Below are 57,671 nucleotides of genomic sequence, written 5' to 3'. Positions count from 1 at the left end.
GATGCCTCTTGAACGAATGCAGGTAAGCCAGCATCATCTGTGACACCGTTGACATGTTGGGTCATTTCACCAGTACACATCACGAAATTTGCGGCAGATCGAAGGGTACCTAGGAAGCGTCGAGATTGGCGAAATCAGGAGGGCAGAACTCACTAATAAACCGGCGCGTCTAAAAGTCCTGACACCTTAGTCTCTCCTGTCCTACCGCGCATGCCATGGTTATCCGTCCGATTGCGAGTCAATTGCGTCGAGCACCGCGTTGAAGAATGTCTCGATTGTATCCAGCGTCTGTGTGCAAAAATCTTGGCCCAGGATAATTTCATCGCTGCTGCTGAAGGATATGTGTGGGTGCGTTTTTGCGTATTGCCGAACCGCAGCAGCGTTATCCGATTTATCCAGAGTCCCGTCATTATGTGCGATGAAGTTTCGAATCTTGTTATAGATCGTTATTCGCTGCCACTCTTGGGTATTGCTCGGGAACTCAATTCCGCCTACTTTTCGCAGATATACGCTGGCAGCAGTAATTCCATTGTGTTTCAGGTCATTAACCGCGAGAGGAATCTTTTTCCTTGCACGCAACTGCTTGCAGATCGCTAGTAATTCGTGCTCCAGCGAGAAATAGGCGGATGAGAAGATCGCATTTCTCGTCATTCGAGGAAATGACTCAGATAGATTCCAGGCAGTGTCAGAGTGGAAATCGTAAAAATCACTTTTTGCGTCTTCGGTCATTTGCGATGTCTGGTCCGCAACCCAGTTGTCAAAGGTATTAAACTCCTTGTCTAGCGCAGACTCAACCGTGGCAATGTAGTGTCGCAGTTCATCAATTTTTATCCGCAGGTATTCGCGGACGAAATATGTCCAATGGTCGTTCATGGTTAACGCAAATCAGATGTTGATTTCACTCGGATAACGATGTTTCTCACCCGAGCGTCCGACTGAGAACAAGTGTGGGGGGCCTCACGGGGGGAGGAACCCGCGAACATAAGTGTCACGCACGGAACACCTGTATTCATTTCTCTGAGGGCTACTTCATGTCAACCTAGTCGCACCAGCCCCCGACAGCAGCAGGCTGCCCTGCGCTCTCTGAGGCGACTTGCCAGTTCCCAGATCAGCCAGGAAAACAGACCACCCTACTGAGGGTCCAATTCTGACGAATCCAACTAGAAAGTGCAAGCAGGCTCGGTGGTCCCGTTGGTCGGATGCGTGCTTGCGCTCAGGGGAATTAGTCGGTGCTTGCGCGGTGTAGACCGAGAGAAATGGACGCTAGCGCGTGGCGGCTAGTTCTTGGAGCGCGGGGAGGCGGCGAGGTCGTTGTCGCGGACGCGTTGCATCGTCTTGGCGAATTCGGCGCGCATCTTTTCCAGCGTCGCCGCGTAAGCTGGATCGTCGACGAGGTTGGTGTATTGCAGTGGGTCGGTTTGCATGTCGAATAACTCTTCGCCTCCCGAAGCATTCTCACGGTAGCGGATGTAGGCGTAACGCTCGCTGCGGATCAGAAAGCCTTTGCCGTTGACGCTGAACGCCGTCTCGCGAAGCTCCAGTTCGGGATCGTCGAGCATCCCCGAAACGTCGATCCCCTGCAGCCGCTTGGGAACTTCCAAACCGCACAAACTGGAGACGGTCGGATAGAGATCGATCAACTCGGTCAACGACTCGCAAACCGCGGGCTGTTTGCCCGGAACGCGGATGATCAACGGCACCAGCACCGATTCTTCGTGCAGGCTGACCTTGGCCCAGAAATCGTGTTCGCCCAGATGGTAGCCGTGGTCGCTGGTGAAGATCACAATCGTGCGATCGGCAATCCCCGCCTCCTGCAGCGCCGCCATCACCTTGCCCACTTGAGCGTCCATGTAAGCGACCGAAGCGTAATAGCCGGCGACCGCTTTGCGTTGCCGCTGGACGTTCATCTTCATGTTCTTGCTGGTTTTGTAATTGATCCCCAGCTTCGGAATGTCGTCCCAGTCGCCAGCCACTTTTTCCGGCAACTGCATCTGGGCTTCGGGAAACGGTTCGTGATACGACGCGGGAGCGACAAAGGGAACGTGGGGCCGGACAAATCCAACGCCCAAGAAAAACGGCTCGTCCTTGTGTTCGTGAATCAACTGGCACGCCTTTTCCGCCGTCCGCCCGTCGCTGTGGACCAAGTCGTCGCCGTCGGCTTGCACGACGACAAACGTGTTGCCGCCGACCGCCGGCTTCTTGCCATCGGGATTGTTTTCCAGCGTCTCCCCTTTGCCTGGAGCCCGCCATTCGGGGCCCTGGCTATTAAAACGCTCGGTCCACGAGATCGGATCGTCGGCCCCGTCGTCTCCTTTTTCGATCCCGCCGGGAACTCCCATGTGAAATATCTTGCTGACTCGCGAGGTGTAGTAGCCGGAGTTCTTGAAATGCTGAGCCCATGTGGCGCGGTCGCCGATCGCTTTGCGAGGACTGATGTATCCCAAGATCCCGGTCGCGTGCGGGTAATAGCCCGACATGAACGATGCGCGCGAGGGACCGCAATACGTCCCCTGGCAATAGGCGCGGGTGAACCGAGTGCCGGAGCGAGCCAAGGCGTCGATATTCGGCGTCTGACAAACCTCGTTCCCGTAACACGACAAGGCGTTTAAGGTCAGATCGTCCGAGATGATAAACAAAACGTTTAATGGACGCCTTGCCGATTCCGATTTCCCGCTGGCCACATCGTCCGCCGCAACCAAACGCCCCAGCAACACGCTGCAGATGACAACGCCAGCCATTCCGATCCGAACAATACTCATCTGCACGACCACTCGATTAACGACACCATGAAAACCAATCTAACGCACTCGCGATCACTCTTCGTACAATCTTCACATAGATTTGACGCCTGAATTCTCCTGGATCGTCTAGAATAGCACCTCAAAAAACCCGGGGCATCCCTCTCTCCACGACCTTCCTGATGCAAATGATTTTAAAACCATCGACCACTCGTTTCGTGGCCAGCGGACTGCTAGGCCTTTGTACATCACTCGCGTTAACCAGCATCGCCATGTCACACGAGGGTGTTGCTGGCCATTCGCACGATCACAAACATCCTGCCAATGACAGCTTCTTCACCACGCGTGGTAAGGCCCAAGTGCTGCCGCTGGCCAAAGAAGAAGACGTCTTCCACTTCGTCGTCTACGGTGACCGAACCGGCGGCGTCCCCGAGGGGCTGAAGGTCTTAGAACAGGCGGTCGCCGACACCAACCTGCTGTCGCCCGATCTGGTGATGACGGTCGGAGATTTGATCCAGGGCTACAACGAGAAGCCCGAATGGATGCGTCAGATGGCCGAATACAAGGAGATCATGAACCAACTGAAGATGCGTTGGTTCCCGGTCGCCGGAAATCACGACGTCTATTGGCGCGGCCAGGGCCCCGCACCGGCTGGCCAACACGATTCGAATTACGAACAGCACTTCGGCCCGCTGTGGTACACGTTCCGCCACAAGAACGCCGGCTTCATCGTCCTCTACAGCGACGAGGGAGATCCGGTCAGCAACAAAAAAGCCTTCAACGACGGCAAGCTGCAACAGATGAGCGAGCAGCAACTGAAGTTCCTCGGCGAAGCACTCGAGCGGCACAAGAGCCTCGACCATGTCTTCGTCTTCCTGCACCATCCACGCTGGACCGGTGGCGGTTACACCGGAACCAACTGGGACACCGTACACGGCATGATGAAAAAGGCGGGAAACGTATCGGCGGTCTTCGCCGGACATATCCACCACATGCGTTTCGACGGTCACAAAGATGGCATCGCCTACTACACGCTGGCGACCACCGGCGGTCATCTTTCGGCCGAGATCCCCGGCGCCGGATACTTGCATCACCTGAACATCGTCACCGTTCGGCCGGACGACATCTCCGTCGCCGCGTTGCCGGTCGGTGCCGTGATGGATCCGAAAGAGTTCACGCCCGAGTTCTTGGCTGAGATCCAAGCGGCTCGCAAAGTGCGACCGCAGATCACCGCAAGCGATCTGTTGCTGCAGACCGATGGATCGGCGACGGGGCAGGTGACGGTGAAGCTGCACAATTCGTCGCCTCGCAAAATGCAAGTCACCGCGTCGATCGATACCGCCTCGCGCGACTGGCTCAGCTCGCTGGATCACGATCACCTGACCTTGGATGCTGGCGCGACCGAAACCTTGACAGTCAAACTGCGCCGCGTCGCGGATCCGCAGGCGACGTGGACGATCCCACGGATCGCACTGGACCGTGTCTTCATCGGCGAAACCGCTCGCATCCAACTGCCCAGCGTCTCGACGCCGGTTGAGCTCGACTTGGCCGCTGTCCCCGCCGATTATTTCACCAACCAAACCGACCACTGCCTGGAAGTCAAAGGAGAACAGTCAGCTGCCCGCATCGCCAGCGACGCGATCGGACTGCCCGATGGTCCTTTCACACTGGAAGCCTGGTTGAACCCAAGTCGCAGCGAAGGGATGCAAGCGGCGGTCGCGAAGACCCAACAGAGCGATTACGCGATCTTCTGCGACGAAGGAGTGCCCCAGTTTGACCTCAACCTGGATGGCAAATATTACACCGCCGAAGCAAAAGAAAAGCTGCCCGTTGGAAAATGGACTCACGTCGCCGGCGTCTTCGACGGCAAACAAGTCCGTCTGTTCATCGATGGCCAACCGATCTCCGCCGTCGACGCCAAGGGGAAACGGAAGAAGAACAAACATCCGCTGTACGTCGGTGCCGACCCGGACAACAGCGGCCAACCGACGCGTCCCTTCATCGGCAAGATCGACGAGGTTCGCTTGACCGCCGGAGCTCTTTACAGCGAAGCGTTTGAACCGGCAGAGCGGCTGGTGCCTTCGGAAAAGACGCATCTGTTGCTGCACTTCGATCGGACGCTCGGTCCCTATGTGTTGGACCATAGCCCGCGCGGCAGCAAAGCGAACCTGGGAACCAAGTCGACGCTGACAGCACGCTAGGCAGCGTCGAATCTTTCAGATAGTCAGTCCCGGAGGGGAGGGCATGTGTCGCCCTCCGGGCTGCTGTTTTCTTGCTGGGTGGCGCCTACCGGTGTTTTCCACCACCGGCTATTCTCGTGTCGGCCTCCGGCCTCGAAGACATTTGCGCGGTTCTGGACCCCGGTGGCTTACACCACCGGCAGGTCGTGTGTCGGCCTCCGGCCTCGAAGAAATTCTGTTGCAGGGCTCGACACCGGTGGTTTACACCGCCGGCAGGTCGTGTGTCGGCCTGCGGCCTGAAGAAGTGGCTGTCGCGATGGTGTGGCCGCTAGCGGTTCAATCGACTGAGCCCGGAGGGCGGCACATCCATTGCCGGTGGTGTAAGCCACCGGTTCCAGACTCGCCGGCCACAACAAAGCCCGGAGGGCGACACACTTAGAATCCCATGTGTCGCCCTCCGGGCTGCTCCCTTCTCGCCGGGCGTGCCTACCGGTGGCTTACACCACCGGCAGGTCCTGTGTCGGCCTCCGGCCTGAAGGCATTCTGTTGCAGGGCTCGCCCCCGGTGGCTTACACCACCGGCAGGTCGCGTGTCGGCCTGCGGCCTGTGAAGGTATTTGGTGTGGCAGCCTGAGGGGCCGGTGGCTTGCAGCGCTGGCAGATCTTGTGGCGGCCTGCGGCCTCAAGGGAGGCACGGACACGTCTCAACACCACGGCGATGGAACCATTTGTCAGCGCATCCGGGAAGACGATCCAGTCGTTGAGAACGACGAAAAACTCAACTCAAAATAATTTGACACGTACTCCGCGAAGCTGCTAGACTCGACGCCCCCCACCACACCAGCCAAACCCCTCCACACGAACAAACCCTGCCTTCCTAGCGCCGTCAGCACTCCAGGTGATCGCGAGCCATCCCCAAGACAATCGGTTGTGTCATCTTGCGCGACGGGCCCATTGCAATCCCTCCTTCCAGACACGTCGTTTTCCGTTCTTTCCCTCCCCCACTATTTGGTCCCACATGAAGAGCTTTCACTTTAAACGATCCCAAGGTTTCACTTTAGTTGAATTGCTTGTGGTCATTGCGATCATCGGCATCCTTGTTGGCCTGTTACTGCCTGCAGTCCAAGCGGCTCGCGAAGCCGCACGCCGCATGGAATGCAGCAACAACACCAAGCAGATCGGCCTGGCGCTGCACAATTATCACGACACGTATAAGAAGTTCCCCCAAGGCGCCCGGCATGGCCTAACCAATCCCAATAGCTGGCGATTCGCCTTGCTTCCTTTCATGGAACAGCAAGCGATTGCGGACCTTGCCAGGGCTGCGGAAGCAGCGGGCACAATGATCAACTTTTACCCGAAGGGCAATGCGGCGCACACACTCGCGGACTACAACATTTATACCCAGCCGCTGATAAATCTGGTCATCCCAGCCTACGCTTGCCCCTCAAGCGCCGCGCCGGAAATATACGCATACTCGTCTCACTTTACGAACACAGGGACACAGCGCATCAATTACACCGGAATCATGGGAGCCTATCCCGATCCCGCCGGACGCACGAGCTCTTCCTACCAAACTCAATACTCGAGTTTTGCAACTAACAACGGCAGTCTGTTAATCAACGAACACACCGCTTTCCGCGACATTACCGATGGAACATCCAACACGGTCATTGTTGGCGAACAATCGGGTAACCGCCGATTTCCAACCCGGACCGCAAACTACCATTCCGGCTGGTCTGGCTATGGTTACTCCGGAACCGTAGCGACCTGGAACGCTGGCGCCGCTTCGCAACACAGATTCGGATCTGGAGTCACGGCGCTCTACCATTCCCCAAACCCCACTTCGCTGGGAAGCGAAGCCAATGCGGACTGGGACAGCAACACGCCATTGACCTCGTACCACCCCGGCGGTGTCCAAGTGCTTCAGGCCGACGGATCCACACGATTCATGTCCGACACCGTCGCACTGGAAATCGTGCTGAAGCTTGCCACACGTGACGATGGACAGGTAATTGGAGAATGGTAATGGCTTATTTCAATAAAAATCGATACCTGGGATTGATCGCCTCGCTGGTCCTGTTGGTCGGATGTGGAGATAGCGACCCCCGCCAGTCCGCGACGATCAGCGGCCAAGTGTTGCTCGATGGGACTCCACTGTCCTCCGGCAACATCCAGCTCACCTCCCCCAAGACAGGAGAAAGCGCCGCTGTCAATTTGGACAATGAGGGCCGCTATTCGGTCACGTTCCCCAAAGCCGACATTGGAGCTGATTACGAAGTGACAATCGGGCCTCCCCAAGAGGATGAACTGGACGCAACCGCGCTAGTCGAAAACCCACCGGAAAAGGTTGTTAACTTAATTCCCAAGAAGTATTCAGCGCGCACCACAAGTGGACTGAAAACCACGCTCGCAACGGCGGGGGAAAACGAGTTCAATGTCGAACTGACAAGCGAACCTTAATTGGAAAGCACTGTCACGGCAGGGGTGACCGCAAGTTGCCCCTGCCGGTATCTCATGTAAACCGCACGTACGAAGACCGTGCGGTGGCCTCCGGCCTGCAGGTCGGTGGTGGGTGCTTGGACCGTGGGAGCCCGCAGGGCGAAACATCCATTGCCGGTGGTGTGAGCCACCGGTTCCAGGATCGCCCACCACAACAAAGCCCGGAGGGCGACACACTTCAACTCCCATGTGTCGCCCTCCGGGCTGCTCTCTTCTTGCTGGGCGATGCCTACCGGTGGCTTACACCACCGGCAGTTCGTGTGTCGGCCTCCGGCCTGAAGATGTTTGCGCGGTTCTGGACCCCGGTGGCTTGCACCACCGGCAGGTCGTGTGCCGGCCTCCGGCCTTGAAGATGTTTGCGCGGTTCTGGACCCCGGTGGCTTACACCACCGGCAGTTCGTGTGCCGGCCTCCGGCCTGAAGGCATTTGCGCGGCTCTGGAACCCGGTGGCTTACACCACCGGCAATTCGTGTGTCGGCCTCCGGCCTGAAAACATCTGCGCGGTTCTGGACCCCGGCGGTTTACACCGCCGGCAGGTCGTGTGTCGGCCTGCGGCCTGAGAAGGGTCTCGATGATAAGGCTGCGGTCGCTGCGGGTTCCGCTTTAGGATCCGGCGGGTTCGGCGCGGCGTTGGGGGCCGGCGACCTCGGGGCCTTCGTGTTTGATCTGGTTGTGATCGTCGACAAAGATCAGCCGCGGGCAGTGCGTTGCCGCGTCGTCGCGATCGTAGAAGGCGAAGGTGGCCAGGATGACTTTGTCGCCGGGATAGACGTGGTGCGCCGCGGCACCGTTGGCACAGATATCGCTCGATCCGCGAACGCCTTCGATCGCGTACGTTTCCAATCGCGAACCGCGCGTCACGTTCCAGATCTGGATCGATTCATAGGGAACGATCCCGGCGGCTTCCATCAACTCGGGCGGAATCGTGATGCTGCCTTCATATTCCAGATCGGCTCCCGTGACGGTTGCGCGATGAATCTTGGCACTGAGAAGTTTGCGAAATGGCATGGCGAGTCAATAGTCCTACGATAGAAATGCGGCCAGCGATTGTTTGGTCTCGGCGGCTCGCAACTGCAACTTTCCAAAACCACGCTCGGCGCCGATCGCCATCGCCGCGTCTTGATGTTCGGGAAAATTGGTAATCAACATCACGGGGATCGCTTGGGTCTTCGGGTCGTTTTTCAGTTGCCGAATGATCTCCATCCCGTCGCTGTAATCGCGATCCAGTTTACGATTGACGGTGATCAACGCGACCTCCTGGCGGCCCAGGATCTCCATCGCATCAGCCGCTCCGTGGGCCTGCACCACACGTGCGTCGAAGTTGCCTTCGATCAGCGTTCGGATCGCGGAATGATCCGGGCTGCAGTTTCCAATGTCGAGAACGGTCTGCATGATCTCTGAGATTCCAGGGCAGGGGGGGAGGCTTTTCCAATCGGCGAACACGCAATGCACCACTTGCATCCCAAACGGGAAATGCCGGCCGACGAATAAAACCGCCGCGCGTGCAATGTATTCTTTGCATCGGCGGGCATGTTGTCCACGGCAAAGGCCGCTTCGGGGAGGCATTCGCCACGAAAAAACCCGGCTGCGAGCAGCCGGGTTGTTCGGGACGGACAGTCCAAAGCTGTCGCTTTATTCCTTTGGCGGAGCGATCGCAAACAGCTTGTCCTTGGTGCTGATATAGATCACGCCATTGGCGGCGATCGGCGTGCTGTAGACGCTGGTTCCCATGTTGATCTCTTCGATCGGCTCGTTGTTCTCTTTGCCGAGCTCGAAGATCGCCACGTCGCCATCTTCGTCACCGATGTAAACATAGCCATCGGCGATCAACGGGCTGCCCCAAGCTTGAGCCAACATGTCGTAGGTAAAGTGGACGATCGGTTCGCCATCTTTCGATCCCTTGGGGTCCAAGCAGTGCAACATGCCCGAGAAATCGGCGACGTACAGCAGATCGCCTTGAATCGCCACGGTGCCACAGCTGCGGTGCATCTCCTCTTCGAAGTCGATCTCACCGTCGCCGTTCTGGTCGAACGAAGCGTAGTGCCAAACGACGCCCGAATTTGGGTTGTCGATCGCAACTTCGCCATCCTCTTCGATAACCGCTTGCAAGCGACGATGCGGGATCGGCACGCGTTTGTCGCCTTCGATCTTCATCGCCAGTTCCGAACTGATGTCGCCGCGTTTGGTCGGATCGATACACCACAGGTGCCCCTGGCCTTCACCGTGCTCGGGATCTTGTCCCACCGCGACGTAGACCAGCCCGTCGTGAACGACAGGCGTAGCGATGATGTTGTTACGCGTTCCCGCACCACCCAAGATCCACTTCGAAGTCTTGGGGTTGGCGTCAAACCGCCACAGCAGTTCCGGCTTGCCATCGGCCCCCTGGTCGGCTTTGAAGCTGTAGACCCAGCCGTCACCGCCAGCGAAGATCGCCTGCACGACGCCACCAAGTTCCGCCACGGTTGGGCTGGACCATTGGCCGTGAACGATGTTGGTTCCGGGCGACTTGTCGGTCCACAACACCTCGCCGGTGTTCTTGTTCATGCAAATGAAGCTAGGCGCGTCGGGGGAGGGGAGGACGATATGCGATTCATCGACACCGTTACTGGTGTTGACGAACAACAGGTCGCCGTAGCTGGTGACCGAGCAGCTGCACATGTTGTGCTGGCTCGTGTCCAAGTTCTCCATCATGTTGTAGACCCACAACACGTCGGCCTCTTCTTTGTCGTCGGCGGTGATCGTCTTGAAGACGCTCAAACGCGGGCCGGCAACAACCGCTTCGAGATCGCGTGCGGCACCGTCGATCGTCGCTTTGATCGACCACTTCTTCCCTTCGGCAACGGTCTTCACTTCGGCGGTCCCTTCGATCGGTTCGCCATATTCAGCCAACAGATCGATCAACGCCTTGGTCAACTCACCCTTATCGAGTCCCGCGACAGCTTCTTTAAATTCGGGCTTCGCCACGGGCAGGTCGGCAACGCGCCCTCTCTCACCCTTGACTTCACCATCGTCGCTGCCGTCATGAAAACCCTTGGTGTCCAAGCAGCGGACTTCGCCGCGGCTGGTGACGAACCACAAGCGATCGCCTTCGACAAGCGGAGCACAACAGATACCTTGCAGCGGCCAGTCGTGGACGCGTCCGGTGATCAGTTTTTCGCTGCTATGCTGCCACAGGAATTCGCCCGTCTCTTCGTCGAAACAGAGCAAGCAGCCGAGATCGACACCGCTCGGATAACGCTTCAAGTAGCCACCACTGTTGTTGGTGCCACAATAGACGCGGCCACCGGCAACGACGGGGTTACCGTAAGTCTGACTGCCCAGGGGAGCAAACCACTTAATGTTCTCGGCGTTGGTTCCGTCCCATTCACCGGTCCGGCGATCGAATTTGCCGATGTTCCAAGCCTTTGCGATTCCCTTGACGTTGGGAGTGTTGTTGCGCAAACGCGTTCCAGCCCACTGAGGCCAATCGCCACCGGCTTCGAGAACGGCTGCCGGATCGTCGCTCTTGCCCGCCGGTGCGGCAGCGGTCTTGGCGGCTGCCGGTGCTGCGGCAACTTTGACCGCGGGCTCCTCTTTTGACTCAGCCGCTGGGGCGGGCTTCGCTTCCGCCGCGGCGGCCAGCTTCATCCCTTCGGTCGATTCGGCGACTTCGGTCGAGGTTGCTGGCGGAGCGGACTCGACAGCGGGAACCGCCGGCGCGACAGCTTTCGCAACTTCAGCGGGCTTTGGTTCCGCAGGAGTGTCGGCAGCCTTGAGCGTCATATCGGCAGCGGGCTGATTGTCGTCAGCCGCTGCAACGGGCGTTTCGGCCGCGGTTAGGTTGCTGTCGTCAGCCGTCGCATTGCTCGAAACGTCCGCCGGATCGACCGGCTTGCGGCAACCACTCATCGACGTCGCGGCAAAACTGCCACAGATGACTGCCAGCGTCAGCATGCACCAAGTTTTTATTTCACTGTTCATTTTTTAAGCCGTGGGGCGGAAGTGTTTTGGTGTTCCAAAAAAGCGTGGGTGGGACGGACACTTTGTCCGCCGTGATATCGCCCTGCCTGCGCGCAATCCGCAAACAGGGCATCGGGAGGGCTTGCCTTGGGGCGGCAGGCCTATTTTTCGTTTGCAGTGACTTCGACGTTGTCCAAATACAACTCGCAGACTTTGGCATTCCCATATAGCCCGGGACTGCCCGAGAGGTTGGGCGAATGATCGACCGCGGTAACCGTCCATTCGCTTGGTTCTTTGTCATCGCGAGGCCAGACCTTGCCCTTCAAAACGGCAACCTTCTTGCCGTCCTGCTCTTCGATGGCGGCTTGCAATTTCATGCGGTACCAGACATCGGCCTTCCATTCGAACGGAACCGTTTGAGCCATCCGCAGCTGGGCATACCAGGTGCGAATCTGCAATTTTTGGCTGTTCCCTTGCAAATCCAAGGCGTAACCCATCGCGGTCAACCCGATATCGGGCAACTGGGTTCCGACCTGCTGGCCTTTGACATCAGCGGCAATCGTGTAATTGGCGAGATCCCATTGGCCCATCCAACCGCGGCTTCGCGCTCCCTTGGGAATCGTCGAGATCTTGACCAATGCAGGCGACCCATCGACATCGCGAATCACGTGTCGATAGCGTGCGCCGACCCAGGTGACGGGTGGATCTTTGAGCTTGTCGAAATCGAACTTCCAAGGCAGGCTGGGCACGACGCGGACGCGCGATTCACCCGACAGATCGCCCACGGTCGCCTTGATGGTCGCCGCGTAGTGCGATCCGTTGTTGTCGGCTGCATTGAAAGTGGTTCCGGCAACCGAACCACCGCCAACGACGGAGAGCTTCGGATCGGAAGCCTCTTCGATAAATTGGCCGTTCTGGTTGAAGAGACGAACTTTGTAATCGATCTTCTCGCCGGGACGAACGATCGCTTCGGCAGGAACAACTTGAACCCAAGCGGGCGTCTTGTCGTCGTTTGCCATCTCTTGAGCGACTTCGGGAGCGGGGCTGACGCCGGGCTTCGCTTTTTCGTCGGCGATACAATAGATCCCCGAGGTGCCAACAAAATAGATAGCGCCATCGTAAACGATCGGCGAAGCGTAGAAGGCTTCATTGCTGATCCGGCCCTTGTCGGTGATATCGACTCCCGCATCGGAGAGTTCCATAAAGGCCCAGCGGCCGTTTTCGGTGACGGCGTAGATCCGACCGTCGGCGTAGACCAGGCTAGCCCATTGCTTGCGGTCGCCCAGGGCAACACGCTCTTGAATCATTTCGCCAGTATTGGCATCGACCACCCACAACTTGCAGCGATCGTCGACAATATAAAGACGGTCGCCGATCACCAGTGGTGAGCTGCGATTGAGGATCAAACCTTCCATCTTCCAAAGCGGCTTCGCTTTGGTTTCCAAGCCGGCCCCTTCGACCTCGATCGCCGCCAGAGCGCCCATCGAGGTGCCTTCCATATTCTCTTCACCGTGACCAGCATAAATGCGGTTTCCGACGACCAATGGGGTCGCGAATAGACCGCGTCGCGAAAACTGGTAGCTCCACAACGGCTTGCCGGTACGAGGTTGGAACCCCCAGATGCCACCATCGCCACCGCCGACGACCATCTGCAATTGGCCGTTGATGACCGCCAAGTTCGGCGCGCTGTAGGAGGTATCGTCGGGAAGATCGCGAGTTGGGCTGAACCAAACGATTTCGCCGGTTCGCTTGTCCATCGCCAAGAAGCGATGGTTTGGCTTGGCCGCGTCGCCCCAGTTGATGATGATGCCGCTGATGATCACCAGGTCTTCGTGGATGATCGGAAAGTTGGTTCGCCCGCCGTAGGTGCTTAGCATGCCGAGGAATTCGTGCAGCGGAACGCTCCACTTCTCCTCGCCGGTCTTGCCGTCAAGGCACATAAAGATGTCGCAAACGCCCAACGCATAAACGTTGCCGGTCTCCGGATCAGCCACGACGCTGGACCAACCGACACGTGTGTCGGGGACATCGGACATCCAGACGTTAAATTTGTGTTCCCAAACCGTTTCGCCCGTTTTGGCATCGATGCAGACGACGCGTTCGCCTTCGATCGGTGTCCCCGGATCGGCGCGAGTGGTCAGATAGAGCTTCCCATCCATCGCAACCGGAGTGCTGCGACCGGAGAGGTCGTCGCGGTGCCACTTCAGATTGCTCCCTTCCCCGCCCTCGGGATCCCAGGTCGCCGGCAAGCCGGTCGCCTGGCTGGTGCCATTGTAGTTGGGGCCTCGCCAATAGCTCCAGTCGGCAGCTTGGGGCGCTTGCCCCAATGCGTACCCAGACAGAAACAAGAGTGTCGGTAGGATCAAAAGGAGTTTTCGCATCATCATTGTTGAAAGCTTGGTGTTGTTGGAAGCCGGGGTAGGCTTTGGTTTTGAACTGCGAAACGCGAATCCATCCAAAAAGGGAGGGCCTCGATCGGGAATCCGCTCCGAATCGACCGCTTATCAATCGAACCATTCGTCGCTGGGATCAAATTTTGGAGTGCAAAAGATGATCACCTTCATTTTGCCGACCGCCCGATGGCGGGTGCCGGGAGGAATCAAGATCGCCGTGCCAGGGCGAACGGGGTGGGATTGGCCGTCGAGTTCAATCACGGCATTGTCGTCGCATTCTTGAACGACGTAGGTTTCGGTCAAGGTCTTATGGTAGTGGACTTTGGCGGTTGCAGCGATTTCGGTGAGGTGGACAGTTGCTGGGAACGACTCGATCTCAGCAAATGCGCGACGCGCCGTACCGCAAGGGCAGGGGGTGCCAGGCAAATCAGGAAGATGAGCCACCACAAAGGCGGGGGCTGTTGGCATTTGTGGTCTACGCGAGGTTGGAGGTGGGGTGGATGTGAAGGCATATTCGCCTATCGAGACCATTTTATACGTACCACGGTCCCATTTCCATGCGCTAACCGGCACCGTCAGAAAAAGTCGTCAAACCGGCATTTTTTACGTATCCGCCCAACTTCAGCATCCTGCCGAATTTACCATTCGGATGTCAAGAGAACCCGATCGCCGGGACGATACGGTAAGTGACGTGTTACGAGTCCAGTGCCTTACCTCGCGTTAAGGCCTCCTGAGACAACAACTAAGGCCGGTGCGAATTTCAGACTAGTGGATGGTCTGAGCCGGTCTAGAACCTGAACAATAAAGAACTCACTGGTCTTGCCATCCCGAGGTAGGACCGTCAGTGGCAGTGCAAGCAGAACGAAGTCGGAGGGTTGGCGTTCCTTTTGGAATGTTGACCTCTAAAGTGCTAGCCGGCCCATTAGGGCTTGATCGGCGGCGACTTCGTCCGCCGACCGTGTCCTTGGCCGCCACCGTCCGTAGTGAGTTGAACCTAGGTTTAAAAAAACGTCGAACTAACGTTAGGAGACGTGGTGCAATGAAGCGTGCAATCCTGTCTACGACCTTGATTATCGGTATGAGCATCTGCTCGCAAGGTTTCGGATTTGACCTGTTGGACCGCATGTTGGGACTGAAGTGTGGTGGTGGAAGCAGCAGCTGCTGCGAAACCGGCTGCTCGGACGTTTGTGAACCAGCTTGTGGTTGTGAATCTTCCTGTTGCGAAGTTGCTTGCGAACCCGCTTGTGGTTGCGAAAGCTCGGCATGCGGAACCTCTTGCTGTGAACCAGCTTGCGGTTGCGAAACTTCGGCTTGTGGCGCATCTTGCTGCGAACCAGCTTGTGGTTGCGAAACCTCTTGCTGCGAACCAGCTTGCTGTGACAGCAAGAAGTGCTGTGCATCGAAGAGCTGCTGCGGTTTGCTTTCGAAGCTGTTCGGTGGATCGAAGAAGAGCAGCTGCGATTCGTGCTGCGAAACTTCGGCTTGCTGCGAACCAGCTTGCGGATGTGAAACTTCGGCTTGCGGAGCCTCTTGCTGCGAACCAGCTTGCGGTTGCGAAACTTCGGCTTGCGGAACCTCTTGCTGCGAACCAGCTTGCGGTTGCGAAACTTCTTGCTGCGAATCGGCTTCTTGCTGCGAACCAGCTTGCGGTTGCGACCCATGCGGAAAGAAGAAGAGCGGTGGCCTGCTGTCGAAGTTGTTCGGCGGCCTGAGCTGCTGCAAGAAGAAGAGCAGCTGCGATTCGGCTTGCGACAGCTGCGGATGTGCTTCGACCAGCTACGCTGCTCCAGCAGCACCAGCTTGCTCGAGCTGCAACGGTGGAACTTCGGTTCACGTTGAAGCTCCAGTCGTCGAAGACGCTGCTCCAATGCCACCAGCACCTGTGGTTGACCCAAGTGCTTACTTGAACAGCAAGCGTCGCGTCATTCAGGCTAGCACCCGCTACGCTCGCTAATGCGAGTAGGATGCTAGATCCTTCAGACGTGATTCGATAAACGGCCCGGTCAGCTTCGGCTTTCCGGGCCGTTTTTTTTTGCGCCAAGAGCTTCTGGGCGGCTAATCATGCAGCCCAAATTCAGTCGCTTGCCCCAACGCCTGGGCCACCTCCGGCTCGACGATCTTCGCAGCGACCTCAAACCCGCGATCGGTCAACGAAAAGTCGCGGTACAGGTGATGCAACACCAGCCCGCTGCGACACAGCTGACAAAACGCATCGAAGAAACGAACCGTCACCTGCGGCTTTTCCCGGTTGCGGAATGCGATCGTGCGATGTTCATCGACTTCGATGTAAATGGCCAACAACCGCGCGGTCGCCTCGAAGGCGGTGTTCACACCACGCACTTCGATCACGCCACGATTGCGGGCGGCAAACAAAATCGCCTTCGCTTCAACACTCAACGGTTCCTCATCGCGCGATCCTTCGACCAACGCACGGGCACACAGCTGGGCCAACGCCACCAACGTGGGAGCCCCATTCCCGAGCGCTTCCCATCCGCCCTGCAGCGAATTTAAGTAGTCGGGCGATTCGGGTAGATTCATCGCAAATTCCAGGGCTCGAGGCGATCGGAGCTGTCGTTTCGGGTAAATGCTAGCAGCAGGGTTCGTCTTGACCGGTATTTCGGCTGCGAATACACCTGTCTGATTGGGCCGATCCCCTCCAGCAACCCTATCACGCCTCCATGAATCAATCAATCTTCTTCTCTGCCGGTGAACCCAGTGGCGACCAACATACCGCCCGTCTGATCGACGCGCTGCGCGTTCGTGCCCCTCAGCTGAGTTATCGTGGTTTCGGCGGCAGCGAGATGCAGCAGGCCGGCTGCCAGCTGGATTTCGAACTGACCCAACTGGCGGTGATGGGAGTGGTCGAGGTTGCCCCCAAGGTGGCGGAGTTCTATCGCGTTGCACAACAGGCGACGCAGATCTTCTCCCAATCGCCTCCGCGAGCGGTGGTTCTGGTCGATTTCCCCGGCTTCAACTGGCACATCGCCAAGCGAGCCAAGGCGAACGGGATTCCCGTTTATTATTACCTGCCTCCCCAACTGTGGGCTTGGGCCCCGTGGCGAATCCGTAAAGTTCGCAAATATGTCGACAAAGTGCTCTGCGTGCTGCCGTTTGAATACCAATGGTACCGCGAGCGGGGAATCGACGCGGAGTACGTTGGCCATCCGTTTTTCGACGCAGTGGCCAAGAAGCCACTCGATCCAGCGACAATGGAGCGTTTCCGAACGCTGCGTCGGGAGGGCAAGCGGTTGGTTGCCGTGCTGCCCGGCTCCCGACGCAACGAGGTCACCAACAACTGGCCGCTTCAGCTGGAAGCGATCCGCCGGCTATCCAAGCGTCACCCCGATGTGCGGTTCCAGGTCGCCTGCTTTCGCGATCGACAATGTCTTTGGTGCCGCGAACAATTGACCGCCGAAGACCAATCGCTGCCCCTGGACTTTTTTGTCGGCAAGACAAGTGAAATCGTCGAGGCCGCCGAATCGGCGATCATGGTCTCCGGATCGGTCAGTCTGGAGCTGATGGCCCGGTCGACTCCCGCTGTGGTTCTGTACCGCGTAGGGCGGACGATCAAATGGCTCGCTTCGGTTCTGGTTTCCACCAAAAGCATGACTTTACCCAACCTAATGGCGGAGAAGACGCTCTTTCCAGAATTTGTCTCCGCTGGCGATCCCGAACCGGTGATTGCCGAGGTCGTGGCCGCAGCCGATCGCTTGCTGAGCGATCCAGCTCACCTGGCCGATGTTCAACGCGAACTGCAGACGTTGCGCAGCAAGTATGCGGTCCCAGGTGCGTCCGACCGCGCCGCCGATCAATTGATCGCGATGTTCGATGCCAACCAAGCTATTGCAAACCGCCGCGCCGCATAACGTATCGCCGAATCTCGGTGCTCCCACGCATCAAGCACGAAGCACTCGCGAGTGAAAATCCAGCACACGGACGAGCACGAAGCGTAGGCGAGTGATTGAGAACACCGAATACAAGCACAAAGCGCCGGCGAGTGAACGACCGCGTCTTTAGAGCATGCAACGTTTAGCTAGCGTGTGAGCAAGTCTCACTCGCTGGCGCGTCGCGATGGTATGGTCGTGCGGCCGGCGTCAAGCAGGTGGGCTGAACAGAACGGGGCGAACGAACATTTGCTCGTCGCTGTAAAACGGCTCGCTAGAAGAGCGACCTCCGGCAAACGCCCGCTAGTAGCGTCCCTTGGAAACATCGGCCGCAGACTGCTGGGCCAAACGGGTTCCGCTGGCGGTCACCCCGCCGACACCGCTAACGATCTGACGGTTCATCGCGGCGATCCTCTCGGCAACTTGAGGCTGCATGCTGTTCAGGTCGTAGCTGCGTTGATAATCCTGCAACGCTTGCTGGTAATCGCCAGCCGATTCGCGGATCTGCCCAAGTGCCAACCAAGCCCGGGCATTGTTGCCGTCTTGGTGAATCGCGTCCTCAAGAAATTTCTGAGCGGTCTCTCCCTCGCCAAACTCCTGGTACATTCGCGCCAGTTCGATACGAGCATCGGCCAACTGAGGCTGGCTGGTAGCCCAGTTCCTCAACAGCGCAAACGCCCTGTCGGGACGATCGGTTTCGACCAACAAAACGGCTAACCCCCGATGGCAATCGACATGGGCCGGCTGCAGGTCGAGACATTGGTTGTACAGCGATTCGGCTTGGTCCATCAGAGCGCGATCATTCCGCTCTTTCCCCAACCGGTGCGTGGTCGCCGCCAGGTTGTAGTAGCTGTCGGGATTTTTAGGATCCGACGCAATCGCCTGCTGAAATTGCTGCAGCGCGGCGGAGTATTGCCCCTGGTCGTACAACCGCACGCCCTGGGCATTTTGGCCGCTGGCGGCGAATTGACAGCCCGACAGCGACAAAACGAGCAATGCCGCCGCCAAAACTGGCGATTTCGGTTGTTTTTTCCGGAGGGAGTGCATGCTGTGCACCTTTGTCTACTTCGGTTTTAAAGGAAGAATGTCGCTATTTAAGGGGGACGTTACCAGCCTCTGTCGTTCGGCGGCAAGGTCGTTTTGGTCCCTTTGCGTCCGCCATACCATCTTTTCCAAGGTGTCCCTCAGAGAACGATCTTCAAAGCAACGGAACTTTCCCAGAGTCACAAGTATCAAAACCGAATCGTTCCGCGACGCCAGCACATTTGGCATAAGCGTTTTTTAGCTAGCGTGGAACGGGGTATCACATTGATTTTCGTTGCACTGTCGGTGCTCCCAACTACAATCCAGCCAATGCGGCACTTTGCTTACGCACATTGCCCAGCTTGTCTATTTTGGCATTCGGGACCACCTTCATTCGCTTTGCGAAACGCTCCGAAAGCTTTGTCAACATAGGCGTTGCGCCTACATTTGAGGGCCGAATCGTTCGGCCCATAAGTTGTTCGCCCGAAAGGGTTTACGAAGAGGTCGGTGAATGGCTATCCGGAAAACTGGATCGTCGGTGAAGAACAATTCCAACAACTCCCGCAGAAGCGATCGCGCTGCGAAACGCCAGCGGCTCAACAGCCGTCGGTCGCTGCTGGAGACTCTGGAAGGTCGCCAAATGCTGGATGCCGGTCCGATGCTGGCGGGGATCCAGCCGGACACCGAGCCATTGCTGCAGGACATGGCGGTGCTGAATACGTCGCCGCGCGAACTAACGCTGCGGTTCGACGAATTGGCCTCACTCGACCCTGCTTCGCTCGATGGGATTAAGATCATCCGCGCGGGCGACGATGGGGAATTTGCCTCGGCATCGGGTGTCACCGATCTCGGATCGGGCGGCGCAGTCACGATCACCTTTGAAGCGGTTCAGAGCGGTTCGAGCGGCGACAACCTGGAGATCGTCTTCACCAAGGTCAACCGGACCGACAAGACGCTGCCGATCGTCAGTGTGGTGGGAGGGCAAGTTCAGATCGAATTGAACTCGAATTCCACGCTGGTCACGCGTGCCGCAGATATTCAATACGGCATCGCACAAAATCCAGAGGCTGCTGCGCTGCTGCGCGTCGCTTCGGTAACCGGACAGACCTACTATGACGTCGGCCGCACCGCCACCCAAGGCCAAGTGCTGACTCTGAAGGGTTCGGATCGTGCGCAAGCGACGTCGCAATTGGGCATTGCTAACACACAAGTACGATTCACCGCGGTCAGCAGCGGTGTCGCCGGGCAAGATTTGGCAATCGATGTGCGGCAGTCGTTCCGCGTCGCGGGCGCGCCGCCGATTGTTTCGGTTTTGGGCAATCGTATCGAAGTTCTGATCAACAGCAATCCCGCCTCGCGATCGACCGTTGGCGAATTGATCACCGCGATCAACAACCATCCCGCTGCCAAGCTGTTGATGACTGCGGAACTGGAATCGGGGAACGCGTCGGCAACAATCGGACAGGATCTCAGCCTGTTTTCGCCGATCGAATTTTCGCTACAGAACGGCGACTTGGATATCGAAGTCGTGCCGGGTTACGTCGGCTTTGTCGATGCCAACCAACGCGAGGTTGTCTTCCGATTTGCCGAAGATTTGCCACAGGACCGGTACCGCATCCAAATCGACGGCAGCAGCGAAAACGCGTTGCAGAACACCCAGGGTGACAACTTCAACAACGGCGTCGACCAAACGATCGAATTCTCGATCAACCTGGCGCCGACGATTCAAGCCGTTGTGCCGCAGCCGATCGTCAATGGTCAGCAACTGCGCGACCAGATTTGGGTTTACTTCGACCGCAACGATCCCTTGGACGTCAACAGCGTCCGGACCGCTGCGTTGTATCAATTGATCTCGACAGCCGGCACGGAAACGGGTGCCGATGATTTCGCGCTAACGCCAGTTTCGGTCAGCTACAATCCCGGAACGGGTGTTGCGGTTTTGCAGTTCTCCGGCGACCTTTATTCGCTGTTCCCCGGAGCAGAGGTCAAACAGTTCCGTTTGCGTATCGGTGAAACCGACGTGCGCGGCACCACGCCGACGGTATTGCCCGCCGTCGTCGAACCGGGAGACAGTTTTGCGTTGGCACGCGACATTCGCACCGATTGGACGGTGTCGTCGACCAACATCTCGTCGGTGGTACTCGAAGGAGCAATCGCCAAGACGGAGTTCATCAATGGCGTGCCTGTTTCAAACAACGAGTACTTGATCGATTACCCAGGTGGCGCGGGAGCCCCCGGGGTGCAAGAATTCCGCCCCGAAGATCCTTCCAGCTATGGAGCGCCGCAAGCTGACCCGCTGGATGGAATTTCGACGTACTACTACAACTTCTTCGGCCAGTTCCGTGGCGACGATCCAACGTCGTTGCCAGTTGATAACGACCGCGTGCTGTTCAATAACATCACCGAACAGCAGAAGCAACGTGTCCGCGAAGTGTTGGATCTGTACAGCCAATACTTGGGCGTGCAGTTTGTCGAAAGCGCCGATATGGGGCTGCAGATCGCCGTCGGCGAAACCTCCAGCACAGTAATCGGCTGGGAGGTCTCGGATGATCTCGGCGTCATCAATTCGCGACTTGTCGACGAATCGGACGACGACCTGTTCGGGCAAGAGTTCTTCCAATTGGCCAGCGGCATGGTCAAAGATCTGATCGGCGTTTCCGACTTCCTGTCGGCGATCGATGTCGGTGCCGACCCCTTGTATCCGTCGCCTCGCGACATCATCGAAGGTCAGTATTCGTATCGCCCCGATAGCACCGATATCGACCTTTACAAGTTCGCCCTGCCAACGTCGGGCGAGGTCACGATTGAAACGTTCGCCGAACGACTTGCCGGCACGTCCAGCCTGCTCGATACAACCCTGCGACTGTACCGTGAAGGTCCCGGCGGCACGATCGAGGAACTGGCCGCCAACGACGATTACTGGAGCGAAGACTCCGAGATCACCGTCGCTTTGACCGCCGGCACGTATTACATCGGTGTCAGCGCCAGCGGCAACGACAGCTACGATCCGATGATCGAAGATTCCGGCATGGGTGGGCTCAGCGAAGGGGCTTACGAACTGCGGATGTCCTTCAAGCCCGAGAGCGCAACGACGATCACCGACACCACAGGCATTGCCCTCGATGGCGACAATGATGGCGAACAAGGGGGTGCATTCGACTTCTGGTTCGAATCAGCGGCTTTCACCGACACCGTCTTCGTCAAAAAGGATGGCGGCACGATCACACCGATGGTGAACAATGCGATCAGTGGCGTGGCCAAGGGAGCGGTCACCTCGATCTCCACCGCGCTGGGAAGCGTCTCGTCACTGGGAACGGATATCGTTCGCATCTTGCCAAGCGGCGATGGCAATGTGGAAACGACCGCTGACAACCTGCCGTATCTGATTGGGTTCGATGACTTTGGCCGCACGCTGGCCGATGGTTCCAGCTTTGAAGTCCCCAAAGACGTCACCGTAATGATCGACGCCGGAGCGATCATTAAGCTCCGTCGCGCCCGAATCGGCGTCGGCAGCAGCAGCCCCGTGGTCGATGCCAGCGGCGGGTCGTTGCAGGTTCTGGGAACACCGTTGGTGGTTGGAGCCAATGGCAGCCAAATCACATCGACGCCCGTGAGTGGCGAGGTCGTGTTCACGTCGCTTGCCGACGCCACGATCGGTGGTACTCAAAGCGGCAATGTGGCCCGTCAAGGCGACTGGGGGGGCATCGATTTCCGTTCGGATATCGATAAAGTCGATGAGAGCCGGATCAATTACGAAGCCGAAGGAATCTTCTTGAATGTCGTCCAATACGGCGACTTCCGTTACGGCGGCGGTACGATCATTGTCGGCACGCGATCCGAAGTGATCAGCCCGATCGAATTGTCGGGCACGCGTGCCACGATCGCCAACAGCACCTTCACCAACAATGCAGACGCCGCGATCGAGGCCTCTGCAAACACGTTCGAAGACGACAAGTTCACGCTCTTCGAAGGGCAAGCAACTCCCGACTATACACGCGTTGGACCATCGATCTACAACGTCACGTTCGCGGACAATTCGATCAATGGAATGTTCATTCGATCGGAAACTCGCGACGGCAGCGGCGTGGAAAAACTGACTGTCCAAGCCCGATTCGACGACTTGGATGTCGTGCATGTGATCGCCGAAAACCTGGAGATCCAAGGGACGCCTGGAGGCGGAATTGTCGATTCCTCGGCACCGCCAACGCGGATTGTTCGCTTGACGACGCAGGCCGGCGGCACGCTGGCCGTTGGTGAATACAGCTATCGACTGTCGTACGTAACACAAAACGGAAACGAGAGTCCCGTTTCCGACGCGACCGGCACGGTCGTCACCACCAGCAGCAACGCCTCGATTCTGCTGGACCAACTACCGGCCGTCCCCGCCGGAAGCGATTACGTTGCGCGGCGGCTGTACCGATCGGTCGATGGTGGCAATTACCAATTGGTGGCCACGCTCAACGGCAGCAGCACCGCGTTCACCGACGCCGGTCTGGCCGGCGGAGTCGCGATCGACACCAACCGTCCAAACGTCGACGACGTGGTGCTGACCGCCACCGCCGACGGCACGTTGCCAGCCGGCCAATACGAATACAAGATCAGCTACCTGGACGCCAGCGGCAACGAAGTTTCGGTTTCGTTCGCCACCGAAGCGATCAGCGTTCCGGGTGTCGACATCGACGACAACACGATTGTGCTGGACAATTTACCCACCTCGAATTCGGCCAGCGTGGTCGCGCGACGCGTGTATCGATCGTTCAACGGCGACGCGTTCCGCATGATCGCATTGATCCCCAACAATACCGATACCCAATTTACCGACGCCGGCTTGGTCAGCGGGATGACGCTGATCGAAAACCTGCGTCCGCGAATGGACGCGCGTTTGGCAATCGATCCAGGCGTGGTCATCAAGTTGTCCGGAGCCGTCATCGAAGTCGAACAAGGGGCTCAACTGCTTGCCGAAGGAACCGACCGGCAACAGATCATCTTCACGAGCCTGGACGATCAACGCTACGGTCGCGGCGGAACGTTCTCCACCAATCAATCCAACGCCAACACGGTCTTCCAAGCAGGCGACTGGGGTGGCATCTACGTGGGCCCTGGAGCGCAAGCCAGCTTGGACCATGTCCGCGTCACCGGAGCCGGTGGCGGGGCGCGCATCGACGGCAAGCTGTCGTTCTTCAATCCGATCGAAGTCCACCAAGGCGACCTGCGTTTAACCAACAGCCAGCTGGATGAAAGCGGCACCGGTTTTGCTGCGGGCGACAGCGATCGCGCCGGCCTGCAAACGCACAATGCTGCGGTAGTCTTTGTACGCGGTGCACAACCGACGATCGCATCCAACACGTTCCTGAACAATGACGCCGTTGCGCTCAATTTTGACCTGAATTCGCTGAACAATTCGTACGTTACCGACCGCGGGCGAAGCACCGGATTTCTGGAAATGGTGCCAGGCGTCAGCCTTGGCAACCAAGGCCCGTTGGTCTTCGATAATGTCTTGGACAACAACGCGATTAACGGTATGGAGATTCGCGGCGGCGAATTGGCCACCGCGGGTGTCTGGGACGATACCGACATCGTGCACGTCGTCCGTGGCACCGTTTCGATCCCCAACCACGAAGTCTACGGCGGCTTGCGTTTGGAAAGCGACCCCGACCGCAGCTTGGTTGTGAAGTTTGATTCCAGCACCGCGCCAGCGACGATTATCGCCGGTGGCAATTCAAATGGATCGGCGGACCAATTCAACGGCTTGGCCGACCGGGTCGGCGGGGCGTTGCAGATCATCGGCCAGCCTGGCAAATCGGTCGTCCTAACCGCATTGGAAGACGACACGATCGGCGCGGGATTTGATACGGAAGGAAGGCCCCAAACCAACACCGACAATGGCGATCCCGATGAGGGTGGCCCCACCTTGTTGCCAACCGGCCCCGAGGTGAACAATGGTTTGCTGATCGACAACGACGTTGCCACTGCAACTCCAGGTTTCATGTCCGTACGGCCCGCCGCAGGCGGATCGATCACCGCTAGTGGCGTGACGGTTCAAGGCAACACGATGTTGTTAGCCAATCAAGACTTCCTCTTCTCGTTTGAGAACTTCATCGACATCGGCTCCGATGGCGGTGCGTTCGCGTTGGGCACCACCACGATCACGCAAACACCTACATTGGTTGCCGACGACTTGGTGGTCAGCAGTGGTACGTTCACAGGAGCCAATGGCTTGGTCACCTGGACGGTCCAAACGAGCCTCAACGATGGTGAAACCAAAGTCAACAACGTGCTGTCGTTCACCAGCGACCAGCCGCTGGGCAACATCCGCTTCATCAATTATCTGGATGAAGACGTTCAGGGCATCTCCGACGATATCCTCTACCCCGTAGGGACGCCCGGAGAAGCCGACTTCCGCGTCTTCACGCTCGACGGAATCCAACGGATCGGATTCGCTCAAGGGGGTATTTACGAACTAGGCGACGGCCTTCAAGGGGCTGCGTACGTTGGCTGGGCAGCGGATCAATACAACGAGCTCGAAACCGCGATCCTCGGAAATGGATCCGCCTACTCGATCGCCGGCAACATCGACCTGGGCGACCTACCTGCCTTCAACGATCCCGCGTTGGGGACGGCCTATGGCTTTAACGACGTGACGACGGCTTTTGCCTGGGACGTCTTCCCTGCCGCCAATTCGGCGGTGATCACCACGTTCTTGGAATTGATCGTTTCGGATCCCTCGGATGAACTGAATCTCGCGGGTGCGTGGGACGGTATTGTCATTCGCGAAGCGGCCCTAGATCGCAACGTCGAAGCGGCCGTTGAACAGGAAGGCAACCTGTCGCTGAATCGCAACGACCAGACCGCCCTTGGCCAATACTTGGGCGAACTGGCACCATCGGTTACCGCGGGCAGTGAAAACCGTCGGATCGGATACCAGGTCTACGGTAACATCGACCAACCTTCGGACGTTGACGTCTATTCGTTTGACGCCGAAGCAGGAACCGAAGTCTGGCTGGAAATCGATCGCACCAACAGCGCGCTCGATTCGGTGATCGAACTGGTTCGCCTCCTGCCCAATGCCGCCGATACCGACGGCGATGGAATTTCCGATAGCGTCGTGGCCATCTCCAACGGATCGATCTCCGAAGCGATCGATTCTGGCTTGATCATTCTGGATGAGAGTGCCGGGACGTTAGAACGGACGGTCAGCAGCGGACAAGCGAATTCGCTGACCAATTCGATGTTCTCCAATTCGGCAACCTCCGCGTTCAACACGCCACAAGATCTGTTCTCCACGAACCCCAACGACCCCGGCTTGCGTGTGGTGCTGCCTGGCGAAACCGGTGAGGTCTTCACCTACCAGGTGCGTGTCCGAAGCAGCAACTTGAAGCTCAACGATCCGTTGTCGAAGCTCTACTCACCAGCCACGGGTGCCAAGATCGACGCCGGCAATTATGACGGCCTGACGTCGGGTCCTTATGAGTTGAGCATCCGTTTGGCCGAAAGCGATGAAGTTGCCGGTTCCTACCTGAACCTTGCCGACATTCGCTATGCCACGACGGGTGTGACCGTGATCGGTCAACCGTTCAATTCACCGTTGTTGGGCGACGCGATCGAATTCATCGACCAAAACGGCAGCGATAACAACGACACGCTTGCCACCGCCCAACCGTTGGGACCGTTTGGCACGCAGAGCGATCCAAACTCCAACGATACGTTGTCGATTGCCGGAGCAATCAGCTCAGCCACCGACGTCGATTGGTTCGAGTTTTCGATTTCCGGATCGACAACTCAGAGCGGCCTGCAGAACTACGTTTCGACAGTCTTCGATCTGGATTACGCAGACGGCTTGGGACGTGGCGACTTCTCGATCTGGGTCTTCGACCAAAACGGACAACTGATCCTAACTGGACTCGACAGCAATGTCGCCGACGACCAACCGGGCAATCCCAACTCGCCCGACTTCACCTCCTTATCGAGAGGCTCCACCGGCACCGCCGATCCGTACATCGGTGCTGTTGAACTGAGTGCCCAAGGAAACGGGACCGTCGATTCGCAGACCTATTACGTGGCGATCAGCGGATTGAACAACATGCCCTCGGTGTTGGATCAATTCACAACCGCGGCGGCAACCAACCCGTTGGTACGTCTGGAACCCATCGAATCGTTGGTTCGTATCGCCGAGGATCACGTCAGCACCATCGGCGGCAGCACCTACGCCCCCACGGCGTTGCAAAGCCTGCTGTTCGATCCCGTCAATGCAGCGACTCCGCTGACACTGAACGATTTGAAACTGTACGTCAGCACTGGCGGTGCCGTCGACAACATCCGTCTGGTCAACGCCTACACCGGTTTGCAGTATGGATCGATTGGTTCCACAGGGGGCCAAAGCTTCAACGATATTGCGATCCGTCCCAACGGAGACATGTTTGGGTACAACGTCAACGGCGTCAACAACGACGCGGCTTGGCATTACTACAACATTGATACAGGCTACGCCAACATCACCGACTTGACCCCTACGGGGACGAACATGGTGACTTTAGATACAACCTTCACGGTCGACGCTCAAGGCAACACGACGGCCAACTTGGTTCAATCGAATGTTGGGGTGACGGTCAGTGCGATCACCTTTGACCCCGTCAACGGTGTCGAGCGTGGATTCATCGTGGGTAACCGTGGCCAAAACCCCGGCCTCACTCAAGTCACCTACACCGACAATTTATTGTGGGAAATCAATCCTGCTACCGGCAACATTGAAGGACTCGCCGCACCTGGCACCCCTCAACTGTTTGGCGCCTCGGGAGGTTACACCAGCCCACGCGAACGTGGATATATCGAAACGGGAAATCCTAACAATCTGCCGAGCACGCGATTGGGTGTGACTGCGGCATCGGTCGTCAACGCGGGGGGCTTTGTTGTCCCGAGTTTGACCGATGGTTTGACCTTCACCATTCGCGACTTTGTTAATGCCGGTTCGGTTCCGTTCCAGTTCGATCTGGGATCGGCGATCCAACTGAACAGCAATATCGCGGCGGGAAGCTTCGTTCGCGACGGCGACACGATCAGTGTCGGCGGCCAATTGTTTGAGTTTGACACCGGAGTCCGATTGGATGTCACCGGAGTCGAAGATCCGTTGGGAGCCGGAGTCGTCGAAGGTTCGCGCGTCACGTTGACCAGCAAATCGACGGGACTTGCTTACACGTTTGAATTCGACAGCGACGGCCGTGATTTCACAGGCCGCAACTTCTCGCGTCCGGATCTGTTTGCCGTCGATCTCGAAGCCGCGACGACCGATGCCGCCGCAGCAAGTGTGTTGGCCGCAGCGATCAACGCGGCCGATATCGGGATCCGCGCCACCGCGGCAAACACAGGCGAAATTGTCTTGACCGGTGCCACCGGCACAGCACCGTCGGTTGGACTGGGAATCGCATCACTGGGAGCCGATGGAATCACCACCGTCAACGCGACGGCGATTGTCGTCGATGACGATCTTTCGGCCACCGATCTGACCCGCGTGGTCTCCGACACGTTCCGCGACAGCCAGATTGCAATCGCGACGGCTGGAACACGCATCGACTTTACCAACAACCCAACGATCGACCTCGATCTGGAAACCGCCTTTGGAACGAATCCGGCGATCGCGATTGTCGGAACCGCCAATGCCGCGGGCGGCCCAACGATCATTCCATTCGACGTCGACGATACCGCGGCCGAAATCGGTGCACGCGTTGTTGCAGCCGTTCAAGCGGCCGTCGATTCGGGCTTGTTGACCAGCGTCACTGCGACGGTCGATGGCAACACGGTCGACTTCAATGGAGCCAATGTGCTGTCTGCATCGGGACCGCTCGATGTTGCCGGCATCGCGCCGGGTGGAACCGTAACGGGCATCGCGGTTCCGGCCAGCGGAGACATGTATGCGGTCAGCAATGCGGGCGGCCTTTACCAAATCTCTTCGAATGTCATCGAACCGGTTCGCGTTACCTTCCTGAATAACATCGGCACCTACGTTGAGACCGCGACCGACCTGTTGGGGCTTAACTTCACCGGACTCTCTGCCGGGCCAGAGAACCTTGCTGGAGGTGCCTACTCCGATCTATTGTTTGGCATCACAGGCAACGGCGACGTCTACGCGTTCAACACCCGTGGTGAACTGCAGCCGATCTTCGCCAATGGTGCTTCACGGATCTCCACCGGAATCTCGGGTGCGACGGGATTCGATTTCGGCAACCTCGACTACAACTTGTGGCATGTCACTAGCGATACCTTCGCAGGAAGCGTCACGCCGATCACGTTGCCTGGGCACGGAATCAACGGAACCTTTAACGACACTCGCGATGCGTCGGCAGGTGGTGCCAGTTGGTACTTTGGTTTGGACGATGCAATCTCCACCGGCACACTCAACGCGCGGACGACACGTGTTGATGGCACCACCGTCAACGGAACCTACGATTTCGCCGGCGGTGCGCATGGCGAGATCGTCAGCAATCCGTTCAGCCTGGAAGGCTACAGCTCGGACGATTTGCCGACCTTCTATTTCAATTACTTCTTAGAAACCGGACGAATCGGCGACAGCCAACTGGAAGATTCGCTGCGAGTCTACTTGGTTGACGAAAACGGCACCGAGTACCTGTTGTCAACCAACAGCGACTCCGCAACAGCACTCGCTGACAACCCGAACCTATCCTTGGTCGACGTGTCGGCTTTGGACGCAGCGCAAGAGACCTTCGACAACACCGGAACATGGCGTCAAGCCCGCGTCCCCTTGGATGAATTCGCGGGTCTGAAAGATCTCAAGCTGCGATTTGAATTCAGCACCTCGGGAAGCCTCGAATTTGGCCAAGTGGAACTGCAAGCCGTTGCTGGCGAAGAGATCAGCGATGGCGACCGCTTCCGAATCAGCGGCCGCGATTACGAATTTGTACTTTCGCCGCTGCTGGTCATGCCCGATGGAAATCAAATCGTCAACGGTGAAACCATCGCGATCGATGGTGCGGTTTATCAATTCACCACCGATCCATTGACCGTGGCCAGCCCGAACGTACCCGTTGTCTACAGTCTCACCGATAGCGGCGAACAAATTGCCCAATCGCTCCGCGATGCAATCGCAAACTTTGCATTCACTGAAGACAACGACTATGACACCGACCAAGGCGACGCATCGCAGGTCAACGACACGTTTGCCACCGCAGACCAGGTCGACCTACCAGGGGCTCAGACAACGATCACCTCCGCGGGATCGATTGGAACTCCCAACGGGGCAGTCAACAGCCTGGACGTCGACATGTTGCAAATGGATTTGGCAGCCGGCCAAACGATTTTGCTAACAATCAATGAAGTAGCTGGCGCGCCGGCACTGAACCCGGTCGCTCGCCTGTTCAACGGCCAAGGTGTGGAACTGGCACGCGAGGTTTCGGTTGACGGACAGACCGTGATCTCCTTCGAAGCTCCCGCTGATGGAACGTATTACATCGGCATCAGTGGCGAAGGGAACGGAAACTACGATCCCACCGACAATCTCGGCGGCCGCGCGTTTGGCAAAAGCGGCGGTTATACGCTGGAACTGGTCAGCACCCGCCCCTACGACATTCGCAATGCGGGCAACCAAGTTATCCTCAATGGCACCGGGGACGCAACGTTTTCGGCGAACAGTTCGATCCAAGTCGTTGGAAACGATGGATCCAGCGGCATCCCCGTGTTGGTCAACCGCGATATGACTCCCGCCGAGGTGGCGACGGCGATTGCCGACGCGATCCGCGACACCGTTGGCCCAACGCAGATCATTACCCAACAAGGCGGCGTCTTGTCGCTGCCTGGGTTAACGATCAACAGCGTCGGCCCGCTGACGATCCCGGTCCGAACCGGCGACGCCTTTGCTTCGCCATCGGTCCAGATGGCCCGCGACAACGATAGCCGAGGCGTCTACTTGGACGACTTCATCATCGGCTTCCGCGAGCGAGGTGAATTTGTCACCTCCGCGGGTATCAGCAACGACTTTGTCACGAACAACGGCTTCGATCTGGGTGGCGACGACTTCGCTCTAACCCAGACCGGTGAGTACCAGCTGGAAATCCGCGGGGCCAGCGAATACGTGCTTTCGCGAGGGTTGACCAGTCCGATTCCAATGTTCCGTTCGTTCGATACCAATGACCGCTTGGTCCAAGGTGCGATGCTCGAAGCATTGAGCGCTACCGATCTCGACGCCGCGGCAACCGCCCTGGCGGATTTGATCGAACTTCGCAACACCGACCCGACGTTGCAAGACATCGATCCCGATACGCGTTTGAGCTTCACGCTCAACGATGGTCAAACCAACATCACGTTTGAATTCGTCAACGCGGCATCGGACATCGCGCCTTTGGAAGGGAACGTTCCGATCTACTACAACACGGGCGTGGTCAACGCGATCAGTGGCGAATCGGTTCCGGAAACGGCAGCGGAGATCGCGGCCAAGATCAGCAATGCAATCAACCTGCCCGATGTACAAGCATTGCTGAACATCAGTGCGTTGAGCTCCAGCGGTGCCGCGTCGACCGATGCCGCTGCCAGTGGCGACTACCGGATCAATCTGTCCGGAAACGTCAACATCATCGAAAACCTGACGCAACTGTCGTCGCAAATCGTGGGCGACTCGCGGAAACCAGGTACCGATGAACTGCCAATCGTGGCCTTGTTTGCGCAAGCAACGCAAGCGTTGGCTTTGAACCGCCGCGGCGATTCGAACACCGGCAGCGAAGAACAGGGCGTAATTAAAATCGAAGGTGTGGCGGTTTCCTATTCGTCGGGTTACGGAATCAACTTGGACCATGGTGCCGACGTCGGTACGTTCAAGTATCCGAAAAACCTTGTCGAACTGAACTCCTACGTCGACGCTGCCGGCGTCGTCCACGCGGGCTTGGCTCCGGGCGTAGTGGTCCAAAGCAACGTGCTCGCTTACAACGGACTCGGCGGCATCAATGTTGAGGGAATGGATACCACCAACGGCCCTCAACTGTCGACCGTGGCGTTCGACCGGATCGTTAACAACACGATCATCGGTGGCACGATCAACGCGACCGACTCTCCTGGCGAGGCCACCTACCAGGGCACCTTGTATACCAACGGCAGCATCTCGTTTGCCGACACCGTCGTCTCATTCAATCCCAGCACGACAGCGCCCCCCGCGATTGGACTGCAGATTTCATCGGAGGCGTTGGGAATTCCAAACTACTCCGGCGGCGTCGCCGAACCAACGCCCAACGCGGGGCAAGGTTCCGTGTCACTCGGTGGCGGTGGTTCGATTACGGTTCAATTTGTCGACAATCGTCTGGTCGGCAGCGGCGATGCCTCGCCCGATCTGGAGATCTTCGAAGTCGGCAACGCCGAACCGGTCCGTGTCGAAGTCAGCGTCGACGGAGTTAACTTTGTCGACGTTGGCACCTCGGTGGGCGGAGCCAATCAGATCGACATCGATCGCTACGGCTTTGGCCCCAACGATCGAATCGCGTTTGTGCGGATTACCGACCAGAACTTCGGCAGCGCCTTGGACCTAGCGGTGGGAGCGGACATCGACGCCGTAGGGGCGATCTCCTCGGTCCCCGCCGACCTGTTCTCGCCTGCAGGAACCGGCATCGCATTGTCCAATGGTGTCAGCCCTACGCTGATGAACAATGTCTTCGTCAACAACGCCAACGCGATCGATGCGACGGGCAACTTTGTACCTAACAATCCGGTAGTGTTGGGAGCGAACACTTTCCAGGCCAATACGTTCAATCTCACCGACCCCAACGGATCGTTGCTGGACAATGTCTTGGCACGGTTTGTCGATGACAATTCCAATCTCTTTGTGTCGGCGACCGATGGGATCTTCATCCCTGCACAAGGTTCGGATCTGATCGACAGTTCGATCAATTCGTTGGATGATCGTCCACAATTGCAAATCGTTCGCGAAACGGTGGGGCTGCTCGCATCGCCCGTTATCGCCCCCGACTTTGACGCCAACGGCGCGTTGCGGATCGACGACCCCACTCACAATGTGCCCGGCGGGCAAGGGAACTTGATCTATAAGGATCGTGGTGCGTTCGATCGTGGCGACCTCGCGGCCCCGCGTGGCATCGTGATCACGCCACTGGATAACTCGCGTGACGGATCCGACGCCGATCCGGTCACCGATTCGGTCCAAATTCGCCAAGTCAATAAAAACTACTTCGAAATCTTGCTGGTCGATGGGGGTGAACCCGCCAATCCACGCGGTGGCGTTGGTATCCGCGATGCTTCGGTGACCTCCGACGCGCTGCTGTTGTTCGAAGACAACGTACCGCTGATCGAAGGCGAGGACTATATCTTTGCCTACGACACCTCGGGCGACATCATCCGCCTGACTCCGCTGGCGGGTCGCTGGAAAGAGGATTCGGTCTACCGGATCGAACTGCTCAACGATGCTCAGGCGGTGCTAAAGTCGCAGGATTCGTCCAGCTACACCGATGGCCAGCAAATCCGCGTCATCGACAGCAGCAACGCCGAAACAGCGTTTGAAATCGAACGTGGCATCATCCTGACCGTTCCCGTCCTGCCCGGCGATTTTGCCGATGTCAACGACGGCGAAACGTTCACGATCTTCGATGGCGTCAGCGAACGAACCTTCGAATTTGACACCAACAACGCGGCCTTTGCCGGCAATATCGCAGTTTCGATTCCGCCAAGCACCAACACCGGCGAACCGCAATCGGTCAACCAAGTCTCGGCGGCGATCGCTCAAGCGATTCAGATCTCCGGTCTGAACCTGCAGGTGGTCGATCTCAACGGCGAAGTGCAACTGTTCGCAAGCGATCGCTTGACCTCAGTGAACCCCGACGGTTCGACGCTTACGGTTGCTGGCAGCATTGGTGTCTCGACGGGATTTGGCATCCAAGTTCCCAACCTTTTGGGCGTTGCCGATGGCATCACCGATGGACAGCAATTCAGTGTCCGTCGTGGCGATGGTCGAATTCGATTCTTCGAGATCGACCTGAACAACAGTGTCACCAACACGTCGGCGACACCAATCCAACTCACGTCGACCACCAACCTGACGGTCATCGCCAATGCGATCCGCGATGCGATCGCGGTATCCGACCTGGGCTTGAATCCAGAAGTCGTGGCCGGTGGGCAGATCTTGATGTCCAATGCTGCGGATGTCACGATCGACCTAAGCAACAGTGTGCTGACTCAGATTGGACAACCGGGCGACGAAGCGGCAGTGCCGATCGTGTTGGCCGGCAATTTGACCAGCTCGGAAGTCGGCCAATTGATCCAGCAAGCGATCGAATCAGCCAACCCGACGGGAGTGACACTCCGCGTCATCGGCGATCAGATCATCCTCAAGGGGGCTCAAGCCGTTACCGGCGCGGGCGCCATACGCGTTCAAGCGATCAGCGACAACGCGGGCAACACCCTGTCGTCCAACGATCCGTTGACCGGCACCACCCAGTTCACAATTTTCGTCTCCGATGAAGCCGGACTGGATTACGGCGACGCCCCAGCAGGCTACGGCACGCTGGAAGCGTCCAACGGCGCCCGCCATACCGTCACCTCCGGTTTCTCGCTGGGCGTGTCCGCGACGCCGGAAAGCGACGCCCGCTTGGGCGACGACGCGTCCAATGCCGATGGCGACATCGACGATGGCGTCGCGTTCGCTTCAGGCACGACGTTGACCCCCTCGGGATCGGCGACGCTTGAGATCGAACTTACCAACACCATTGGAAGCGATGCGATCCTGGACGCCTGGATCGACTGGAACCAAGATGGCCAGTTCTCCGATAGCGAACGATTGGTCTGGAATGCCGGACCGATCCTGGCAAGCACTGGCGGGATTGAATTGGCAAGTGGCACCAACACCTATTCGATTCGCGTTCCCGAAACGGCGCTCCCTGGCACCACTTACGGTCGCTTCCGCCTCAGCTCGACCGGCGTCACTTCGCCGGTGGGCAAAGCAAACGACGGAGAAGTCGAAGATCTCGTTGTCAACGTGCAAGCCAGCTCGCACCAAAACCCAACCAACGCGTTGGACGTCAACGGCAGTGGCGATGTCTCGCCAATCGATGCATTGCAAGTGATCAACGCCATCTCCCGATATGGCACCGGGCAGATCACCAGCAACATTCCTAACTTCCCGTATATCGACGTCAACGGGAACGGGCTTCTGGAACCCATCGACGTCTTACGAGTATTGAACCACCTGAACTCGGCGGTCGCTAATAGCGAAGCGGAAGGGGAAGGCTTCGGTTGGGTCCCCGCCGCCAATGGCGTGCTGACTCCTGAGTTCATGGACATCGAAAGCGAACCGGAGGCGACCGTCACCGGAACGCAACTCCCCGCCGCAACCGCGTCGTCGACCACCAGTGTGTTTGATTCCACGGTCAGCAACACTCTGGAGGAAGTTATCGGCGAACTGGCATCGGAGCAGTCCCAGGACGAGATTTCGGAAATCGATGATTTCTTCGCAAATCTCAGTTTTGAATAGAGAATCGGAAGCCGCGTCGCGCAATCGGGAAATTCCTCAGATGAGCTAAGACCCGATCGCGACGCAAAGTTTCCCCAGCCGGAGAACTTTATTTAGAAGACGGAATCTTTTTGGCGAACGAGAATCTAATAAGCGGATTTCCGTCCTTTATTGGTTCGATCGATTATTCGTTGCTCCTCCCCCTCTCCGTCTATTGCCTGTTGCTATCCATGAGTCATCCTCTGCGACTATCGCGACGCCGAAATTCGCGGCGGCGCTGCGCCCTGAGGGTCGAACACTTGGAAAGCCGGCAACTTCTGGCCGGTTTACCACTGGGGGCGAGCTCGTTCGATACGGCCGAGTATCTGCTGGGCCGCGTGGCGGTAACCCCGGTGTTCATCGAAAGCGATGGCTCGATCGATCCCAGCAGCCAGGACTGGTCGACCGAAGAGATCGCCGAGACGTTGGCCAAAGTGACCGAGGGGATGCAGTGGTGGGCCGACACGCTGGACGAACTCAATACCGTCCATTCGCTGGAATTCGTAATCGACGACAGCTTTGCCACCACGCCGTACGAATCCCCTTACGAACCCATCGCCCGGCGTTCGGACGATTACGTGCTTTGGGTCTCGCAGTTTTTGCATGACGTAGGCCACGCCGACAGCGGTTCGCTGGACCAAGGGATTCGCGAATTCAACGACGCCCAACGCCAGAAACTGGACACGGACTGGTCGTTTACGATCTTTGTCGCCGCAGCGGATGCCAATGGTCAATTCGCATCGGGGGGCTCGTTCTCGACAGCCTTCGCCTTGCCCGGAGGACTGTTTTTTGTCTCGCCATCGTCGCGTCCAACATCGACGTTTTCGCACGAAGCGGGGCATATTTTCTATGCCCTCGATGAATATCAGGGAGGGGCATCCGCCCAACGAAGTCGAGGCTATTACAACACGCTCAACTCGAACGCGATCGATGGCAACCCTCAGGCTGGGTTTGTCCAACAGCCGAGCATTATGTCGGGGGGAACCGTCCTACAAACGGCTTTCTTGAATCACACGAGTGCGGCTTCGACGCTGGCACTTGTCGGCTGGCAGGACAGTGATGGTGATGGAATCTTCGACGTCTTGGACGTTCCGCTGAAACTCTCCGGCAGTGGGCGATTCGATAGCAATACCAGCACCTATCGCTTCCAAGGGACCGCCACCGCGCAGGCTTTGCCCAATCAAAACCCATCGGGATTGCAGAACGATATCACCCTGAACGAAATCAGCTGGATCGAATACCAAATCGATGGTGGCGACTGGATCGTCGCAGCGCAGCCCAACCTGCAAACGGCCGCCCTGGACCTGCAGATCCCAATCAGTGCTGCGTTTAACGAGATCCGGATTCGTGCAGTCGATCGACAAACCGGAGTGACCAGCAATCTCTTCACCGGCACCGCCGATCTTCCGGCCACCACCGAATCGGTAGCAGCCATCTCCGGTCATGTGTGGTTGGACCGCAAAAACGACCAGACGTTTGATTCGGCGGATCCTGGAGTTGCGGGCTTATCAATCCAATTGATCGACGAACTGGGACAGCCTATCTCCCTGGTAGAAGGCGTCGACCCCGATAATTTCCCTACTGGCGGCGTGCCAGAAACGCCGGGGGTGACGATTTCTGCCATCGGGACTGCCGTCAACAGCGATGTTTTTGCGGTGGAATCGGAGTTTGCTACCACGGGGACCGATGTCTTCGCGGCGCTCGCGATTCAACAATTCCGTGGTTCGGAATCATGGTCCTCGGCGCGCGATCAAATCTTCCAAGCCACGTTCGACGACCCCGTCAGGCAGGTCTGGATCGATGCGACTGCATTAACCGCCCCCGCGTATGGCCGAATCGAAGCCTACGATTCCAACGGAGACCTGATCTACCGTGTCACTAGCGACGCCATCGCGACGGGAGAGAGCGTCACGCTTGAAATTGCCACCGAAACGGCACAGATCGCATCGGTCCAGGTCTTTGGACACGCCGAAACCTCGATCGCGCTGGACAACCTGCGATTCGGCACGCCGACAGCCACTCAAACCGATCGATTGGGAACGTTTTCGTTTGTCGGACTGCCCGACGGCCAATACCGAATCCAAATCGATACCGAGCGTCCGGAGATCTTCCAGATTCAAGATCCGCTGATCGACGTCGACGTGACCAATGGCGCGATTCAGTCAAAAGTCGCCGTCCGCGTGCTCCAACTGACAAGCCCGTGGCAAAATCCCGCCGACCGATTCGATGTCAATGACAGCAATTCGCTCGAACCGCTCGATGCCCTACAAATCCTTAACGAAATCAATCGAAACGGCAGCCGCGCACTGACCTCCGACGATATCGGCGCCCGCTATTTTGATGTCAACGGCGACGGGTTGATCGCGCCCATTGACGTCCTGAACGTCATCAACGCCATCCAACGTACTCCATCTGCCTCCAGCGAAGGGGAATCGGTCGCGATGAGCGACCAGTCCCCTGAGGACCGCTTCACCGAGGTCGTTCGTGATGCCTCGGCAAGTGTTCCGTTGCAGGCATTTTCCCAGGTCGCCGGTGAGCAAACCGACAAGGAAAGCTTGGTTGCACCATCGGATCACGAACAAGCGACCGATGCATTTTTCGCGACGCAACGTCTCGCTTTGTTCCAACCGATCCCCGGTTTAATTACCCAACACGCGACACCGACCAATCAAACAGCGTCCCCCAATCCGGAAGAAAAAGACGACGCAAACGAAACAGAAGTCTCGATAAGCTCCCTACAATGGAACGTACTTCCATCGGGCCCCTCAGCAGAACCGTTCTAAAGGCAAAACTTTATTCTCGGTTTTAGTGGAACTATAGCGGTATTTCTGGTTCTAACTTCTGTTTTCGCACCTCGACGACATTCTCATGACCAAGAAAACTTGCTAACCCTGGCAGTCTGGATAAGATAGGGGAAATTGCTGTAGTCAACCGTTCGTATTCGTGTCTTCCCCCACGAACCCCGACGTGCACGGCCCCCCCGGATGTCTTGTCAAACCTTATTTTCCGGCAAGCTTCAACGCATCGATCATCGTAAATAACGACCCCGCTTCTCGCAGACCAAACAATAGGAATGGCGATGAACCAACTGCGCCAACGGTTTTTGAAGTCACGCAAAAAAAGCACCAGCCGGCAACGGCGGAAATTGTTTGGAGAGGCGTTGGAAGGCCGGCAATTGCTTGCCGCGGACATTGCGGTCCCAATGGATGGACTCAACCCGCACCACAACTATATTTTCGGCACCGACACGAACCGCGATTATCAAACGACAGCGGTCGATGCGTTGATCGTGATCAATCGTTTAAACTCCGCCAATTCGTCGGCGAGTGGTGAATTGGGATCGACCAACGGTGAGGAAGTCTTCCCCGACGTCAACAACGACGGTTTCATTACGCCGCTCGATGCATTGCGTGTTCTGAACACGATCAATCGTGGCGAAGGAGAACTTGGCCACATTCTTGAGCTCACTTTGGACGTTTCTCAAGACAACGTCTCCTTGCTGCGAGCCAACGATCCCACGGCCTCCTCCAACCCGATGATCACTCGAGATTTCGAACTGATGGTCGGTGAGAAATTCAATCTTGAAGTTCGATGGTCTCACGCGCCAACTGGCATTTCCAAGCCACTGGGTGCCTACACTGTCTATGCGGATATTCTGGCCAACAATAAGGACGCCTTCGCGCCGGTTCTGAGCGAAACGCAGATACTAACGCTCGGGCCCAACTTCAATTCAACCGCTGGCGGTAGCTACCAGGTGAGTTTCCCTGGCAAAACGCCCGCCACAGTGACTATTGATGACATCCGCAACGATGGTATCGAAGGATCGCTTGCCAATGCAATCGAGCAAGCAGGTGAATTTGAAGCTGGAAGTATCATTGTCTATCAAAACGGCGTTCGGCCCGAGACAACCGACCCATTTGAATTTGTGGTTCGATATACCGGCGACGACGAAGAACTCATCGACATCACTGCGTTTGAGGTTACGACCAATCTCACCGACATTGGTGGCCAACTGCTGGACATCCCAACCTCGGTTTTGGAAATCCCCGTCTACATAAATAACGACGAGGCACAGGGGTTCAACCCCAACGCGCTCCGCTACAACATCGATTTCCGGTCGACGAACCTGAACGAAGAATCTTTGTACACTTTCGGTGCAAATGGAGTCTATACGCTCACCGGCGATGGAAACGTCGACGGCGACGACGTCGTCTTCGACGAGGTTGGTGGCTTTTCGAGCTCACTCTCTGGAGCCGGCCTTCCCGGGATCGCTCCAGACGATCCAGTGTACACTGGACAGGATTTCGAGGCCTTTAGCCTCGAATTGATCGTGGTTCAGCCCGCTGACAATGTGACGTTCAGCTTGAACCTGCCCGACACCACCGGAACCGAGCTTGTCGTCTTTGGAAGCGACGTGAGCGTGCCTGACGATCGCGTAAAAATCGATCTTTCTGAAAACGGGAACGGTTTGGTCCGCGGCACGTTTGTCGCAGTCCCCGAAGACATCACGATTGGCGCCGACAGTCTGACTGTTGCGGAGGACACGACAAGCAACGCGTTCGATCCGGTTGCGAACGACGTGGAGATCGATGGGGGCGTGCTGACCATCAAGACCACCGGCGGCTTCACACAACCGACCAACGGTACCGTCACACGCGTTGGCACAACCAACAGCTTCACCTACAGGCCAAATCTCAATTACAACGGTCCCGACAGCTTCACCTACACCGTTGTTAACAGCGAAGGCGTCGAAGCGACCGGTGTTGTTTCGATCACAGTCACCCCGGTCAATGACCCTCCCACGGCAGTCAACGATTCTGGCACAGGCCTGACGACGCCTGAGACCGATCCGTTGACGATCACCGCCGATCGTTTGCTGGCCAACGACCTCAAGGGCGCCGATAACGAATCGGCTCAGGTCTTGAGCGTTACCGACGTCTCCCCCGCGTCGTCCAAGGGAGGAACGGTTTCGTTCAACTCTTCGACCAAGGAAATCCTGTACACGCCGAAGAACGGTGAACTTGGTAACGACACCTTCACCTACACGATCAGCGATGGCGCGGGCGGAACGGCGACGGGGACCGTCACGGTCAACGTAACCGACGTCAACACATCGCCGATCGCTGGTAACGACACGATCACCGTCACCGAAGACACACCGTTGACATTCGACGTTTCGACGCTCTTGGCGAACGATTCGGACGACAACAACATCTTCAGCATCGCGAGTGTGACCAGCGGGACCGGCGTCGCTTCGGGAACCGCCACCCTGAACGCGTCTGCAGGCACGATTACGTACACTCCTGCGGCGAACGTCTTTGGCACCGCCGCCGACTCGTTCACGTACACTCTATCCGACGGAGTGAATGCTCCCGTTACCGCCACGGTTCAGGTCAACATTACTGGCGTCAACGATCCGCCCGAAGCGAACGATGACACCGAGACCTTCGACGAAGGCCTGACGCCTCGAACCGTCAATGTGCTTAGCAACGATACCGCGGGCCCTGGCGAATCCGGAACCCTAACGATCGTCAGCGTCACCAATCCGCCGGCGGGCAGCGGCACCGTCACGATTGCAAGCAACGGACAGTCGTTAATCTACACCGCACCATCGGCCACCTTTGTCAGCACGGACGTTTCGTTCACCTATACGGTGCAAGACAGCGCGGGACTCTCAGCAACCGCGGACGTTCAACTGAACATCGTCCCCACGGTTCGCCCACGAGCACTCCCCGAGATCGTGAATATCAACGAAGACTCGAGCGCGATTAACATCAATGTGTTAGCCAATGACCTCGGCAACGAAGGGCACCAGGTGACGCTCGAATCGATCGACACCACGGGCTTCCCCGCCGCCGCGGGAACGCTGGAGATCAACGACCAAGGCACCGAAACCAAGACCGACGATGTCGTCACCTTCACCCCGGCAGCGAACTACTTCAGCACCAGCGGTCTGACCTTCACCTACACGATCAGCGACACCAGCGGAAACGATTCCGAAGCGGCTGCGATCGGTGCCAACACCGCGACCGTCACGATCAATGTCGCTTCGGTCAACGACAAGCCCGTCTTTGGTGCCGACACGTTGTTCGAAATCGACGAAGACGAAACCTTCACGCTTCCTGCAAGCGTCTTGGCAAACGATTCGGCAGGTCCACCGAACGAGCAGCAAACGCTTGTGATCTCCGCGGTTGCAGCCACCTCCGGTGCCGGCGGCACGGTCACGCTCTCCGGTGGCGTCGTCACTTTCCAACCGGCTGCCGATTACCACGGCAACGATTCGTTCACCTACACGATCAGCGACGGCGTCGATACGACAACGGCAACAGCCAGCTTCTCGATCGCGTCGATCAACGATGCTCCAAACCTGCTTCCCGTCACTCAACTGACCCAAGGTTCCGAAGCGATCACCTTGGACAAGAGCACCTTGCTGACCGGAGCAACTCCCGGCCCTTCCAATGAATCGAGCCAAGAGTTAACGATCTTTGCGATTAGCACCGGCAGCTCGACTTCGGCCAATGGCAGCGTCGTCCTCAACCCCGATCAATCGATCACCTACACGCCCCCTGCTGGTTTCTCCGGAACCGACACGTTCCAGATCTCGGTTCGCGACAACGGCACACCTAACGAAACGGCAACGGCGACGATTTCGATCACCAACAACGCCGCTCCAGTCGTTGGTAACGACACGGTTTCGACCTACAAAGGGCTGACCAAAACAATCCTCGTCAGTGACCTTCTGGCGAACGATTCGGACGCCGAAGGCGATCCGCTGACGATCACATCGATCACCCAGCCGTCGGTTGGAACCGCTGAACTGAGCGCCGATGGCCTTTCGATCGTCTTGACGACCCCGAGCGAAACGGATGCCGAAGCGACTCAATTCACCTACACCGTGACCGATTCGTTCTCCGAACGTATCGGGATCGTCGACGTGGAGATTCTGCCATTCCAACCAAGCACGATCAGCGGATCGGTCTACGTCGATCAAGCCAACGGCAGCACACCCAACGGTTCCCAAGACGTTGGCGAGATTGGACTCGGTGCCGTTCGCGTCACCCTTTCCCAAGCGGGCGCGCCCGCCTTGTCGGTCCTCTCCGATGCCTACGGCAACTTCAAATTCGAGAATGTCGCTCCCGGCACATACACGCTCTCCTACGAGACTCCAACCGGTGTCAACGACAGCGCGAGCAATCCCGACAGCATTGAAATCGTGATTGGTCCCGCGGGTGGAGAGGAATTCAAAGACAACTCCTTCACCGCCGAGAGCCTCAGTGCGACCGCTGGCAATACGCTCGATCGCTACATCGGCAGCTACCTGATGGCACTGCAACGTGCCAATGGTGGCTTGACCGACGCGGACCTCGCAGCCCTTTCGCAACAGGGGATCGTCTTCGGGATCGACGAAAACGACGAAATGTCGTTCATGTTTGTGAAGGGTGGCACCGGCTTCCAAAATGCGGCAGCGATCACGGCGACGTTAAGCGACGACGGAAACCAACTAGAACTGACCAAATGGTACGCCGACGGTAGCAAATCGAACCCCGTCGTGATTCAACGATCGCTGTTCATCTCGATCGAAGATCCCGAAACCGGGGACACCGTCATTCGCGTCCTGGGCGATGTCGCGTTCACTCAAAGCACTTTGCCCGAAGGGGAAGCTAGCCTTGACGCCTACACCGAGGCTGTCGACGAGTATTTTGCAGGAACCTAATCCTGCGAATCGGGGACGATTCCGACGAGGTCAGCTGAACCATTGGTACTGACCAGTCGGCTCGACAGCGTTCTTGTAGTGTTCGATCCGCTCGGGCTGCTCCAGCCCCGGCGGCCACCAGACGGCGATCACATCGATCCGCGCCCGGTGCTCTAACAACCGATGGCGTTTCAGAAACGAGAGGGCGGCGCGTGTCAGTCGCCGCTCTTTGTCGGCATCGATCCGGTCCGCCGGATGTCCGCGATGATCGCTTGTCCGCGTCTTGACCTCGACGAACACCACAGTTCGTTTGTCGACTGCCACCAGATCGATCTCTCCGATTCCCTGGCGATCATTCTGCGAGACGATCCGATAGCCCAGCTTGCGAAGATAGCGCTCCGCAGCCCGCTCGCCACGCTCTCCCAGGGGGCGACTGAGATCGATTTTACCAAACCGCCAGTCGTCGAATCGACGCATTAGTTGTGTAAGCACAACACCGATTCTACAGCGTCCGGCAACGCGATTGCGCAGCAAAACCGCCCAGTCGATGAAATGCTATGCGACGGAAGACTCCATCCAACTGGATGGAGCAGGGTAGGGGAGGGCGGACCGCTCGCGTACCGACCAGCGACCGATGCCGGCTTAAGAATACAACCGGATCGCTTTGATGATCTCTTCCAAATCGTTGGGCAACGCGACAGCTCGGTTGGCAAAACTGGCCCGCTGCACGCCGCGGCTTCCCAAGACGTCGTTAAAGACCGCCTGGTCAGTCGTGTGATAGGCGACGGTCGCTGTCGGGTCTTTCAACTGATGCCCGGTCAGGATGCAGACGACGCGGTCGCTCGGGGCGATCACCCCTTCGCGGCGAAGCATCTTCGCTCCGGCAACGCTTGCTGCACTGGCCGGTTCGCAACCGATTCCGCCAGCGCCCACCTTCGCCTTGGCGTCCAGGATCTCTTGGTCGGAGACCTGGCGGACGACGCCATCGCAAGCTTCCAACGCGCGCAGACACTTCTTCAAATTCACCGGGCGATTGATCTCAATCGCGCTGGCGATCGTGTCCGCCTTGGCCCCATCGCGGTCCATCTCGTCGTAGAACGCACGGATCGGATCCATGTCGACATTGCCGCCGTTCCAACGGACGCCGCGGCGTTCGTACAGTTCGTACAGCGTGTCGGCTCCCGATGCGTTGATCACTGCCAAGCGTGGAATCCGATCGATCAGCCCCAGTTCCTTCAGCTCGGTAAACGCCTTGCCAAACGCACTGCTGTTCCCCAAGTTGCCGCCGGGAACAACGATCCAATCGGGAACTTCCCACTGCAACGCTTCGAGAACGCGGAACATGATCGTCTTCTGGCCTTCCAGCCGGAAGGGATTCACGCTGTTGACCAGATAGATCCCCAGTTCATCGCTGACCTGCTTGACGCGGATCATCGCATCGTCGAAGTCGCCAGCGATTTGCACGGTTAACGCACCATACTCCAGGGCCTGACTGAGCTTGCCGTAGGCGATCTTGCCCGATCCGACGAAGATAACCGCCTTCATCAATTGGCTGACCGCACAATACATCGCCAACGACGCGCTGGTGTTGCCGGTGCTGGCACAAGCCGCTCGCTTGGCACCCATCATGTGCGCGTGAGTGAAGGCGGCACACATGCCGTTGTCTTTGAAGCTGCCCGACGGGTTCATCCCCTCGTACTGCAGATACAACTGGCCCGCGTTCATACCGACGTATTGGGCGACCGATTCCGCCTGCTGCAGCAACGTCTGACCTTCCCCCACGGTGACGATCTTGTCGTCGGGGGCAAATGGCAGCAACTCTTTAAATCGCCAAACACCGCTGAACCGCAGCCGATCGTGCCGCTGCGTCCAGAATTGTTCGAAGTCCTTCAACTTTGTCGGAACCGTACCGCGATCCCAATCGTAGACCACGTCGACCAGATCGCCGCACCGATCGCAACTGGTGCGCACCGACTCCGCCTCGTAGGTGGCGCCACAGGAGGGCGAGATGCACTTCTGAAGCGCGATTCCTTCGGTCTTGCGATGCGATGGTTTCGTCTGGAGCATGATAGCGTGATTCGATTGCGTGGCGGCGGATTGTGTAATTCGGGGGACTTTGCCAAGTCATCGGTCCCAAACTATAGAATAGATCGGTTTTTCTCGTTTGTCGCTAGATTGGCATCGCCAGACCTGCTAATTGAGACCAGAAAATTCGATTTCCGGTATGCTGTTTCAAATTCGACGAAGCAACAGGAACCGCAAGACAAAAAACGAGTATTCTGGTGGAGAAAGCGACGATGCTCAGTCCCAACGGCGATCCGCAGGTGCTAGCAAACGCCCCCGCCGGCCGCTCCAATCCCCCTCTCCAATCGCGTGACGGAAGCCCCTTGTCGCACTCCAACCCTTTGCCAGCCATTCCCGCCAACCGCTACGTCACCTTTTTCGCACTGGCAATCCTCGGTGCGATCGCCGATCTGTGGACCAAGCAAGCGATGTTCGCATGGCGTGGGCTGCCCGGCATGCGGCCGCCCCACTGGGTTGTCGAAGGTTATGTTGGCATCGAAACCGCCGTGAACATCGGCGCCGTCTTTGGAATCGGCGCCGGCAAGGGACAGCTGTTTGCGGCGATCTCGGTCGTCGCGGCGATCGCCATCTTCGTCTGGCTGTTCGTCAAACGAGCCGCCCACCAGTGGCTGCTGACCATCGCCCTGGGATGCGTGATGGGAGGCATCATCGGCAACCTCTACGATCGGCTCGGATTGTGGTGGGAACCGGGCATGGATCCGCGTTGGCAATCGGGAGTCCGCGATTGGATTCTGTTCCAAGCCAGCGACACACTGAAATGGCCCAACTTCAACATCGCCGACAGCCTGCTGGTCTGCGGCGCGGCGATGCTGATCTACCGATCGTTTTTCCCTGTCGATGAATTCGACGACGACAAACCCAACTCTCGAGAAGAATCCAACGAGGCGCACCGTGACGACAACTCCTCCCAGTGAATGGTCCACGCGCGACGAAGGTCGCGTCGCAGCGATGATCGACTTGGCCCATGCCGCCGGCCAACTGACGCTCAACTTCTTCGGCGACGCGACACTTGCTGTCGATCGCAAAGGAGACGCCTCGCCGGTGACCGAAGCCGATCGCAGCGCCGAGCGACTGATCCGCCAACGGGTCGCCGAATCGTATGGCGACGATGCGATCCTGGGCGAAGAGTTTGCCGACACGCAGGGCAGTTCGGGCTACCGTTGGATCGTCGATCCGATCGACGGCACGAAGTCGTTCATCTGTGGTGTTCCACTCTATTCGACGCTTGTCGCCGTGGAGAAAGATGACCAAGTGATCGCCGGGGCGATCGTGATCCCCGCCCTGGGCGAATCGATCGTCGCAGCGATTGGCAGTGGCGCGTGGCATCGCCGCAACCGTGATGCCTCTTGGACCGCGGCCCACGTCTCGCCTTGCGACCGCATCGAAGACGCCGTCTTTCTGACCAGCCAAGTCGACAGCTTTGCCAACCGCGGAGCCGCCGCGGCGTACGACAAGCTTCAATTCTCGGCATCGATCACTCGCAGCTGGGGCGATGCGTACGGCTACCTGTTAGTCGCCACCGGCCGCGCCGACATCATGGTCGATCCGATCGTCAACCCTTACGACGTCGCCGCCGTCCAGCCGGTCCTGACCGAAGCCGGCGGCCAATTCAGCGACTGGAAAGGCAATCCAACGATCCGCGGCGGCGACGCCTTCGGCACCAACGGCCACCTGCACGCCCAAGTCCTATCGCACCTCGGCGGCTAAGCTCCACCCCACTCAAGCCAAACGCCCCCCCGCCAGCCGCGGAGCGGCGATCGCGTAAAGCCTGGCGGCGCAAGCCCCAGGTGACGGCGATCCCAAAAATCGCCTCCCACGCGCGCACCGCCTCCAACGCTCCGATCTCGGACCGCAGCCCGATAAAAACTTGCCACGTATTGCAACCAGCAATACAATTGGGAAACGGCAGATTCGAATCGAGGAGCATATCTCGCGATGCAAAAAACAAGCTCACTGATGGTCCGACTGGACGAACAGTCCAAAGCGACGCTGAATGCGGCCGCTGAACTTCGACGAATCAGCGTCAGCGACTACGTCCGCAGCGTTGTCGTAGGACAAGCCGAACGGGAATTGGCAGCTGCCGAAGCGCAGACGATTGCCATGACGGCCGAAGAGCAGTTGCAGTTCTGGAATGCTCTGGCCAAGCCGCCTAAACTGTCCAAGGCTCAAAAAGAGCTGGGAGCGATGATGCGAGGCGAGGCGTGAGCGGCGTCCGCTATCCCGACGGATGGCGTGTTGAACTGCTCGACAAATCGCACAACCGGAAAAGTTTCCGTTGCGGGCAGACGCAAGTCGAATCGTGGCTGAAGAAGTCTGCGTTGCAGAGCCAAAAGAAGCACCTTAGTTCGACCAAGGTCTTATTGGATGCCGATGCACATCTGGTCGGCTACTACACGCTAGCGACTTCACAGGTCGACTTTTCCGACCTCCCGGCCGAGCTCGCTCGGTCGCTTCCTCAACGAGGACTCCCCGTGGCGGTACTCGCTTGGTTAGGAGTTGCCAGTTCGTTTCAGCACCGAGGGATCGGACAACGCTTGCTTGCGACCGCGTTGAAAGACTGTCTCGACGCGTCCCAAACCTTCTCGTTCATTGCGGTCATACTCGATTGCGTCGACGAACCATCAAAGCAGTTCTATCAGCGTTTTGATTTCGCGACTTTGCCCGGTTACCCGATGCGAATGTATCTGCCATTCAAAACACTTCAGCAATTGGCAACATAGACGTTACCCAATCAAAACGGTATCGACTGCTGCAAACCAGAACAGAAACATCCTCGCGACTCTTCGAGAATCATGGTCGTGTCACTCCTCCGAAGCCACAACTTTCCAGCGGCCCCAGAGGCTTGGGGTCAGTTCTGCTTCGCTGGGTACGTCGGCGGTGATCGCTGTCGCCTTGTTCGACCAATAAACCCGCTGCGTCGTCTGCCCGCCGGCACCTCGCAACACGCCCAGGTCAGCTTGATACGTTTGCCCGGCGACGGGCTGCCAGTTCAATCGCTTCAACGGAATGCTGATCTCAAAATTCCCCTGCCCATCGGCGGCCAATGTTACGTCGCGGCTGACATCTTCCACAACGTCCAATTCGATCGTCCGCCAGGGACTACTGAACCCAACCGGCTGCTTCGTGCCGGGGACACGAGCCCGATACAACAACGCTCGTGTCTGCCCATCGACTTGAGTGATCAACAGCCGTTGATCCCCAGGAACCGGCGAGCGGCGATCGGCTGCCGCACCGGCATCGGTGGCAAGCATCAGATCTAAGCATCCCCCTGTTTTGAAGAGTGCGTTGGGCGTTTCGCCTGAATTGGCGAGCAGATTCTTCTCGGTCGTTCGCCATGCAGCAAACAGATGCGAATCGGTGACGGTCACCGCAGCGCTGACTTCATACGGCCGGGAGTCGCTGTTGAAGTTGGCTTTGATGCCACGTCGATCGATGAATGCCCAATCGGTCTCCGCCGGCCAATCGTCCAACTGCCCATCGACCTGCAGAGGCGTCCGCCGCAACGGCACCTCCACCGTCCCGCGACCGCGCTGCTGCTGCCGCTGTGATTCGACGTTTGCAAACCATTGCCGAGCCTCCTGCAAATCGTCGCTGCTCACCTGCAAATTCAGTTCGGGCAACCGCTGCAACGTTTCCAAACCGTCGACGCGGACGAGACTCGTGCGTCCACCATCGACCAAAAAGACCTTGCCATCGGTGGTCTGCGTGATGCTGGGCCAGAAATTTTCGTCGTGCAGCGAAACATCGGTCACATCCATGTTCCGCTGAGCAACCGGAGCGGCCCAGTTCGGCCGCGTGCGGATGTCGTGGAACAACGTGCTAACGAACAAACCGTCGGCGGTAAACAGGTACATGTTCCCCATGTTCCCGTTGACGCAGAACATCGGCCCCGCGTTCCCCTGAATCCAACCTCCCAACAACCGCGTGTGACCGATCACCATTCCAGGCCGATCGGGAACGGCGGCTTCATGGCTGGCGTGCAGCCCCGGCCAAGGACTCGGATAACTCCAACGCGGTTTCCCGTTCAAACCACCTCCCAAACCGTAAGGCGAAAACGGCTCGGGCGCATTGGTTTGAATCGTCCAGCCACCCGGTTCGGTCAACGATTGATTCCCGCCACTAGATTGCGGCCTCCCCGCCGCGGGACCAAGCGCCTCGGGCTGGTGCATGTCAAAACGGGGCAACCCCGCCGCATCGATCTTTGCAGCGATCCGGACGTTGCGATCGCCATACCGCGCCACAACGACCGAGAGATCGTTCATCACGCAGACGCCCGAACAGCTCTCGGCGACAAACTGCAACTCCTCCGGTTGCGGCCTACCATCGCCGTTGGCATCGGTCCATGCGAAAGCGACCGGCGTTGCATCGCGAGGCCGGTCCTCCGCCGGCTTCGACCCCGCGGGCCAGCGATCGTGAAACTCCGGCTCGCGCAGAACGCTCCAAGAACGAGCGTCGCCGACGGCCGCAACCAATCGGGTCAGCGGCTCTTCATCGAGCCACAGGAACGCGACGTTATCGCCATTGGTCGGCGTGTGGGTATAGCAACTGGTGAAGTAGCGTCGCCCGGAGGAAAGGGGAGGGTTGAGGGGCGTGTCGGGTGAGTACGGCCCGTAGTGTGCATCCAACAGCGGGCTGGGCAGATGGAACACACGAGTCAGCGAATCGGTCCCCGCTTCCCAATCGAGCTTAAACTCCATCCCTTTGTAATAGAACCGCGTGGGATCGCGTGGATCGAGCGCGCCGCCGCCACCATACTCCGTCGGCCCATAGAAGGCTCGCTGCAGGCTGCCGTCGGCACTCCACAACGAGACGCGTCGAGGATGGTTCGAGGACTCGGCAACCCACAGCCGACCTTGCGTATCGATCGCCAAGCCGTTCGGATCGTTCATATGCAACGGATCATAACGTCCCGCGGCGGGAGCCCCCGGTCGGCCGATCGTCCCCATCAACTTGCCTTCGGGCGAAAAGATCTTCACCTGATGGGATTGGCCTCGATCGGAGATAAACATCCGCCCGTCGGTCGCGAAGGCGACGTGCCGGGGGTCTTCCAATCCATCGCCGATGATCGTTTGCGGCTCGCTGGCAAGAGTCTCCAAGCGGACAAGCTTTTTGCCACTGAGTACCAGCAGACGACCGCGATCGTCGAATGCCAAACCGCGAGGATCGTCCAACGCGATCCGCGAGGTAATCTTGCCCTCTGCCGAGTCGACGATCAACAATTCGTTTTGCCGCACCAAAGAACAGACAAGCGAGCCGTTGTGAGCTGCCAGACCGCCCAACACAAACTGCTTCTCACCACCGTCAAAACCTTCCAACTCGGGGTAGGGCAGGGGGGCGTTGCTGCGATTCTTCGGATCCTTGCCCAACACCAGCTTAAAGACCTCCGCGTCCTGCAGCTTCCGCGTCTTCGCCGTCAGCCGCAACTCACCCTCCCAAATCGACCCGACATAACAAAGGTGATCGGCAACCGCACCATCCCCATTGTCGACCGCCAACGTCGGCGCGCCGGTCCAGTGTCCGCCGACCCAATGTTGCCCGCCCAGCTTGGTGCCATCTTCGCGCAACCACTGCAAACCATGACCACCTTCGGCCACGTACGCCCCCATAAACACCAACGGCTCTCCGTCGGCGGTTCGCAAACCGGGAACGACCGCCATGCTGCTGGGCGGCGTGTGCGTCGTCAGCCAACAACCTGTATTGTCCGCCGTTCGCCAAGCGGGTTTGCCGGCGTTGTAGATACTGAATTCATACCGCAGCTGCAGCGGTTTTCGCCACAGTCCACGCACGGTGTAGGTTCCCGGTTCGACAAACCGCGTTGGAATGTAGTAGACGCCGTGGCGAGCGGCTTCGGGATCGCGCGTCAGATCGTCGCTGCCATCCCACCAGGCAACGTTCTCGCCAGCAGGGTAGGGCGTCTCGCTGACCAAATTCCGCACCCGTTGCCCGTTCTGATCCTCGATCACCAAGGTCACCAAACCAGCTTCGGGCAGGTGGAAGCGAACCGGAATCGGTGGCGGCACTTCGCTGGCTTGCGGCAACACAAGACTCGCCAGGTGAGCGTCGTCGGCCAGCGGAGCAATCGCCATCAGCTCGCCCAACCAAACGCGTCGCCCATCCTTCACCTTGCTCTCCAAATGCGAATGATTCGCCTTGGCTCCCGCGACGATCCGCAGCCGAATCGCTCGCGTTGTGACCGTTTTATCGAACGGCACCCAGTTTGGCCCCAGCCCCATCGGATACAACGGATCCATCTCGCTGCGACCGCCCACTTTTTGCCAATCGGTTTCGGCTGCATCCAATGGTTGCGAGCCGGCCGATCCACCAAAAGCGTCGACCTCTAGCGCGGCGAAGCCCGTCCACAACAAGCACAGACCATCGAGCGTCACCGGTTTGGACCATGTAAGCGTGACGGTTTCTGGATTCGATAGGGAGATCGGCTGCGCAGCTCCCTGCTCTCCGTTGTCCCATGTCTTCCACATTCGATTGTTCGATCGATCGACAAGCCGCGCACCGACATCTTCGCGCGCGACCGACTGCACGACCGCCTGAGGTGCGACGTTGCCAAACCGCTGGCGGTCGATCCAAACACCACCGATCCATCCCGCCATTTCGGGATCGCCCGCCGCCGGCGTGTGACTGAAACGAACCGCCTGGGTCTGCGTACCAGCTGGCAGCAACCAGATTGCATAACCCTCGCGATCGACAGGTTCTTGCGACGGGCGGCCGTCGATCAACCGCTCCGCAATCATCCACTGCGAATCGTCGGCCAAATTACCGGGATAGGGCACGCCCGGTTTGAGCACGCTGAGCGTTCCGCCGCCGCGAACCAATACGCTGCCAATGGCGGTCGGTTCGGTCATTCCAATCCTCAGATGCCGCGGTCCCGCAGCCCGCCCCTGGCCGAACTTCACCCCTTTCCAATCGGGCCGATGCTTTTCGCTCCAGACGAGACTACCGGGCCCCTGCTTCGCGTCCGATTCCGAGATCGCCGACTCCTCCCCATCGACCCACTGTGCAAACGCGCCGCGGTCCAACAGGTCGCCGCCGATGGGTGCCCCGATCGCGAGGGGACTGGCCTGCGAAAGCAATACAAAACTTGTAAGACCAAAGAACAGGAACCGTGCAGATTGGAACATGAACAGCTTCGGATCGAGGACCAGAATTGCGGCGTCGGTGGGGAATCACGCCCCCCAAGAACACCCTCCAACGGGTGAACCGACCGCCCAATCAGGATATTCGCAGCCACCGCCCAATCGCAACAAATCGAGCTGCGAAGTTGGAAAGATCGGGCAAAATAATTTGATGGCTAGCGGACCGCTACGGCGCGGCAGCGGCGGCGTCGCGAAGCCGTGCGGCCGCTGCCAATGCGCGACCGCGATTGGGGTTCAGATCCAAACACTTTTGGTAAGCCTCCAACGCTGGCTGCGCATTGCCCAGCGCGCGTTCGATCTCCGCCAGGTAGAACCAAGCTTGATCGAGCGACGGATCGGCATCGATCGCCCGCTGGGCCGCCTGTTTCGCCGGTTCCCATTGGTTATTCCAGAACGCCTGCTTCGCTTCCAACAACCCGGCCTGGCCGAGGTGAAAATCGCGCCGGGCGTCGTCGTTCTTTTCCTGGTAGGCGTCGGCCAATATCTGGTGCAGCGGAATATTGGGAGACATCTTGCTGGCCCGCAGCCACAACCCAATCGCACGATCGATGTCACCATTCATTTGATACGCCGCCCCTTCCATTTGCAGCATGTCGGGACTGCTGACACCGATTGCTTTTAAGCGATCGACGGCTTGCAGGATCTCCTCGGCGCGACGCCGCTGAAACGCAACCTCCGCCATGCTGATCAGGATCGCACTCTTTTGGTGAAGCGTCGTCGGTTCGGCCAAATCCCACATTGTCTGCAAATGCTTCGCCAGCAGATCCATATCGCCTGTGGCGAGCAGTTCGTTGTATTCCTGCAGCTTCCGAGCAATCCCCAACCGCTGGTTCAGAGGGGTCACGAAGTTGGTGCTCATATCGATAGGAATCATGTACCGCGACCGCTGCAGTACGTCGGCCGCTTGGGCTGCCAACGCCTGCTGGCCTGTCGCTTCGAGCGCCTGCAATCGCAGCGCATTGAATTTCAACGACAGCGGCGTTTTTCCAAGCTGCATCTCCAACACCGGCAAAGCGCGATCGACCTTACCGTCGCGAACCAGCAGTTTGGCGTATTGGTAACTGGCGGGAGCAAAACCGGCTTGGCTGGCAAAGCGATCGATCGCCGCCCCCGCATCCTCGGCGCGCAGTTCGTTTTTGCCGACTTGATACAAACAGTGCTCGACCGAACCGATCAATTGCTTCGACTTGCGTTCAATTTCCGATGCCTTTAAATACGCTTCGCTGCTCTCGGCGATCCGCCCCGTTCGGTCCAAGCAGAAGGCTAGCGCGAATTGAGCCATGTAGTTGCCCGGATCGATATCGACCGCCGCCCGAAACGCATGCTCCGCCTCGCCGTAAAAGCCTTGGCCCAGCAAGCCTTCGCCGAGAGCCTGCCATTCCTCGCTCCCCCCCGCAGCCGCCTGATCGGCGAGTTCTTGGAACTCCGTCGCCAGCAGCGGATCGTCCAGCGTCACGGTCGGCAACACGACATGATGACGCCACAAACGCCGTTTCACGTAGAGTCCGCAGAGGACGATCTCGAGCAACAAGACAACGACCAAAAGCTTCTTCAAACGTTTCATTGCTTTGCCTCCCCGCGATTTAACCACGCACTCACACGCCCCACCCGCTGAAACGGTTTCCGCAGATTTAATGCCCCCGCCACGATATCGTCGCTGCCATCGCCATCGAGATCTCCGGCGGCGACGGTGACCAGATGGATCGGATCGCTGGCAATCTGCCAGGTCGTGAAGTTCTGTTGGCCATCGTTTTCCAACCAAACAAGACTCGCCGTATCGGTTCGATTCCAATTGTTTGTCATGCTGGCCAACACGACGTCGAGATCGCCATCGGAATCAAAATCGCCGACGTCCGCCGCGTAGGTCCCTCCCAGATCCGCGATGCGACGGATCTGGAACGTCCAGTCGCCTTGGTTCTCAAACCAATAACAACCGTGATACGGCTGCGGATAGGCATCGAGATCCTCCAGGTTGTCCCCCGCAGGCAAGATCAGATCGGGATCGCCATCTCCATCGAGATCGGCTTGCACCAACCCCGCGCTGCCGAGATCGTGATTGATCGTCATCCACAATCGGCGTTTCTTGAATTCACCATTGCCAAGATTCTCAAAGCCCCACAACTCTTCTTCGTCCTGCGTGACGATCGCCGCGATGTCCGGATCGCCATCGCCATCGTAATCGGCGATCGGAACGTGGATCGTCCCCGGAGCGGTGTGCAACAGGTGATCGCGGAACTTCAATTGACCGCGATTTTCGAGCCACAGGATCGAACCGCGAGAGTACCCAAAGACAGCCACCGCGAGATCAATATCGCCATCACCGTCGAAGTCGGCCGGCTGGACATCGGCGACGCGCCGTACATCGTCCAAGATCACATGCCGCCGATACCCCTCGGGCGTCGACTCAAACAACTCGACTCGCCCGATCACACTGTCGTCCGGCAGGATGTTTCCAAGCACCGAGACGACCAAATCGAGATCGCCATCGGAATCGATATCGACAGCGGTCGCGTGGGCGGGGGCGGCGACGTCGCGGACCAAAACCTCTTCTTGCCACTTTCCATCACGCATGCGGAACAGCAGCACCTGATTCTTCAGCGAATCGCAAGCGAGCACCTCGACGTTTCCATCCCCATCAAAATCCAAAATTTGGACGTTTGTAATCTGCGGCAAGCCCTCCGACGCAGCGTCCAAAGAGATCATTTCGAATGGAACCTTCGACGCAGAATAAGCGGTTCCCCCCTGATAGACGACCGGCAAGGGACGAATAAGCCACCCGTCAAGAAACGACGAAAAAGCCACAAGTGGAATCGCAAATATTAATAATAGAAAAACCACAATCTGCGGCTTGGGGGAATTCGTCAACATTAAGATTTCCGATGCTCTAGTTTTTAAAACGCTGCACGATTTGTTATGCGAAATCATTGCGCACAACGCTCTCATCACCGTCCTGCAATTCCACGCAACTATACAAAATGGCTCTACAAAAGTTGATACATGAAGTGATAATCTATAGAGTAGATCAAAACACTCTCCCCACCTTTGTATGAAAGTATTCTACAACGTGACCACCCCTTGGCGATTCGTCGACTCGAAGAACTCAAACGCAACCCATGCTTCTTTCTTGGTGGCGATCCTATTGCTGATCGCTTCGGTCGGTTGTGGCCGCAGCAGCGGTTTAGTGATGCCAGAGACCGGCGAGGTCGAAGGGATCGTCACGATGGATGGCCAGCCGTTGCCAAATGTTTCCGTCATTTTCCAACCTCAAGACGATCCCCAGGCTCGTGCTTCGATGGGAGTTACCGACGCTCAGGGGCACTACACGCTCAGCTACCACACTGACAAACAAGGGGCGTTGATCGGATCGCACAAGGTCAGTGTCACCACCCCCACCGATGCTCCCGATCCTTCGGGGCAGGCCGAGGATCCGATCCCGGCAAAATACAATTCGAAAAGCGAACTGGTCGTCGAAGTCCAAGCCGGCTCCAACGACATTCCGCTCGAACTCACTTCGAAATAACCCCCACCGCAAGCGATTGCAGGAATACCGTGGCCAGTCGATTCGATTCGACGGCTGTCGGTCCGCAGTCATCTCGGGGTTTTCTGGACGATCGCATTCTCGCCTTCGTCCATTGGTCCATCTACGTCCTCCACTTCAGGAACCTACATCATGACACAGACTCCACAGCGACGAAGCCGTCGCGGCTTCACTTTGGTTGAACTTCTGGTGGTAATCGCCATCATCGGGATCCTCGTCGGCTTGCTCTTGCCAGCCGTCCAGGCAGCGCGTGAAGCGGCTCGCCGGATGCAATGCAGCAACAACATGAAACAGCTTGGCCTTGCCCTGCACAACTACCACGACACCTACCGGGTTTTCCCACCAGGATGCATCGACAGCAACCGCAAGACGAACTCCCCAACCGACGCCCTCAGCAATAACAATGGGCTGGGGTGGGGCACTCTCCTGCTTCCATTCATCGAACAATCCCCGCTCTACGACCAAATCGGCCTCGAAACGGGCAGCTTTGGGCGATCGTGGCAGGATAAAAACAACGACGGCACGGCAAACGACCCCATCGATTCGGCCAAGGTTGTGATCGACGCGTTCGTCTGCCCATCGGATCCGATGTCAGGCCTCAACTCCGACAAGAGCGGTTATGGAAAATCGAACTACATGGCAATCGCAGGCCGTTATGCGGTTCAAACCGACGCAAACGGATCCCCGCTGGGCCAACGCAACGGGATGTTCTTTGAGAACTCCAACCGTAAGTTCCGGGACGTCATCGACGGTACCTCCAACACATTGTTCATCTCCGAGAGAACGACCCAAAACGACAACGCCAACTCGACGCAGTGCGGCGGAGCACCATGCAACTGGGGAGGTGGCCTGTGGATCGGCCCGCGTATCGTCACCAGTTCCGCAACGTGGCACACCGGAGTTTATTTGTTCGATGTCACCAACGTTGGCGGCTACGATACCGGGTACAGCTTGACCCACGGCTTCGGACGCAGCAGTGCGACTTGGGCCGCCGACTGGAACGCCAAGGGATGTCACCCCGGCGGAATGCAAGCGACTCTCGGCGACGGTTCGGTCCGATTCATCACCGAAACTGTCGACTTCGACGTCTACCGCAATCTCCACACGCCGCAGGACGGAAACGTAATCGGCCCGTTCTAGACGGAAGCAAACCTTTGACGCGCGGCATCGATGACAAAACATGTCGATGCGCTGCGTCGAGTCATCTACCAGATCCAGGCACCCAATCGGCTGCCTGGATTTTTTTGTGGCAACACCAAACGTCGCTTCCGTCCCCTTAAGCGGATCTCCAAGCGGACATTTCACGGGCACGAAGGCGATCAAATCCGAGGCGTTGGAGGACTGAATGCCTCCGTCAAAACTGCCACTCCACCGTCCAAAGCGACCCTAAAAAATGAATCCATGCGAAGCGATGAAATCGCTACACGACCTTTGCAAACAACAATCGAGAGACAAAACCAACCCACACAGAAACAAAAAAACATCCATAAGTGGCAATCGCGATGGCGATAACTAAAAAACTTCAAATTAATTGTTTTGGAGGCAATCTCAACATTAGGCAATCCAGCCACACACGATTTCCCTAATCCGGCACCGCTCGCTAAGTGGCAAAATACACCACTAACAATGCCATAGCGTCCTGTGGCGACGCATAATTAACAAGAAAGGCTCTACAAAAGTTGACAGATGAAGTGATAATCTATAGAGCACATCGAAATTCTCTTCTCATCTCTGCACGAAGGTCTTTTACAACGTGACTGGATCCTGGCGAAACACCGACTCAACAACTACCCACAATAGCTACACACGCATCTCTATATGTGCAGCACTCGCTTTTGCGGTGACTTCGATAGGCTGCGGCGACAGCAGCGGTCTGGTGATGCCCGAGACGGGGCAGGTCGAAGGCATCGTCACGATGGACGGCGCTCCATTGGCGAACGTTTCGATCATTTTCCAGCCGCAAGACGATCCCAACGCTCGGGCTTCGATGGGGGTCAGCGACGAACAGGGACACTATTCGCTCAGCTACCACACCGACAAGCAGGGGGCATTGATTGGATCTC

Annotated in this window: 29 protein-coding genes (1 of these 29 only partly in view); 15 read left to right on the top strand and 14 right to left on the bottom strand. The window is 57.9% G+C overall.

Annotated features, from left to right (window positions below):
- Positions 1 to 219: 219 nt before the first annotated feature.
- Together Poly24_RS02480 and Poly24_RS02475 are read right to left on the bottom strand one after the other, a co-directional pair.
- Positions 220 to 873 carry a hypothetical protein gene (locus tag Poly24_RS02480; protein ID WP_145089973.1) on the bottom strand — a complete coding sequence of 218 codons (654 nt, stop codon included), beginning with the start codon at positions 871 to 873 and terminating at the stop codon, positions 220 to 222.
- A 404-nt stretch (positions 874 to 1,277) separates the two neighbouring features.
- Positions 1,278 to 2,759, bottom strand: coding sequence for a sulfatase (locus Poly24_RS02475; RefSeq protein WP_145089970.1), 1,482 nt, complete (start codon positions 2,757 to 2,759; stop codon positions 1,278 to 1,280).
- A 251-nt stretch (positions 2,760 to 3,010) separates the two neighbouring features.
- Between Poly24_RS02475 and Poly24_RS02470 the strand changes: the two genes are divergently transcribed.
- The 3 genes from Poly24_RS02470 (at position 3,011) to Poly24_RS02460 (ending at position 7,377) form a co-directional block, all read left to right on the top strand.
- The gene (locus Poly24_RS02470) at positions 3,011 to 4,939 is read left to right on the top strand and encodes a LamG-like jellyroll fold domain-containing protein (RefSeq protein ID WP_231753691.1); all 1,929 of its coding nucleotides are present in this window, start codon (positions 3,011 to 3,013) and stop codon (positions 4,937 to 4,939) included.
- Positions 4,940 to 5,935: 996 nt separating this feature from the next.
- Complete coding sequence (locus Poly24_RS02465) at positions 5,936 to 6,943, top strand: DUF1559 domain-containing protein (protein ID WP_145089964.1); 1,008 nt, start codon at positions 5,936 to 5,938, stop codon at positions 6,941 to 6,943.
- Positions 6,943 to 7,377, top strand: coding sequence for a hypothetical protein (locus Poly24_RS02460; RefSeq protein ID WP_145089961.1), 435 nt, complete (start codon positions 6,943 to 6,945; stop codon positions 7,375 to 7,377). Before Poly24_RS02465 ends, Poly24_RS02460 begins: the two co-directional genes overlap by 1 nt.
- A gap of 642 nt (positions 7,378 to 8,019) precedes the next feature.
- Here the strand turns inward: Poly24_RS02460 and panD are convergent.
- The 5 genes from panD to Poly24_RS02435 all read right to left on the bottom strand — a co-directional run bounded on the left by panD (position 8,020) and on the right by Poly24_RS02435 (position 14,216).
- Positions 8,020 to 8,424: an aspartate 1-decarboxylase gene (panD, locus tag Poly24_RS02455; protein ID WP_145089958.1), complete on the bottom strand. Its 405-nt coding sequence runs from the start codon at positions 8,422 to 8,424 to the stop codon at positions 8,020 to 8,022.
- A gap of 15 nt (positions 8,425 to 8,439) precedes the next feature.
- A complete protein-coding gene (locus Poly24_RS02450) occupies positions 8,440 to 8,808 on the bottom strand; it encodes a response regulator (RefSeq protein ID WP_231745957.1) in 369 nt (122 codons plus the stop codon).
- A 240-nt stretch (positions 8,809 to 9,048) separates the two neighbouring features.
- Entirely contained in the window at positions 9,049 to 11,043 is a 1,995-nt protein-coding gene (locus Poly24_RS02445; protein WP_391556932.1) for an outer membrane protein assembly factor BamB family protein, read from the bottom strand.
- A gap of 473 nt (positions 11,044 to 11,516) precedes the next feature.
- Positions 11,517 to 13,742 (bottom strand): PQQ-binding-like beta-propeller repeat protein, encoded by a 2,226-nt coding sequence (locus Poly24_RS02440; RefSeq protein WP_231753434.1) that lies wholly within the window; start codon positions 13,740 to 13,742, stop codon positions 11,517 to 11,519.
- Between the two features lie 117 nt (positions 13,743 to 13,859).
- Entirely contained in the window at positions 13,860 to 14,216 is a 357-nt protein-coding gene (locus Poly24_RS02435) for a cupin domain-containing protein (protein WP_145089955.1), read from the bottom strand.
- Between the two features lie 1,050 nt (positions 14,217 to 15,266).
- On the opposite strand from Poly24_RS02435, the gene Poly24_RS26825 reads away from it, so the two are divergent.
- Entirely contained in the window at positions 15,267 to 15,587 is a 321-nt protein-coding gene (locus Poly24_RS26825; protein ID WP_231753433.1) for a hypothetical protein, read from the top strand.
- Between the two features lie 216 nt (positions 15,588 to 15,803).
- Here the strand turns inward: Poly24_RS26825 and Poly24_RS02425 are convergent, their stop codons facing one another.
- Positions 15,804 to 16,286, bottom strand: coding sequence for a hypothetical protein (locus Poly24_RS02425; RefSeq protein ID WP_145089949.1), 483 nt, complete (start codon positions 16,284 to 16,286; stop codon positions 15,804 to 15,806).
- A gap of 140 nt (positions 16,287 to 16,426) precedes the next feature.
- Between Poly24_RS02425 and lpxB the strand changes: the two genes are divergently transcribed.
- The gene (lpxB, locus tag Poly24_RS02420; RefSeq protein ID WP_145089946.1) at positions 16,427 to 17,614 is read left to right on the top strand and encodes a lipid-A-disaccharide synthase; all 1,188 of its coding nucleotides are present in this window, start codon (positions 16,427 to 16,429) and stop codon (positions 17,612 to 17,614) included.
- 321 nt (positions 17,615 to 17,935) lie between these two features.
- Here the strand turns inward: lpxB and Poly24_RS02415 are convergent, their stop codons facing one another.
- Positions 17,936 to 18,679, bottom strand: coding sequence for a tetratricopeptide repeat protein (locus Poly24_RS02415; RefSeq protein ID WP_197452263.1), 744 nt, complete (start codon positions 18,677 to 18,679; stop codon positions 17,936 to 17,938).
- Between the two features lie 487 nt (positions 18,680 to 19,166).
- Here Poly24_RS02415 and Poly24_RS02410 point away from each other — a divergent pair, with 487 nt between their 5' ends.
- From Poly24_RS02410 to Poly24_RS02400, 3 genes are all read left to right on the top strand, one after another.
- Positions 19,167 to 35,123, top strand: coding sequence for a GEVED domain-containing protein (locus Poly24_RS02410; RefSeq protein ID WP_145089943.1), 15,957 nt, complete (start codon positions 19,167 to 19,169; stop codon positions 35,121 to 35,123).
- Positions 35,124 to 35,401: 278 nt separating this feature from the next.
- Positions 35,402 to 37,924: a dockerin type I domain-containing protein gene (locus Poly24_RS02405; RefSeq protein ID WP_145089940.1), complete on the top strand. Its 2,523-nt coding sequence runs from the start codon at positions 35,402 to 35,404 to the stop codon at positions 37,922 to 37,924.
- A gap of 296 nt (positions 37,925 to 38,220) precedes the next feature.
- Positions 38,221 to 42,855, top strand: coding sequence for an Ig-like domain-containing protein (locus Poly24_RS02400; protein ID WP_197452262.1), 4,635 nt, complete (start codon positions 38,221 to 38,223; stop codon positions 42,853 to 42,855).
- Positions 42,856 to 42,885: 30 nt separating this feature from the next.
- Here the strand turns inward: Poly24_RS02400 and Poly24_RS02395 are convergent, their stop codons facing one another.
- Positions 42,886 to 43,326: a YraN family protein gene (locus Poly24_RS02395; protein WP_231753432.1), complete on the bottom strand. Its 441-nt coding sequence runs from the start codon at positions 43,324 to 43,326 to the stop codon at positions 42,886 to 42,888.
- 150 nt (positions 43,327 to 43,476) lie between these two features.
- Positions 43,477 to 44,901: a threonine synthase gene (gene thrC / locus Poly24_RS02390; protein WP_145089934.1), complete on the bottom strand. Its 1,425-nt coding sequence runs from the start codon at positions 44,899 to 44,901 to the stop codon at positions 43,477 to 43,479.
- Positions 44,902 to 45,116: 215 nt separating this feature from the next.
- Here thrC and Poly24_RS02385 point away from each other — a divergent pair, with 215 nt between their 5' ends.
- From Poly24_RS02385 to Poly24_RS02370, 4 genes are all read left to right on the top strand, one after another.
- Positions 45,117 to 45,833, top strand: coding sequence for a signal peptidase II (locus tag Poly24_RS02385; protein ID WP_231753431.1), 717 nt, complete (start codon positions 45,117 to 45,119; stop codon positions 45,831 to 45,833).
- On the top strand, positions 45,811 to 46,626 hold the full coding sequence (hisN, locus tag Poly24_RS02380; protein WP_145089928.1) for a histidinol-phosphatase: 816 nt from the start codon (positions 45,811 to 45,813) through the stop codon (positions 46,624 to 46,626). The genes Poly24_RS02385 and hisN overlap by 23 nt, the downstream gene beginning before the upstream one ends.
- 228 nt (positions 46,627 to 46,854) lie before the next feature.
- Entirely contained in the window at positions 46,855 to 47,124 is a 270-nt protein-coding gene (locus tag Poly24_RS02375) for a type II toxin -antitoxin system TacA 1-like antitoxin (RefSeq protein WP_145089925.1), read from the top strand.
- A complete protein-coding gene (locus Poly24_RS02370) occupies positions 47,121 to 47,639 on the top strand; it encodes a GNAT family N-acetyltransferase (RefSeq protein ID WP_145089922.1) in 519 nt (172 codons plus the stop codon). The genes Poly24_RS02375 and Poly24_RS02370 overlap by 4 nt, the downstream gene beginning before the upstream one ends.
- Positions 47,640 to 47,720: 81 nt before the next feature.
- On the opposite strand, the gene Poly24_RS02365 is transcribed toward Poly24_RS02370, so the two are convergent.
- From Poly24_RS02365 to Poly24_RS02355, 3 genes are all read right to left on the bottom strand, one after another.
- Positions 47,721 to 52,055, bottom strand: coding sequence for a hypothetical protein (locus Poly24_RS02365; RefSeq protein ID WP_145089920.1), 4,335 nt, complete (start codon positions 52,053 to 52,055; stop codon positions 47,721 to 47,723).
- A gap of 181 nt (positions 52,056 to 52,236) precedes the next feature.
- Positions 52,237 to 53,634, bottom strand: coding sequence for a tetratricopeptide repeat protein (locus tag Poly24_RS02360; RefSeq protein ID WP_145089917.1), 1,398 nt, complete (start codon positions 53,632 to 53,634; stop codon positions 52,237 to 52,239).
- Positions 53,631 to 54,773, bottom strand: a complete 1,143-nt coding sequence (locus tag Poly24_RS02355) for an FG-GAP repeat domain-containing protein (protein WP_197452260.1) — start codon at positions 54,771 to 54,773, stop codon at positions 53,631 to 53,633. The genes Poly24_RS02360 and Poly24_RS02355 overlap by 4 nt, the downstream gene beginning before the upstream one ends.
- A 343-nt stretch (positions 54,774 to 55,116) precedes the next feature.
- Between Poly24_RS02355 and Poly24_RS02350 the strand changes: the two genes are divergently transcribed.
- The 3 genes from Poly24_RS02350 to Poly24_RS02340 form a co-directional block, all read left to right on the top strand.
- Complete coding sequence (locus tag Poly24_RS02350; protein ID WP_145089911.1) at positions 55,117 to 55,590, top strand: carboxypeptidase-like regulatory domain-containing protein; 474 nt, start codon at positions 55,117 to 55,119, stop codon at positions 55,588 to 55,590.
- Between the two features lie 150 nt (positions 55,591 to 55,740).
- Complete coding sequence (locus Poly24_RS02345; RefSeq protein ID WP_145089908.1) at positions 55,741 to 56,748, top strand: DUF1559 domain-containing protein; 1,008 nt, start codon at positions 55,741 to 55,743, stop codon at positions 56,746 to 56,748.
- 700 nt (positions 56,749 to 57,448) lie between these two features.
- On the top strand, positions 57,449 to 57,671 hold the 5' portion of the coding sequence (locus Poly24_RS02340) for a transthyretin-like family protein (protein ID WP_145089905.1). The gene runs 152 nt beyond the window's last position; only the first 223 of its 375 coding nucleotides appear in the window; the start codon lies at positions 57,449 to 57,451; the stop codon falls past the right edge of the window.

The sequence above is a fragment of the Rosistilla carotiformis genome (genome assembly GCF_007753095.1).
Taxonomy (GTDB): domain Bacteria; phylum Planctomycetota; class Planctomycetia; order Pirellulales; family Pirellulaceae; genus Rosistilla; species Rosistilla carotiformis.
The sequence above is the reverse complement of the archived record's forward strand: the minus strand, read 5'-3'. Positions and strand labels throughout refer to the sequence as shown.

Excerpts from the sequence above, each read along its gene's own strand:
- Poly24_RS02480 (WP_145089973.1), bottom strand. The coding sequence starts at position 873 with ATGAACGACCATTGGACATATTTCGTCCGCGAATACCTGCGGATAAAA.
- Poly24_RS02475 (WP_145089970.1), bottom strand. The coding sequence starts at position 2,759 with ATGAGTATTGTTCGGATCGGAATGGCTGGCGTTGTCATCTGCAGCGTG.
- Poly24_RS02470 (WP_231753691.1), top strand. The coding sequence starts at position 3,011 with ATGTCACACGAGGGTGTTGCTGGCCATTCGCACGATCACAAACATCCT.
- Poly24_RS02465 (WP_145089964.1), top strand. The coding sequence starts at position 5,936 with ATGAAGAGCTTTCACTTTAAACGATCCCAAGGTTTCACTTTAGTTGAA.
- Poly24_RS02460 (WP_145089961.1), top strand. The coding sequence starts at position 6,943 with ATGGCTTATTTCAATAAAAATCGATACCTGGGATTGATCGCCTCGCTG.
- panD (WP_145089958.1), bottom strand. The coding sequence starts at position 8,424 with ATGCCATTTCGCAAACTTCTCAGTGCCAAGATTCATCGCGCAACCGTC.
- Poly24_RS02450 (WP_231745957.1), bottom strand. The coding sequence starts at position 8,808 with ATGCAGACCGTTCTCGACATTGGAAACTGCAGCCCGGATCATTCCGCG.
- Poly24_RS02445 (WP_391556932.1), bottom strand. The coding sequence starts at position 11,043 with ATGAAGCTGGCCGCCGCGGCGGAAGCGAAGCCCGCCCCAGCGGCTGAG.
- Poly24_RS02440 (WP_231753434.1), bottom strand. The coding sequence starts at position 13,742 with ATGATGATGCGAAAACTCCTTTTGATCCTACCGACACTCTTGTTTCTG.
- Poly24_RS02435 (WP_145089955.1), bottom strand. The coding sequence starts at position 14,216 with ATGCCAACAGCCCCCGCCTTTGTGGTGGCTCATCTTCCTGATTTGCCT.
- Poly24_RS02425 (WP_145089949.1), bottom strand. The coding sequence starts at position 16,286 with ATGAATCTACCCGAATCGCCCGACTACTTAAATTCGCTGCAGGGCGGA.
- lpxB (WP_145089946.1), top strand. The coding sequence starts at position 16,427 with ATGAATCAATCAATCTTCTTCTCTGCCGGTGAACCCAGTGGCGACCAA.
- Poly24_RS02415 (WP_197452263.1), bottom strand. The coding sequence starts at position 18,679 with ATGCACTCCCTCCGGAAAAAACAACCGAAATCGCCAGTTTTGGCGGCG.
- Poly24_RS02410 (WP_145089943.1), top strand. The coding sequence starts at position 19,167 with ATGGCTATCCGGAAAACTGGATCGTCGGTGAAGAACAATTCCAACAAC.
- Poly24_RS02400 (WP_197452262.1), top strand. The coding sequence starts at position 38,221 with ATGAACCAACTGCGCCAACGGTTTTTGAAGTCACGCAAAAAAAGCACC.
- thrC (WP_145089934.1), bottom strand. The coding sequence starts at position 44,901 with ATGCTCCAGACGAAACCATCGCATCGCAAGACCGAAGGAATCGCGCTT.
- Poly24_RS02375 (WP_145089925.1), top strand. The coding sequence starts at position 46,855 with ATGCAAAAAACAAGCTCACTGATGGTCCGACTGGACGAACAGTCCAAA.
- Poly24_RS02365 (WP_145089920.1), bottom strand. The coding sequence starts at position 52,055 with ATGTTCCAATCTGCACGGTTCCTGTTCTTTGGTCTTACAAGTTTTGTA.
- Poly24_RS02360 (WP_145089917.1), bottom strand. The coding sequence starts at position 53,634 with ATGAAACGTTTGAAGAAGCTTTTGGTCGTTGTCTTGTTGCTCGAGATC.
- Poly24_RS02355 (WP_197452260.1), bottom strand. The coding sequence starts at position 54,773 with ATGATCTCTTTGGACGCTGCGTCGGAGGGCTTGCCGCAGATTACAAAC.
- Poly24_RS02350 (WP_145089911.1), top strand. The coding sequence starts at position 55,117 with ATGAAAGTATTCTACAACGTGACCACCCCTTGGCGATTCGTCGACTCG.
- Poly24_RS02345 (WP_145089908.1), top strand. The coding sequence starts at position 55,741 with ATGACACAGACTCCACAGCGACGAAGCCGTCGCGGCTTCACTTTGGTT.